Source organism: Pseudomonas sp. 2024-210 (genome assembly GCF_045062345.1).
Classification (GTDB): Bacteria; Pseudomonadota; Gammaproteobacteria; order Pseudomonadales; family Pseudomonadaceae; genus Aquipseudomonas.
The window spans coordinates 1-57,671 of the sequence record NZ_JBJGEJ010000011.1 but is presented as its reverse complement, the minus strand read 5'-3'; the positions used below and the strand labels follow the sequence as shown (position 1 = coordinate 57,671).

Below are 57,671 nucleotides of genomic sequence, written 5' to 3'. Positions count from 1 at the left end.
ATATTGAGCCGATCAAGTGGCAGACTGTTGCCAAGATCATCGAGAAAGAGCGCCCAGACGCACTGTTGCCAACCATGGGTGGCCAGACTGCTCTGAACTGCGCGCTGGATCTAGAGCGTGAAGGCGTTCTGGAGAAGTTCGGTGTAGAGATGATCGGTGCCAATGCCGACACCATCGATAAAGCTGAAGACCGTTCGCGCTTCGACAAGGCCATGAAGTCCATCGGCCTTGATTGTCCGCGTTCGGGTATCGCTCACAGCATGGAAGAGGCCAATGCGGTTCTCGAAAAGCTGGGCTTTCCTTGCATTATTCGTCCGTCCTTCACCATGGGTGGCACCGGTGGCGGTATTGCTTACAACCGTGAAGAGTTTGAAGAGATCTGTTCTCGCGGTCTGGATTTGTCGCCCACTAAAGAGCTGTTGATCGACGAATCGCTGATTGGCTGGAAAGAGTACGAGATGGAGGTTGTCCGCGATAAGAAGGACAACTGCATCATCGTCTGCTCGATTGAAAACTTTGATCCGATGGGTGTGCACACCGGTGACTCGATCACCGTTGCGCCTGCGCAAACCCTGACGGACAAGGAATACCAGATCATGCGTAACGCCTCTTTGGCGGTACTGCGTGAAATTGGCGTTGAAACAGGCGGTTCCAACGTTCAGTTCGGTATTTGCCCGGACACTGGCCGTATGGTCGTGATCGAGATGAACCCGCGTGTATCGCGTTCCTCGGCGCTGGCTTCGAAAGCTACAGGTTTCCCGATTGCACGCATCGCTGCCAAGCTGGCCATCGGTTACACCCTGGATGAGTTGCAAAACGAAATCACCGGCGGTGCGATGCCTGCCTCGTTCGAGCCGTCCATCGACTACGTTGTGACCAAGCTGCCACGTTTTGCTTTCGAGAAGTTCCCGAAAGCTGACGCGCGCCTGACGACTCAGATGAAGTCGGTGGGTGAAGTGATGGCCATCGGCCGCACCTTCCAGGAATCGCTGCAAAAAGCCCTTCGTGGTCTGGAAGTGGGCGTTAGTGGTCTCGATCCAAAGCTCGACCTGAGCAACCCGGAAAGCATGGCCGTGCTCAAGCGCGAGCTGACTGTGCCGGGTGCCGAGCGTATCTGGTACGTGGCTGACGCATTCCGCGCAGGCATGACAGTCGAAGACATCTTCGGCATGAACATGATTGACCCTTGGTTCCTGGTACAGATCGAAGATCTGATCAAGGACGAAGAGAAGATCAAGACAATGGCGCTGTCCTCGATTGATCGCGATGCGATGTATCGCCTTAAGCGCAAAGGTTTCTCGGACGCTCGTCTGGCCGTACTGTTGGGCGTGACCGAGAAAAACCTGCGTCGCCACCGTCACAAGCTGGAAGTGTTCCCGGTTTACAAGCGCGTTGACACTTGCGCAGCCGAGTTCGCGACTGATACGGCTTACATGTACTCCACCTATGAGGAAGAGTGCGAATCCAACCCTTCGGATCGTGACAAGATCATGATTCTGGGCGGTGGCCCTAACCGTATCGGTCAAGGTATCGAGTTCGACTACTGCTGCGTTCACGCTGCTCTGGCGCTGCGTGCCGATGGTTACGAGACCATCATGGTCAACTGCAACCCGGAAACCGTTTCCACCGACTACGACACTTCGGATCGTCTGTACTTTGAATCCGTCACGTTGGAAGACGTGCTGGAAATCGTTCGTGTCGAGAAGCCAAAAGGCGTGATCGTTCAGTACGGCGGCCAAACCCCGCTGAAACTGGCGCGTGCTCTTGAAGAAGCTGGCGTGCCGATCATCGGTACCAGCCCTGATGCCATCGACCGAGCAGAAGACCGTGAGCGTTTCCAGCAAATGGTTGAGCGCCTGAACCTGCGTCAGCCGCCAAACGCGACGGTGCGCAGCGAAGACGAAGCCATCCGCGCAGCCGCCAAAATCGGTTATCCGCTGGTAGTGCGTCCTTCCTACGTGTTGGGCGGTCGTGCGATGGAAATCGTCTACGAAGAAGAAGAGCTCAAGCGCTATCTGCGTGATGCAGTGAAAGTGTCCAACGACAGCCCGGTGCTGCTGGATCACTTCCTGAACTGCGCAATCGAAATGGACGTTGATGCGGTATGCGACGGCACTGATGTAGTCATCGGCGCGATCATGCAGCATATCGAGCAGGCGGGTGTTCACTCCGGCGACTCCGCGTGCTCGTTGCCTCCGTACTCTTTGCCGCTGCACATCCAGAACGAGATGCGCGAACAGGTCAAAAAAATGGCTCTGGAATTGGGCGTTGTCGGCCTGATGAACGTGCAACTTGCTCTGCAAGGCGAAGACATCTACGTGATCGAAGTGAACCCGCGTGCCTCGCGTACCGTTCCTTTCGTATCCAAGTGCATCGGTGTTTCTCTGGCAATGATCGCAGCACGCGTCATGGCTGGTAAAACCCTGAAGGAAATTGGTTTCACCAAAGAAATCATTCCTAACTTCTACAGTGTGAAAGAGGCGGTCTTCCCGTTCGCCAAATTCCCGGGTGTTGACCCGATTCTCGGCCCAGAGATGAAGTCCACCGGTGAAGTAATGGGCGTGGGCGATACCTTTGGTGAGGCATTTGCCAAGGCCCAAATGGGCGCTAGCGAAGTGCTTCCTACGGGCGGAACGGCGTTCATCAGCGTGCGTGACGATGACAAGCCTTTGGTGGCGGGTGTCGCACGTGACCTGATCGATCTGGGCTTTGAAATCGTTTCGACGGTCGGCACTGCCAAGTTTATTGAGGCTGCCGGTCTTAAAGTCCGTCGCGTGAACAAGGTGACCGAAGGTCGCCCACACGTTGTCGACATGATAAAGAATGACGAAGTCAGCCTGATCATCAATACCACTGAAGGTCGTCAGTCGATTGCTGACTCTTACTCCATTCGCCGCAACGCGCTGCAGCACAAGATTTACTGCACAACGACCATTGCTGCTGGCGAAGCGATCTGTGAAGCGCTTAAATTCGGTCCTGAAAAAACCGTACGCAGCTTGCAGGATCTACACGCAGGATTGAAGGCATGATCAAATACCCAATGACAGTCCAGGGCGCCAAAGCCCTGGAAGAAGAGCACGCTCATCTGACCAAGGTTGTTCGACCTAAGCTGAGCCAGGACATCGGTACGGCCCGTGAATTGGGCGACTTGAAAGAAAACGCTGAATACCATGCTGCTCGTGAGCAGCAGGGTATGGTTGAGGCGCGTATTCGTGATATCGAGGGCCGCATGCAAAACGCGGTCATCATTGATGTCACGACTATTCCTCATACTGGCAAAGTGATTTTCGGTACTACGGTAGAAATTGCTAACGTTGAAACTGACGAAAGCGTGACGTACCAGATCGTGGGTGAGGATGAGGCCGACTTCAAACTTGGCAAAATCTCCGTGGGTTCGCCTCTTGCGCGCGCCTTGATTGCCAAGGAAGAAGGCGATGTAGTCGCGGTGAAAACACCCAGTGGTGTTATTGAGTACGAGATTGTCGAAGTGCGTCACATCTGAGTAAAGGCGCCCGCTTCGTGCGGGCGCACTGCTTTGGCGGCTGGCCTTATTGTCTCGGGTTGGCGGTCTTAATACGCTTCACACAGAATTGTTGGGCGCTGCTGGTCAAAACAGGCTGGCAGTGATGCTGGGCGAAATGTCAGGTCGTGTGTCTGAGTGTGTCGTGCAGCGAGTCGAGAGGAGGGTGTAGCGCAGGATGCTATGGCTGCCAGGTGCGTTGCGCGGGCAGAGATAATGCTAGGCCTGAAGGCAAGAGTGTCAGGGTGCGCGATGCGCACCCTTGACCCTTGTCGGCATCACTTGAAACGATGGACGTTCGACAGTTGCTTGTTCACATTGACGTTTTTGCGGTACAGAAGCGCCATTTTACCGATAACCTGTACCAAGTCCGCTTTGCCAGCCTTGCAGAGTTCTGCAATGGCCGCCAAACGGGCTTCGCGATCCAGGATGTTGACTTTGATTTTAATCAACTCGTGATCGCCCAATGCGCGTTCGAGTTCGGCTAAAACACCTTCAGTCAAACCATTGTCAGCCACAGTCAAAACTGGTTTCAGATGGTGGCCAATGGACTTGTACTGTTTCTTCAGCTCTTGAGTGAGCGGCATAATCTGACCCCTGTGTCTGATCTTGTAAAAAGCGGCGGCCAGTTTACCCGAGCGAGTCACAGACCGCCCGGTTAATCACGACCCGTTTAAATTTTTTGAGGTGGCCCGTGGCCCGTTCCAAGACTAGCCTTAACTGGCTGAAAGAGCATTTCAACGACCCGTACGTCAAAATGGCGCAAAAAGACGGGTACCGTTCGCGTGCGAGCTATAAATTGCTGGAGATTCAGGAGCGTGATCGACTGATCCGTCCAGGCATGACTGTGATCGACTTGGGTGCAGCCCCGGGTGGGTGGTCTCAGGTGACCAGTCGTCTGATCGGTGGTCAGGGCCGTCTGATCGCATCCGATATTCTGGATATGGACAGCATTCCTGATGTCACCTTCATCAAAGGTGACTTTACTGAGGATGCGGTGCTGGCACAAATCCTGGAAGCGGTCGGAAATACGCAAGTTGACCTTGTGATTTCCGATATGGCCCCCAATATGAGTGGATTGGCAGCTGTAGATATGCCGCGGGCAATGTTCCTTTGTGAGTTGGCATTGGATCTTGCCGGGCGAGTTCTGCGTCCAGGTGGTGATTTTTTGATCAAAGTCTTCCAGGGTGAGGGCTTCGACCAATACCACAAAGACATCCGCAAACTTTTTGATAAAGTGCAGATGCGCAAGCCAACCTCGTCACGTGACCGGTCCCGCGAGCAGTATTTGCTCGGTCGTGGCTTCCGTGGAATCGAGGGTTCTGCCAGTGATGAGCGTCTCTAACAGGGGCGATAGGTTTTTTTGTATCGCTTTACAGCGCTGTCATAACGAATATTGTGTAGTCAAAGTTTCACAAAGGGTTACAGACGGAGCCTGCAAGGGTTGTAGGCAATGTAGTAAGTTATGCCGGTGAATATCATGCGAAGCACGCTTCAGTAGCGGGGCTTGCTTCAGAGGGTAGCTAATTGAACGATATGGCAAAGAATCTGATCCTGTGGTTGATCATCGCAGCTGTCTTGGTGACAGTGATGAACAACTTCTCCAGTCCAAACGAGCCACAAACCCTCAACTATTCCGACTTCATCCAGCAAGTTAAGGATGGCAAGGTCGAGCGCGTTGCCGTGGATGGCTACGTGATTACCGGCAAACGAAGCGATGGCGATACCTTCAAAACCATTCGTCCGGCTATTCAGGACAACGGTTTGATCGGTGACTTGGTTGATAACCATGTAACCGTTGAGGGCAAATTGCCTGAGCAGCAAAGTATCTGGACTCAACTGTTGGTTGCGAGCTTCCCGATACTGGTGATCATCGCGGTCTTCATGTTCTTTATGCGTCAAATGCAGGGCGGTGCCGGTGGTAAAGGCGGCCCGATGAGTTTTGGCAAGAGCAAGGCACGTCTGTTATCTGAAGACCAGGTTAAAACGACCCTGGCTGACGTTGCAGGCTGTGATGAAGCCAAGGAAGAAGTCGGCGAGTTGGTCGAGTTCTTGCGTGACCCTGGCAAGTTCCAGCGTCTGGGTGGCCGTATTCCTCGTGGTGTGCTGATGGTTGGCCCGCCTGGCACGGGTAAAACTTTGATTGCTAAAGCGATTGCGGGTGAAGCCAAGGTTCCTTTCTTCACGATTTCGGGCTCCGATTTCGTTGAGATGTTCGTGGGCGTTGGTGCAAGCCGTGTTCGTGACATGTTTGAGCAAGCCAAGAAACATGCGCCTTGCATCATCTTTATCGATGAAATCGATGCTGTCGGCCGTCACCGTGGTAACGGTATGGGCGGTGGTCATGATGAGCGCGAGCAAACGCTGAACCAGTTACTGGTTGAGATGGACGGCTTCGAGATGAATGACGGCATCATTGTGATTGCCGCGACTAACCGTCCTGACGTGCTTGACCCTGCGCTGTTGCGTCCAGGTCGATTTGACCGTCAGGTGGTGGTTGGCTTGCCGGACATTCGTGGTCGTGAGCAGATTCTCAAAGTCCACATGCGCAAAGTGCCGATGGGCGATGACGTCCAGCCGGCGGTTATCGCACGTGGTACACCGGGTTTCTCGGGTGCAGATCTGGCCAACCTGGTGAACGAAGCATCCTTGTTCGCAGCGCGTACCGGTAAGCGTGTTGTGGAAATGAAAGAGTTTGAGCTGGCTAAAGACAAAATCATGATGGGCGCTGAGCGCAAATCGATGGTGATGTCTGATAAAGAAAAACGTAATACGGCTTACCACGAAGCAGGTCACGCTATTGTTGGGCGCGTTGTGCCTGAGCATGACCCGGTTTATAAGGTCTCGATCATTCCTCGTGGCCGCGCGCTGGGCGTTACCATGTTCCTGCCCGAAGAGGATCGTTACAGCCTGTCCAAGCGTGCGTTGATCAGCCAAATCTGCTCGCTTTACGGCGGTCGCATTGCTGAAGAGATGACCTTGGGCTTTGATGGTGTGACGACGGGTGCGTCAAACGACATTATGCGCGCCAGTCAGATTGCCCGGAACATGGTTACCAAATGGGGCCTATCCGAGAAGCTGGGGCCGCTGATGTATGCCGAAGACGAAGAGTCTTATCTGGGGCGTGGCGGTGGTCAGAGTGCGAATGTTTCAGGTGAAACAGCCAAGCTGATTGACTCTGAAGTACGTAGCATCATTGATCACTGTTACAACACGGCCAAGCAGATCCTGACCGAGAACCGTGACAAGCTGGACGCTATGGCGGATGCCTTGATGAAGTACGAGACGATCGATGCTGATCAGATCGACGACATCATGTCAGGTCGACCACCGCGTGAGCCGCGAGATTGGGAAGACGGTGGTTCGGGCACTCCGACCACGCCGAACCTCGACAAGACTGAACGTCCTGAAACACCTATCGGTGGCCCGGCTGCTGATCAATAAGGCTTGAAATGACCTCTGTTCAGCCCTCAACCCGGTTGCCTTGCGGCAACCGGGTTCTTGATTTGGCCCATACGCATGTGATGGGCATTCTCAATGTAACCCCTGACTCCTTTTCTGATGGTGGCCGCTTTGCTGCGCTGGACGCTGCATTGCGCCATGCTGAATCGATGGTCTTGGCCGGTGCGACGCTTATTGATGTAGGCGGTGAGTCAACCCGGCCCGGCGCTCCGGCAGTATCTCAGCAAGAAGAACTCGATCGCGTTGCACCGGTTGTGGAGCGCATCAGTCGCGAATTGGATGTGATTGTTTCAGTCGATACGTCTGCGCCAATCGTCATGACTGAGGTTGCTCGTCTTGGCGCTGGCCTCATCAATGATGTGCGCTCTCTGCGTCGTGAGGGTGCCTTGCAGGCAGCTGCGGCGACAGGTTTGCCTGTGTGTCTGATGCATATGCTGGGTGAGCCGGGCGATATGCAGAACAATCCCCATTACGATGATTTGGTGGGTGAAGTTTCTGCTTTTCTGCTTGATCGTATGCAGCAGTGCGCAGCGGCCGGTATTGCCTCTGACCGAATTGTCCTTGATCCGGGCTTTGGCTTTGCCAAAACCTTGCAGCATAATCTGAGTCTGTTCAAACATATGGATGCCTTGCTGTTGCTGGGGCGTCCTCTGTTGGTGGGGGTCTCGCGTAAAAGCATGATTGGCCAAACACTGAATCGCCCGGTTTCTGAGCGGCTGTATGGCAGTCTGGCACTTGCGGCACTGGCGATGAATAAGGGGGCACGTATTTTACGTGTCCATGACGTCGCCCAAACAGTTGATGTGGTACGGATGATCGCAGCAGTAGAGTGCGCCGACTAAGAATAATGGAGTAGTTATGACAAAGAAGTATTTTGGCACCGACGGTATTCGTGGTCGGGTCGGCGTCTATCCAATAACCCCTGACTTTATGCTTAAGTTGGGATGGGCTGCGGGCATGGCGTTTCGCAGTAAGGGGGCTTGCCGGATTCTGGTAGGCAAGGACACACGGATTTCCGGTTACATGTTCGAGTCTGCTCTGGAGGCAGGTTTGTCTGCGGCCGGTGCCGATGTGATGTTGCTAGGGCCAATGCCGACGCCTGCCATTGCTTACCTGTCGCGCACCTTTCATGCGCAGGCGGGAATTGTGATCAGCGCATCGCACAATCCTCACGATGACAACGGTATCAAGTTCTTTTCGGGTGATGGCACCAAGCTGCCGGATGACGTTGAATTGATGATTGAGGAGTTGCTGGATGCTCCCATGACAGTCGTTGACTCTGACAAGCTCGGCAAGGTATCGCGCATCAACGATGCCCCGGGTCGCTATATCGAATTTTGCAAAAGCAGTGTTCCTACCGGTACTAATTTCAGCGATCTAAATATCGTTCTCGACTGCGCTCATGGTGCTACCTATAAAGTAGCCCCCAGTGTCTTCAAGGAATTGGGCGCGCAAGTCACGGTTTTGTCGGCCCAGCCTAACGGTTTGAACATTAACGACAACTGTGGCTCGACCCATATGGAGTCATTGCAGGCGGCGGTGCTGGCTGAGGGTGCGGACCTGGGCATTGCCTTTGATGGCGATGGTGATCGGGTATTGATGGTCGATCATACGGGGGCAATTGTTGATGGTGATGAGTTGCTGTTTATCATTGCCAGGGATTTGCACGAGCGCGGCAAGTTGCAAGGCGGTGTCGTTGGCACATTGATGAGCAATTTGGGACTTGAGCTGGCGTTGGGCAATCTTGGCATTCCATTTGTGCGCGCCAATGTTGGTGACCGTTATGTGATTGCTGAGCTGCAAGAGCGTGAATGGCAGATTGGTGGTGAGAACTCCGGTCACATTCTCTGTCTGCAAAACACCACCACTGGTGATGCCATTATCGCAGCACTTCAGGTGTTGATGGCTCTGCGTCGGCGCGGTGAGGGGTTGGCGCAAGCGCGTCAGGCTTTGCGTAAATGCCCGCAAGTATTGGTCAATGTCCGCTTTGGTGGAGGTGTTAGCCCCTTGGAGCATCCTGCTGTCAAAGAGGCGTGCGCGCGCGTAACAGAGGCCATGCAAGGTCGTGGGCGCGTGTTGTTGCGCAAGTCCGGTACCGAGCCATTGGTGCGTGTAATGGTCGAAGGTGATGACGAAACCATGGTTCGGGGTTATGCCGAAGAGCTGGCAAAACTGGTAAGTGAAGTTTGTGCCTGAATTCGGCTTGCCAGCGCGGATGTGGTTGGGTAACATCTGCGCCCACTTTGACCGATGAGGTAAAGCATGCGTCGCATGATGGTAGCTGGTAACTGGAAGATGTACGGTACCCGCGCCAGCGTCGATGCGCTGATCAACGGTCTGCGTGGGCTTGCCTTGCCAAACGGTGTCGATGTTGCAGTTTTTCCGCCTCAGCTCTTTATTGATCGAGTTATCAATGGCTTGCAAGGCTCACCGATTTCGGTTGGTGCACAGGATTCTGCAGTAGAGTCGGAGCAGGGCGCATTGACTGGTGAGGTTTCTTCGAGCCAGTTGTTGGACGCAGGTTGCAAGCTGGTGCTTGTGGGTCACTCCGAGCGTCGCCTGATTTTGGGTGAGCAGGATGAAACACTTAACCGCAAGTTTGCAGCGGCTCAAGCCTCAGGGCTTACGCCAGTGTTGTGCATAGGGGAGACCCTTGAACAGCGCGAAGCGGGGCAAACGCTGGAAGTGGTAGAGCGTCAACTGAATGCCGTAATTGACGAGTTCGGTATTGATGCTTTTGTAAATGCTGTGATTGCATACGAGCCGGTCTGGGCTATTGGTACCGGACTGACCGCATCACCACAGCAGGCGCAAGATGTGCATGCGGCCATTCGCTCACAGCTGGCGCAAAAGAATTCTGAAGTGGCACAGGGTGTGCGACTTCTATACGGCGGCAGCGTGAAGGCGGCCAATGCGGTCGAACTGTTCAGCATGCCGGATATCGATGGGGGACTCATTGGCGGGGCTTCCCTGAATGCAGATGAGTTCGGTGCGATCATTCGTGCCGCAGGAAACTGAGAAATGCTGGATAACGTCGTAACTGTGTTTCATCTGCTGACAGCATTGGGTGTAATTGCCCTGGTTCTGCTGCAACAGGGTAAAGGGGCGGATGCTGGAGCATCTTTCGGCGCAGGTGCATCAAATACTGTGTTCGGAAGCCAAGGTTCCTCTACCTTTCTTAGTAAGTTTACTGCTATACTTGCCGCAGGTTTTTTCATAACCAGCTTGGGGTTAGGTTACTTTGCTAAAGAGAAAGCTGAACAGCTGACTCAAGTAGGTTTGCCAAATCCAGCGGTGTTGGAAGTTCCAGTGCAAAAGCCGGCTTCAGATGATGTTCCGGTGCTTGAAGAGCAAAAGTCGGCAACACCTGCGACTGACGTACCTCCAGCTCAAGAGCAAAAGTAAAACGGGTTTCATGATGTAAATGTAGTATTGCCGAGGTGGTGGAATTGGTAGACACGCAACCTTGAGGTGGTTGTGCCCATAGGGTGTAGGGGTTCGAGTCCCCTTCTCGGTACCAATTATCAAGAATGCCCGCAGTAGCGGGCTTTCTTGTATGTGGAAGGTTGGATTGACCCTGAAAAGGATCAACCGTATACTTCCGCTCCAGCTTTGTCGCGGGATGGAGCAGTCTGGTAGCTCGTCGGGCTCATAACCCGAAGGTCGTCGGTTCAAATCCGGCTCCCGCAACCAGTTTTAGCGGAGCCCCTTATTAGGGGCTTTTTGTTAACTGGACACTTTATAGCGTCGGTATTCAACGACGTTTCAGAGATGGGCGCTTCGCCCATTTTTTTATTTTGCACAGCATGCACAAACATGCACTAGGGGGTTCAGGTGTCGAGCAAGCTAGAAGAGTTGCAGGCCTTGTTGGCCCCGGTGGTCGTGGCCCTAGGCTATGAATGCTGGGGTATTGAATTTTCGGCTCAAGGCCGCCATTCAATGTTGCGTGTGTATATCGACAAGGAAGGCGGCGTACTGGTGGATGACTGCGCTATCGTCAGTCGTCAGATCAGCGGCGTTCTGGATGTCGAAGATCCTATCGCTGTTGAATACACCCTTGAAGTTTCTTCTCCTGGCATGGAACGCCCTCTGTTCACTCTCGAACAGTTTGCCCAATTTGTCGGTGAGCAAGTGAAGATCAAGCTGCGCTCGCCTTTTGAAGGGCGACGCAACTTTCAGGGCCTTCTGCGCGGCGTAGAAGAGCAGGACATTGTGGTGCAGGTTGAAGACCATGAATTCCTGTTGCCGATCGATATGATCGACAAGGCCAACATTATTCCCAGTTTTGACTGAGACGCGGATCCCGCGGATCCAATGGCTTGCGAAAGGCGAGGCGTACGATGAGCAAAGAAGTACTGCTGGTTGTTGAGTCGGTGTCCAATGAAAAGGGCGTACCGGCAAACGTTATTTTTGAGGCGCTGGAATTGGCTTTGGCCACAGCGACCAAAAAACGTTTTGAAGACGAAGTCGATCTGCGTGTGGAAATCAATCGCCACACCGGTAACTATGAGACTTTCCGTCGCTGGACTGTGGTCGAAGACGAAGATCTGGATGATCCAGCAATCGAGTTGGCGGTTGACCAGGCCCAAGCGAAACAGCCAGGCGCTGTAGCTGGCGATATTATCGAAGAGAAAATCGATTCTATCGAATTCGGTCGGATCGCTGCACAAACGGCCAAACAGGTCATTGTGCAAAAAGTCCGCGAAGCTGAGCGTGCTCAAGTAGTCGATGCTTATCGCGAGCGTCTGGGCGAAATCATTTCGGGCACCGTTAAAAAGGTGACACGTGACAATGTGATCGTTGATCTGGGTAACAACGCTGAAGCGTTGCTGGCCCGTGAAGACATCATCTCGCGTGAAACCTTCCGTGTTGGCGTACGCCTTCGCGCGCTGCTAAAGGAAATTCGTACCGAGAACCGCGGTCCTCAACTGATTTTGTCGCGTACAGCGCCAGAGATGTTGATCGAGCTGTTCCGTATTGAGGTTCCTGAGATCTCCGAAGGTCTGATCGAAGTGATGGCGGCCTCCCGCGATCCTGGATCTCGCGCTAAAATAGCCGTTCGCTCCAAAGATAAACGCATTGATCCGCAAGGCGCTTGCATTGGTATGCGCGGTTCGCGCGTCCAGGCAGTGTCTGGCGAGTTGGGCGGAGAGCGAGTGGATATCGTCCTTTGGGATGACAACCCGGCGCAGTTCGTGATCAACGCAATGTCGCCAGCTGAAGTAGCGGCAATTATTGTTGACGAAGATGCCCATGCAATGGACATCGCCGTTGGCGCAGACAATCTGGCCCAGGCGATTGGTCGCGGCGGTCAGAACGTACGTTTGGCTAGCCAGTTGACTGGCTGGACCTTGAACGTGATGACCGAATCGGACATCCAGGCTAAACAGCAAGCAGAAACCGGCGATATCCTGCGTAACTTCATCGAAGAGCTGGAAGTTGATGAAGACCTTGCGCAGGTACTGGTTGATGAAGGCTTTACCAGCCTGGAAGAGATTGCCTACGTACCGGTGGAGGAAATGCTCAACATCGATGGCTTTGACGAAGATACCGTCAACGAGCTTCGCGCTCGAGCCAAGGATCGTTTGTTGACTAAAGCCATCGCTACTGAGGAAAAGCTGGCAGACGCCCATCCGGCCGAAGACCTGCTCTCGCTTGAGGGTATGGACAAGGATTTGGCGATGGAACTGGCGGTGCGCGGCGTAATTACCCGCGAAGACCTGGCCGAGCAGTCTATTGACGATCTGCTCGACATCGACGGCATTGACTCAGATCGTGCCGGCAAGTTGATCATGGCCGCCCGAGCCCATTGGTTCGAGTAACTAGGCGCGGCCTGAGGAGAGAAATGCATGACGCAAGTCACGGTGAAACAACTGGCCGATGAGGTCAAAACACCGGTTGAGCGCCTGTTGCAGCAGATGCGTGAGGCAGGTCTGCCGCACACCGCCGCCGAGCAGAATGTAACCGACAGTGAGAAGCAAGCTCTGCTGACTCACTTGAAAAGCAGCCACAAGGCTAAAGTGGAAGAACCGCGCAAGATCACTTTGCAGCGTAAAACCACAAGCACCCTGCGTGTTGCTGGCAGCAAAAGCATCAGCGTTGAAGTGCGCAAGAAGAAAGTCTTCGTACAGCGCAGCCCGGAAGAAATTGAAGCCGAGCGCAAACGTGAGATGGATGAACGCCGCGCAGTAGATAATGCTGCTCGTCAAAAGGCTGAAGAAGAGTCCAAGCGTCGCGCCGAAGAAGAAGCACGCCGTCAGCCTGCTCAAGCTGCTGCCCCGGCAGCCGCGGCGCCTGCACCTGTGCAAGCAGCTGCAGCTCCGAGCGCGGCACCTGCTCCAGCGCCTGCAGATGCACGCAAGCGTGACGAACAGCGTCGCCCGGACAAGCCACGTGCCGATGACAACAATCGTCGTGGTAACAGCGATGGTGATCGCAAGAACGCTCCGCATCGTGCTTCCGTTAAAGAAAAAGCACCGACGCCACGTGTTGCTCCGCGCACTTCCGATGAAGAAAGCGACAGCTTCCGTCGCGGTGGCCGCGGCAAGGGCAAGCTGAAGAAGCGTAACGCTCACGGTTTCCAGAGCCCAACCGGCCCTGTGGTTCGTGACGTTCAGATCGGCGAGACCATCACTGTTGGCGATTTGGCTGCACAGATGTCGGTCAAGGCTGCTGAAGTCATCAAGTTCATGTTCAAGCTGGGTACGCCAGCGACCATCAACCAGGTACTGGATCAGGAAACTGCTCAACTGGTTGCTGAGGAACTGGGCCACAAAGTGACTTTGGTTAGCGACAACGCCCTGGAAGATTCCCTGGCCGAGTCCCTGAAGTTTGAAGGGGAGTCGTTCTCCCGTGCACCGGTTGTGACCGTAATGGGCCACGTTGACCACGGTAAAACGTCCCTGCTCGACTACATCCGTCGTGCCAAAGTAGCTGCTGGCGAAGCCGGTGGTATTACTCAGCACATCGGTGCATACCACGTTGAAACCGAACGCGGCATGGTTACGTTCCTCGATACCCCGGGTCACGCTGCGTTTACCGCAATGCGTGCACGTGGTGCCAAGGCGACTGACATCGTGATTCTGGTTGTGGCTGCAGACGACGGTGTAATGCCGCAGACCATCGAAGCTGTTCAGCATGCGAAAGCAGCTGGTGTGCCGCTGGTGGTTGCAGTGAACAAAATCGACAAGCCAGGTGCTGATCTCGATCGCATCCGCAGCGAGTTGTCCGTTCACGGCGTGACGTCGGAAGAGTGGGGTGGTGACACTCCGTTTGTTTCGGTCTCGGCGAAAATGGGTACCGGCGTTGACGAATTGCTCGAAGCCGTATTGCTGCAAGCTGAAGTTCTGGAACTCAAAGCCACTCCATCGGCTCCTGGCCGTGGCGTAGTAGTTGAGTCCCGTCTGGACAAAGGCCGCGGCCCTGTTGCAACCGTTCTGGTTCAAGACGGTACTCTGCGCCAAGGCGACATGGTACTGGTCGGCTCCAACTACGGCCGCATCCGTGCCATGCTCGACGAGAACGGCAAGCCTATCAAGGAAGCCGGTCCATCCATCCCTGTCGAGATTCTCGGCCTGGACGGAACGCCAGATGCTGGCGACGAGATGAGCGTAATGACTGACGAGAAGAAGGCGCGTGAAGTAGCCCTGTTCCGTCAAGGCAAGTTCCGCGAAGTGAAACTGGCGCGTGCTCACGCAGGCAAGCTGGAAAACATCTTCGAGAACATGGGCCAGGAAGAGAAGAAGACGCTTAATATCGTCCTCAAATCTGACGTCCGTGGTTCGTTGGAAGCTTTGCAGGGCGCTCTGAGTGGCCTGGGTAACGACGAAGTGCAAGTGCGCGTAGTGGGCGGCGGCGTCGGTGGTATCACCGAAAGCGACGCTAACCTGGCACTGGCTTCCAACGCTGTATTGTTCGGCTTCAACGTGCGTGCTGATGCAGGCGCTCGTAAGATTGTCGAGCAAGAAGGCCTGGACATGCGTTACTACAACGTCATCTACGACATCATCGAAGACGTCAAGAAAGCCCTTACCGGCATGCTTGGCAGCGACGTTCGGGAGAATATCCTGGGTATTGCTGAAGTCCGCGACGTGTTCCGTTCGCCTAAGTTCGGCGCGATCGCAGGCTGTATGGTGCTGGAAGGTGTTGTTCACCGTAACCGTCCAATCCGCGTATTGCGTGACGACATCGTTATCTTCGAAGGCGAGCTGGAATCCCTGCGCCGCTTCAAAGATGATGCTGCCGAAGTGCGTGCCGGCATGGAATGCGGTATCGGCGTCAAGAGCTACAACGACGTTAAAGTCGGTGACAAGATCGAAGTGTTCGAGAAGGTTCAGGTTGCTCGCAGCCTGTAAACCGCGAACCTCAAGAGCAAGGACGAGCCGCAGCATGCAGATGCAGCGCGCTCTCTCCGGACTCTAAACGCAACGCCCGGTCCGGCTTTTGTCTGGCCGGGCGTTTGCCGCTTTCAGAACGCATGGGTTTCCCATGGGTGAGTAACAGGTAACAAGACATGGCAAAAGAATACAGCCGTACCCAACGTATCGGCGATCAGATGCAGCGTGAGCTGGCACAGCTGATCCGTCGCGAAGTTAAAGATCCGCGCGTGGGCCTGGTCACCATTACTGCAGTAGAAGTCAGCCGTGACGTGGGTCACGCGAAGATTTTCATCACGGTAATGGGTCAGGACAACGCTGAAGATATTGCTCAGACCATCAAGGTTCTGAACTCCGCAGCCGGCTTCCTGCGCATGCAACTGGCGCGCGAAATGAAGCTGCGCAGCGTTCCTCAGTTGCACTTCCACTATGACGAAAGTGTTGTACGTGGTGCTCATCTGTCCGCTTTGATCGAGCGTGCAGTGGCTGAAGACAATCAGCACCCTGAAACCACCGCTCCCGAAGACACCAAGGAGTAACCGGTGGCTCAGGTCAAGCGTATCCGTCGTAACGTCAGCGGCATCATCCTGCTCGATAAGCCGCTTGGATTTACCTCCAACGCGGCTTTGCAGAAAGTCCGCTGGCTGCTCAATGCCGAAAAGGCAGGGCACACCGGTAGTCTCGATCCTTTGGCCAGCGGCGTCTTGCCGTTGTGCTTTGGCGAGGCCACCAAGTTTTCGCAATACCTGCTCGATTCCGACAAGGGTTATGAAACCCTGATGCAATTGGGCAAGACTACGACAACGGCCGATGCCGAAGGCGAGGTTTTACAGACGCGCCCGGTGACCGTTGGTCGCGCCGATATTGAGGCTGTATTGCCGAAATTTCGCGGGCAAATCAGTCAGATACCGCCGATGTACTCTGCTCTGAAACGTGATGGCCAGCCCCTTTACAAGTTGGCACGTGCAGGCGAAGTGGTGGAGCGTGAACCGCGTTCTGTTACTATTACCCGCCTCGAATTGTTGGCCAGCGAAGGCGACACTGCACGTTTGGCCGTCGACTGCACCAAAGGCACTTATATCCGTACCCTAGTGGAAGATATTGGTGAGCAATTAGGGTGCGGTGCATACGTTGCAGAACTGCGTCGTACGCATGCAGGCCCGTTCAGCCTGGCCCAAACCGTCACGCTGGAAGAGCTGGAAGCGGTGCATGCCGAGGGCGGTAATGAAGCGGTTGACCGTTTCCTGATGCCTTCGGACAGCGGTTTGCTGGATTGGCCGTTACTGCACTTTTCGGAGGCCAGCGCGTTTTACTGGCTCAATGGTCAGCCAGTACGTGCTCCTGATGCGCCCAAGTTCGGCATGGTGCGGGTACAAGATCACAACGGTCGCTTTATCGGTATCGGTGAAGTGAGCGAAGACGGGCGCATCGCGCCACGTCGACTGATTCGGTCGGAATGACCGGAACAGGCTGGTCCGGGATTTAATGGTTCCGGTTCGGACTGAAACGAGGGTGGCTGTTATTAGGCACGGTCACATCTCATTTTTAAATACGAGGATTTGTCCTCGGCCTATTGGATCTGTCTTGTTCGCAAGCAGACCCCTAATTGAAAGGAAATGCCTCATGGCACTGACAATCGAACACAAAGCAGAAATCGTAAAAGACTACCAGCAAGCTCCAGGTGATACAGGTTCTCCAGAAGTGCAGGTTGCACTGCTGACCTTTAACATCAACACGCTGCAAGGTCACTTCAAAGCTAACAGCAAAGATCACCACTCCCGTCGTGGTCTGATCCGTATGGTAAACCAGCGTCGTAAGCTGCTGGACTACCTGAAAGGCAAAAACGTTGAGCGTTACAAAGCGCTGATCGCTCGCCTGGGTCTGCGTCGCTAATAGCGATGTTGCTAGAGGCTGGTTGTCTGTCGTGTGTCTGCGGGTCTCCCGCAGTCTCATGGCAGGCTTCCAGCCTCAAGTTTTATCTGGGCTACCCGGATTCTTACGAAAACTTGCCGCGCGGGCTGTTTTCGTAAGCATCTTGAGTCGGGTCAATACCCGATGTTGCACAGGACTTTCGCAAGAAACCCGTTCCCCAAGAGCCACAAAGAAGGTAGGACACCGTGAACCCGGTTATCAAAAAATTTCAGTTCGGTCAGTCGACCGTTACGCTCGAGACTGGCCGTATCGCCCGTCAAGCTTCCGGCGCAGTATTGGTCACCGTTGACGACGACGTCAGCGTGTTGGTGACTGTAGTCGGTGCCAAGCAAGCTGATCCAGGCAAGGGCTTCTTCCCTCTGTCTGTTCACTACCAAGAAAAAACTTACGCTGCCGGTAAAATTCCAGGCGGTTTCTTCAAGCGTGAAGGCCGCCCTTCCGAGAAAGAAACCCTGACCTCGCGTCTGATCGACCGTCCGATCCGTCCGCTGTTCCCAGAAGGCTTCATGAACGAAGTGCAGGTTGTCTGCACCGTTCTGTCCACCAGCAAGAAAACCGATCCGGACGTCGCTGCGATGATCGGTACTTCGGCTGCGTTGGCCATCTCCGGTATTCCTTTTGATGGCCCAATCGGCGCTGCTCGCGTTGCTTACCACGAAAGCACTGGCTACCTGCTGAACCCGACCTACGAGCAACTGGCGGCTTCGAGCCTGGACATGGTTGTTGCCGGTACATCTGAAGCCGTATTGATGGTTGAATCGGAAGCTAAAGAGCTGACCGAAGACCAAATGTTGGGCGCTGTGCTGTTCGCTCACGACGAGTTCCAGGTCGTTATCCAGGCAGTTAAAGAACTGGCTGCCGAAGCTGCTAAACCAACGTGGGACTGGGTGGCTGCTCCAGAAGCCACCGAACTGTTGGGTGCTATTCGTGCCGAGTTCGGCGAAGCGATCTCTCAGGCTTACACCATCACCGTCAAGGCAGACCGTTACGCGCGTCTGGGCGAGTTGAAGGATCAAGTTGTAGCCAAGTTCTCCGGTGAAGAAGGCCAGCCTTCGTCCAGCGACGTCAAAGCCGCATTCGGCGAAATTGAATACCGCACCGTTCGCGAAAACATCGTGAATGGCAAGCCGCGTATCGATGGCCGTGACACCAAAACTGTTCGCCCATTGAATATCGAAGTTGGCGTTCTGCCTAAGACTCACGGTTCGGCTCTGTTCACCCGTGGCGAAACTCAGGCTCTGGTTGTTGCCACTCTGGGTACTGCCCGTGACGCACAGCTGCTGGACACCCTGGAAGGCGAGAAAAAAGACCCGTTCATGCTGCACTACAACTTCCCTCCGTTCTCGGTAGGTGAGTGTGGTCGTATGGGCGGTGCAGGTCGTCGCGAAATCGGCCACGGCCGTCTGGCTCGTCGCTCGGTTCAGGCCATGCTGCCTGCTGCTGACGTATTCCCGTACACCATCCGTGTTGTTTCGGAAATCACCGAATCCAACGGTTCCAGCTCGATGGCATCGGTTTGCGGTGCTTCGTTGGCGCTGATGGACGCTGGTGTTCCCATGAAGGCACCGGTTGCCGGTATCGCCATGGGTCTGGTTAAGGAAGGCGAGAAATTCGCAGTTCTGACCGACATCCTGGGTGACGAAGACCATTTGGGCGACATGGACTTCAAAGTAGCCGGTACCGCTAAAGGCGTGACCGCGCTGCAGATGGACATCAAGATCAAAGGCATCACCGAAGAAATCATGGAGATCGCACTGGGCCAAGCCCTGGACGCTCGCCTGAATATCTTGGGTCAGATGAACCAGATCATTGGTCAATCGCGTAACGAACTGTCGGCCAACGCTCCGACCATGATCGCGATGAAAATCGACACTGACAAAATCCGTGACGTTATCGGTAAAGGTGGCGCGACCATCCGTGCGATCTGCGAAGAAACCAAAGCTTCGATTGATATCGAAGACGACGGTTCGATCAAGATCTTCGGCGAGTCCAAAGAAGCTGCAGAAGCTGCACGTCAGCGCGTTCTTGGGATCACTGCAGAAGCAGAGATCGGCAAGATCTACATCGGCAAGGTTGAGCGCATCGTCGATTTCGGCGCATTCGTAAACATCCTGCCAGGTAAAGACGGCTTGGTTCACATCTCGATGCTGAGCGACGCTCGCGTAGAGAAAGTGACTGACATTCTGAAAGAAGGTCAGGAAGTGGAAGTACTGGTACTGGACGTGGACAACCGCGGTCGTATCAAGCTGTCCATCAAGGACGTAGCTGCTGCCAAGGCATCGGAAGCTTAATCGCTTTCTATACCTGCTTTGAAAAAGGATCCTTCGGGATCCTTTTTTTATGCCTACAGTTAAGCCTGCGCCAAAAGGCCAAAAGGCCAAAAGGCCAAAAGGCCAAATGCCATGAGTTGGATGCCGCAACTTGCATGCAGATTTTTAGGGCGCCATGCAAATTGCACGACAAGCCAAAAACCTATATTTCGTAAGTAATTGATTAATAAGGATTTAATGGTTTTTGAAAAGTTGGCACGTGCCCTGCAATAGTACTGATAACCCTGCTGCTGTATGACAGCGCAGATTCTGAAGAAGACAGGAGTTACTCGTATGAAGAAGTTTGCTATCGCTGCTGCAACTGCCACCGCTCTGACCCTGACCATGGCCAACGCTGCATTTGCTGCTCAAGCAACCACCCAAGCGCCAATGAACGTGGCTGCCGGCGAAGTTGATAAAGCCAAGGAAGCTACTTCTGACACTTGGATTACTACCAAAGTTAAATCTGATCTGCTGACCGAAAAAGGTATTCCAGGTAGCGACATCAAAGTCGAAACCAACAAAGGTGTTGTTTCCTTGTCGTCGACTGTAGCTATCACTGACGCGCAGAAGGATATCGCGGTCGCAATTGCCAAGAAAATCAAAGGCGTTAAAGCTGTTTCGGCTGATGGCCTGAAAGCTGAGTAAATGTTCTGACTCGTAGAGCCGGAGTAAGGCGTAGCAGGTGATTTAAGTAGTACGCCTGCGGGCTTTTCAAATCAGGTTCATGCGACGGCCACACGGATGTGGTCATTACAGCCCCCGGCGTTATGCGTCGGGGGCTGTTCTATTTGAGGGGCATCCAGCCTTGCTGGTAATGGCGGGTCATGTACCGTGAAATGCAGGCTGCTAACCTGCATTGAAAGCATTTGTGCATATTCAGTGCTTACTCACTGTCCAGATGTAACGGAGTGATCACTCGCCCATCGCTCTGCGCTTCACCCAATGAAGCATCAATAAAGTAAACGCGATCGTCTGCCAATCCCCCTTTGTCTACCAGATAGTCCTTGATGCTGCTGGCTCGGTCTTGACCCAGTTGACGTAGCAGAACTTCACTTTTGCTCCAGAAGTCGATCAAAGCATCGCGCATTTTAGCGGCACGCTCTTCACGACTCAGATCTGCCCATTCAGCAGGCGGTTGTTGTTTCATCCGGGCGCGGTATATGCCTTCAAGCAGCGGAGCTTTTTCGTCATCAGGCACTTGCAACATCGATGCTTGCGCAGGCACTTTTTCGCCACGGCGCTGAAGAATTTTGTAGTAAGTGTATTGGTATTCGCGCTCAAGACGATCTTTCGCAATCAATGGCCCATCGCTGCTTTGTGCTGCTGTGCCTTCGATTTCCAGGCGCAGGGCGGGGCGTTTTTTCAGGGCTTCGGCGAGGGTGTTAAGGGCCTTTTGCGCGTCCGGGCTCAGCTCGCTGGAACCCGGTGAAAATGACACGGTGCCCAAGTCTTCTGCACCGCCACCACTGATAAGCCCGCCAATAAACTTGAACGGAGCCTGCACCGCGCGAAGAACAAGGTTGCGCAGGGTTTGCCAGACAATTGGCATGACGCTGAATTGCGGATTGTTCAGGTCGCCCGTAAGTGGCAGGTCAATGGAGATGGTGCCATTCGTGTCTTTTAGCAGGGCAATCGCCAGTTTGATCGGTAGGTCTACAGCATCCGGACTGTCGACCTTTTCGCCCAGTTGCAATTGTTCCACGACCAGTTTGTTCTGAGCCTTGAGTTGTCCTTTAGTGATCAGGTAGTGCACATCAAGGTTCAGGCGGCCCTTGCGGATGCGGTAACCGGCGAATTTGCCCGAGTAGGGGGTCAACGTTGTCAGCTCAACCCGTTTGAAGCTGGTGGCAATATCAAGGCTGGCCAACGGATTGAAGGGATTGACGCTGCCTTTGATTGTCACGGGCGCATAGCGGTCGACCTTGCCGGCGACATTCACGCTGGCAGGTTTGGCCTGGCGGCTGTCGATGGTGCCAATCTGGCCGTTGAGCTGTTGGATGGCCGTTGCAAAGTTCGGGGTGAGGCTGAAGTCTGCGAAATTGGCAGAGCCATCATTGATTGCAATGCCGCCAATATGGATGCCCAGCGGTTTGTTCTGGGGGGTGGCGGGTTTGGCTGCTGTTTTAGCGCCGCTATTAGCAGGTTGCGGGATCAACAGGTCGTCGATATTGGTGGTGCGGTCATCGTTGATCATAAAGCGCACATAAGGCTGCGCAAATTTGACATTGGCAATCGACAGGCTGTCTTCATGCTTGTACTTCAACCCTTCCAGATTGAGGCGCTGCCATTTGAGAAAGTCACGATTCTTGAGAGTATCAAGCGTGTGCAACTGTTCGATCTGCACGCTTCCGTCAACGGTAAAGGCCAGGGGATTGATGCTGTTGAGGTCGACTGTCAGATCACTGTCGAGCATACCGCTGCGTAATTCGAGACGAATAAAGGGGTCGATGTAAGCTTGGGCGACACGTAAGTCGATGTCCTGGGTGGTGACCTTGAGTTTGGCGCTCACCGGGTTGAGATCGACATCACCGCTGGCTGTTAGCTTGCCTTGCTTGCCAATGCCTGCATCCAGTTTGACGCTGAAAGGCGATTGGTTAAGGCTGTCGAAGTTTTTTACATCGACATTGATGGGGCCAATATCCAAGGCTACGGGTGTTTTGGGCTCTTTATCGGCGAGATGAACGCGATAGTCGCGAAGTTGCACCTCTTTAAGCAGCACTTGCCAAGGCTTGCTCGGGGCCACAGGCGCGGGTTTAGGGGGCTCGACGGTGACCGGGTCAACGCCTTTGTGTGAAGCCCTGGAAGCCTTGGACGGATGACTGGCAAACAGTTTCTGCCAATCGAGCTGACCATCTTTTTCCCGTGTGACCCAGGTTTCCAGATTCTTGCTGTTGATCTTGCCCACTACGACATTTTGCTTGGCCAGATCCAGAGTGGTATCGCTGACATCCAGCCGTTCGAGTCTTGCCAATGGGCGCCCGTCTGGCGCATTGATGTTGAAGGGCGCAATACTGGCGGTAGCGTTACTGAGCACCATTTGCGTGTCTTTAGCCAGGTTCAGCGTGTAATCCGTGCTGAAATTCAGAACGCCATCTTCCAGCACCAGAGGCAACGCATCCCGCACATAGGGCCACCAGGCTTTCATCTTGCCGTCGGTCACCTTGAGTGTGCCCTTTGAGGCAATCGGCACCACGCTCAGCGTGCCGCTCCAATCGATGCGACCGCCTTCGGGGCCGTTAGCCACCAGGGTCATGTCGGCATTGTCTTCGGGCAAGGTGCTGAGATTTTTCAGCTCAAGATCCATCGAATCGTAGAGAAATTCAATGGGCTCGCTGGGACGCATATCGGTGAAGTGAAGGTAACCGTCAGCCAGTTTGATGGCGTCAATGCGCAGCGGGAAAGGTTTGCTATCGGGGTTGGCGGGCGCCGGTTCACTGGCCGGCAACTTGAACAATTGGGTCAGGTTCAGCGTACCGTCTTTGTTAAACAGGACTTCAGTCTTGGGTTTGTCCAGTTGTACATCAGCCAGATGCAAGGCTTTTGTCCACAGGCTGTCGGTTTGCAGGTCGGCGTAAAATCGCTCAAACCCCACTTGCTCCTTACCCGGCTCGCCGACGCGAAATCCCCACAAGGTCAACTCCAGCGTAAACGGGTTGAACTCAAGCCGATCGAGTTTAGCGGGTACAGTGGCGTAGTTGGCCAGTTGTTGGTTGATGATGCGAAGGCCAATGCCGGGCAATATTAAAAAGCCCAGCAGGCTATAAATGGCTATCGCCGTCAGCAAAACAACAACGGCGCGGATCAATCCTTTGAGCATGTGGGGTGTCGTCTATTTCAGTCAGAGTGCCTTTGAGTATGGCACGCGTTTCTGGTTCCGAGACGGATGCCATGTGATCTGCAGGATTTGTCCGGGTTATGGGTAAGGTTTAGAACTGCAGAATCAGCGTTTTCAATGGCGGTTGATGATCCATCGACGGAAAGTCCGCCGCAGGGCTGAGTACCTGCCAATCACGAACCGGGCGACCGGCTTTCTCGGCGCAGCGCAGCACTTGTTCACGCCAATCGTCCATGCTGACTTTAGCCAGATTGTTGCAGCAGATAAGCACGCCATCAGCGGCCGTGGTCAACACCGCAGGTTTGAGCAGGCTTTGATAGTCGCGTAATAGATCAACGGTGCCGAAGGCGCTCTTTGCCCACGCGGGTGGGTCGAGCAACACAAGATCATATTCGCGTTGTTCAAGTCGAGGATAGGCGGGGAGTTTGTGGCGGCGCTGTACGATGGGCAATCCGGCCAGTTGGCGGATGGCGGCAAAGTAATCGGACTGCACGAACTTCATTTTCTTCAATTCAGGGTTCAACAATCCGTTTTCACGGCCCACGGCCAAATTGCCCTCGGCGAAGTCGAGGTTGCACACTTCACTGGCACCTCCGGCCGCGGCACTCAGGCCAAACCCACAGGTGTAGGCGAACAGGTTCAGTACGCTTTTGCCAGCGCTGTGTTGTTTGACCCAGCCGCGTGCGTTGCGCAGGTCAAGGAACAGCAGAGGGTCTTGACCTGCATGGCGGCCGCGGACGCGGTAGTTAAGGCCCCATTCATGACCCACCATGTCTTGGAGTGCCGCCTCATCGGCGCGATAGACCGTGTCCTCACGGTCAATGCGCGAGTTGCCTTGGGAGCGATCGTTGTACACCAGCAACAATTCGAGCCCCAGATGACGATTGATCGCGTCATGCAACTGCAATAAGTCATCGCGTTCAAGGCGTTGATGAAAGCTTTGCACCAGCAGTTGCGGGCCGTATCGGTCGATCGTCAGGCCCCCGGCGCCTTCCTGACTGCCGTGGAACAGGCGATAACAATCGGTGCCTTGGGCATGCAATTCGGCCAGCAGATCGTGACGATTATCGAGGGCGGCGCGCAGCGCCTGATTCAAGGAAGACATGCGATGCGCCTTGGGGATAGATAAGGCGCGGCAGTTTAACAGAACAGCGTCTCAACGGGCTTTTGTCGTCGCTGACGCAGGCTGCGCCAGCGACCACAAAGTGTTTATTTAATCGCGCTCAATGGCCATGGCTACACCTTGCCCGCCGCCGATGCATAAGGTGGCCAGCCCTTTTTTGGCATCACGCTTGATCATTTCGTGGATCAGGGTGACCAGGATACGACACCCTGACGCCCCAATCGGGTGACCAATAGCAATGGCCCCGCCATTGACGTTGACCTTGTTGGCGTCCCAGTTCAGTTCTTTGCCCACCGACAGAGCTTGAGCGGCGAACGCTTCGTTGGCTTCGATCAGGTCAAGCTGTTCAAGGCTCCAGCCCGCCTTGGCCAGGCATCGTCGAGTGGCGTCTACAGGGCCGATGCCCATGATGGCCGGGTCGACTCCAGCGTTGGCGTAAGCAGCGACTTTGGCCAGCACCGGCAAGCCCAGAGCTTTAGCTTTGGTCGCACTCATCAACAGCACGGCAGCCGCACCATCGTTGAGCGAGGAAGCGTTGCCAGCGGTAACCGAGCCGTCTTTTTTGAAGGCCGGTTTTAACTTGGCCAGCGATTCAGTCGTGGTGCCTGCGCGTGGCTGCTCATCGGTGGCGAACGACACAGGTTCGCCTTTGCGTTGAGGAATCAAAATCGGGGTGATTTCATCGACAAAACGGCCGGTTTCGATGGCCTCAATGGCTTTTTGTTGGGACTGGGCGGCAAATGCATCCTGCTCCTGGCGGCTGATGCCGAACTTATCCACAAGGTTTTCAGCGGTGATTCCCATGTGATAGTCATTGAATGCATCCCACAGTCCGTCGCTGATCATGGTGTCGACGATTTGACTGTGACCCATGCGCAGGCCCGTGCGGGCACCGGGGACGATGTAGTTAGACAGGCTCATGTTTTCCTGGCCGCCCGCAATGATGACGTCGGCATCGCCACAACGAATGGCTTGTGCCGCGAGGTGCAAGGCTTTCAAGCCCGAGCCGCAGACTTTGTTCAGGGTCATTGCCGGGACGGCGAAAGGGAGGCCAGCCTTGATTGCCGCCTGACGCGCAGGGTTTTGCCCGGCACCGGCGGTGAGTACTTGGCCCATGATCACTTCATCGACCTGAGCGCCATCCAGCCCGGTCTGCTCCAGTAACTGACGAATGACGGCGGCTCCCAGCTCGACAGCAGAAACATGGGCCAGCGAACCCTGGAAGCTGCCGACGGCGGTGCGGGTGGCGGCAACTATGACGACGTCTTGCATTGCGCGAATCCTCATTTTTATGGGTGTGCAGTACTCGGAATCAGGCGGGTATGGTGGCATAAATTGACGACGCTCGGGTTTTAGTCAAGCCCCATCCGCCGCCGTGCTCGCTGCACCGAACCATTACGCACGGCCCAGCGCAGTATCGGCGCGGTGCTTTTAACACCGGCCCGTACCAGCGTGCGAGTGAGCGGGCGCTGATACAGCCCTAATTGATGACTGGCCCAATCCGGGAGCAGATCAATCCCGGCTTGCATCATCAGTGCGCCAAACGGTTTGGCTAAAAGGCTGGGGGAGGGAGCATTGAGCAGCAGGCGAATCACTTCATTGCTGCGCTCGTCGCACAGCAATTGTGGACGGATATCGTTGAGGTATTCCGCTATTTGCTGGCGGGAGCGTGGCACGTCAGTAGCACCCAGACGCTCAGCGACCAGCGCGATTTCGTCGTAATAGCGGTCTTGATCGGCACTGGATAAATGCGGATTGCGATACCGCAGATGAGCGGCGAGGAAGTTGCTGACTTCCGCCACATGCACCCATGTCAGTAAGTGCGGATCGCTGGCGGCATAGGGGCTGCCATCAAGGCCCGTACCGGTGACTTGCAGGTGAATGGTACGTACTTTTTCAATCAGCCAGTCGGCATCCCGGGTAGAGCCAAACGTTGTACCTGAAATGAACTGTCCTGTGCGGCGCAGCCGGCCCAGCATGTCCTGACGAAAATTGGAGTGGTCCCATACCCCGGCCAGCGCCAGCGGGTGCAAGGCTTGCAGCATTAAGGCGCTAATGCCGCCAATCAGCATGCTGGTGAAGTCACCGTGCACTTGCCAACTGATGGAGTCCGGGCCAAACAGGCCGGGGTCGCCTTTGGGATTTTCAAGGTCGAGCTGTCCGAGCGAAAGGCCGGTCAGGCTCATGATTTGGCGTTCGATGGGGCGGCGGATGAGTTCCATGGAGCCTCGGTTGTGCCAGCCAATCCCGGGGGCCGAGACTGGCTGGCTATCAATCAACCGCGGTGACGACCGCGGAAGTAGTTGATCAGACCTTGGGTCGATGCATCGTCGGCAGGTTCTTCCAGGCTGCCGGTGAGGCGGTTGTAGACGCCTTTGCCGAGTTCCTTGCCCAGCTCCACGCCCCACTGGTCGAAGGCGTTTATGCCCCAGATGACGCTCTGAACGAAAACTTTGTGTTCGTACAGGGCCACCAAGGCACCCAGACGACGCGGGCTGATCCGTTCAACCACAAGTGTGTTGCTCGGGCGATTGCCCGGGATCACTTTGTGCGGTGCGAGTTTTTGAATGTCTTCTTCAAGCATGCCTTTATCGCGCAATTCAGCTTCGGCTTCTTCGCGGGTTTTACCCAGCATCAGCGCCTGACTTTGCGACAGGCAGTTGGCATACAGCCATTGATGATGGTCGGACACCGGGTTGAAGCTGACGATCGGCACGATAAAGTCGGCCGGGATCAGTTGTGTGCCTTGATGCAGTAACTGGTGATACGCATGTTGGCCATTGCAACCCACGCCGCCCCAGATCACCGGGCCTGTGTCGGTCGACACCGGGGTGCCGTCCTGACGGACGCTCTTGCCGTTGGATTCCATGTCCAACTGCTGCAGGTGCTTGGTGATGTTACGCAGATAGTGATCGTACGGCAGGATGGCGTGGCTTTGTGCACCCCAGAAATTGCCATACCAAACGCCGAGCAAGGCCATCAATACCGGCATGTTTTGCTCGAACGGAGCGTTCTGGAAGTGCTGGTCCATGCTGTAGGCGCCGGACAACAGCTCTTTGAAGTTGGACATGCCGATGGCCAGAGCAATTGGCAAACCAATCGCTGACCACAGCGAATAGCGACCGCCGACCCAGTCCCACATCGGGAAAATGTTTTCTTCTCGAATACCAAAGGCTACCGCCGCCGCATTGTTGCTCGATACGGCGATAAAGTGGCGATGCAGTTCGGCTTCTGAGCCACCCTGTGCCAAGTACCAGGCGCGGGCGGCCTGTGCGTTTTTCAATGTTTCGAGGGTATTGAACGACTTCGACGAAACGATAAACAGGGTCGTTTCGGCGCGCAGTTTTGCAGTCAGTTCATGAAACTCACTGCCGTCGATGTTTGCCAGATAGTGGCAGCGCACGCCTTTTTGAGCGTAGGACAGCAGAGCTTCAGACACCAGTTCGGGACCCAGGAATGAGCCGCCGATGCCGATGTTAACGATGTCAGTGATAGGTTTTTCGGTGTAGCCGCGCCACAGGCCATCGTGAATTCGCCCGACCAGCTCGGTCATCTGGTTCAGGACTTTGTGCACCTGGGGCATGATGTTAACGCCGTTCACCGACAGTTTATCGGCTACAGGGCGGCGCAGTGCCGTGTGCAAGGCCGGGCGACCTTCGGAGGCGTTAACGATATCGCCTTCAAACAACGATTTGATCGCCCCTTTAAGATCAACCTCGTTCGCCAGATCAACCAGCAAGTCGCGGGTTTCATCGGTGATCAGGTTTTTCGAATAATCCAGAAACAACCCGCAGCTGCTCAGCGTGAAGTCTTCAAAACGCTTCGGATTACTGTTAAACGCATCGCGCATGCTGAAATGCTGCATGTCGGCACGGTGGAGTTTTAACGCTTGCCAGGCGGGCAGAGCGGTAACGTCATGAGGAGTGCGGTAGTACGCCATCGCTGCGAATATCCTTTTTGCTTGAACTGCCTTTGGACACTGAAACTCCCGAAACCTTCACACATGGGCGAGGTTTCGGTCAGTCTATTTCTACGCTTGATTACAAGCCGGGCCACAACAGTAAACCTAGTACCACCTTATGTCTCGGTTTTGTCTGACGCTTAGCTGTAACTTTTGTCACCGCAGTGTCACCCCAGGTGAAACGTTTCAGTGATTCGCTGTAGAGGCTTTTATGTGGGCCTCGGGCCCACATTGGGTATTAAAGCCCGCTGTCGAGATTCAAATGGACATTATCGATCAAGCGAGTGTTTCCCAGGAACGCGGCGACCAGAATCACCACGTCACGATCCGAGGCTTGTGCTGGAAGCAGGGTTAGAGCGTGGCGGACTTCCAGGTAGTCAGGGCGAAAGCCGAGCGCTTGAATCTGCTCCAGATGCTGGTTGATCAGCGCGCAATAGCGACGCTCGCCTGCGGTAATGGCTTGGCTCATTGCCTTTAAGTGTTGATGCAACGCAGGTGCGATAGCGCGTTGCTCTTCGCTCAAATAGCCATTGCGAGACGAGAGGGCCAGACCATCCTCGGCGCGTACCGTGGGTTCGCTGATGATCTGCACGGGCATATTCAGCTCCTGGACCATGGCGCGAATAACTGCCAGTTGCTGGTAGTCCTTTTGCCCGAAGATGGCCAGATCGGGCTGAACCATATTGAACAGCTTGTTGACGACGGTAGTCACACCGTCGAAATGCCCAGGGCGACGGCTGCCGCACAGCTCATTGCTAAGTTGGGCGGCGGTCACGCGGGTCAGTCCGGTCATGCCGTTGGGGTACATTTCCTCAACGGTGGGCGCAAACAGCAAATGGCAGCCCGCTTGCAGGAGTTTTTCCTGATCAGCGGCCAAGGTGCGTGGATAGGTGTCCAGGTCTTCGTTAGCGCCAAATTGCAGCGGGTTAACAAATATACTCGCTACCACGAAATCAGCCTGTTGCGCGGCCGTGGTCACCAAGGCGGCATGGCCGCTGTGCAGGTTGCCCATGGTGGGCACCAGGGCGATTTGCTTGCCTTCGCGGCGTGCACGCGCGACAGCCGCGCGCAATTCGCGAACGGTTTTAACAGTGTTCATGCAGAGAATCCGTGTTCAGTGCCGGGGAAGGTGATCGCTTTGACCTCGGTCACGTAGGCGTTAAGTGCTGATTGAATATCGGGTTGACCCGCCATGAAGTTTTTCACGAACTTGGGTACGCGCCCTGTGAGGGACAAACCGAGCATGTCGTGCAGCACCAGAACCTGACCGTCGGTGTCGCTTCCAGCGCCAATACCGATCACCGGGATCTTGACTGCATGGGTGATTTCTTTTGCCAGCTCGCTCGGAACGCATTCAAGCAGCAGCATGGCTGCGCCTGCCTGTTCCAAGGCAATGGCATCGGATCGCATCTGGCGGGCTTGGGCTTCGTTACGGCCTTGCACTTTATAACCGCCCAGTACATTGACGGTTTGCGGAGTCAGGCCCATGTGCGCGCAGACAGGGATGCCGCGCTCGGTCAGCAAGCGAATGGACTCTGAAAGCCAGACCGCGCCCTCGACCTTGACCATGTGGGCCCCGGCTTGCATCAGCTGTGCGCTGTTGTTCAGGGTTTGCTCCAGCGTGGCATTCGCCATAAATGGCAGGTCGGCAAGAATCAATGCGTCCTGGTTGCCGCGTTTGACGCAGGCCACGTGGTACGCCATTTCTGCGGTGGTAACTGGCAGTGTGCTGTCATGCCCTTGCAGAACCATGCCCAAGGAGTCGCCTACCAGTAGCACTTCCACACCGGCTTGATTACAAGCGTGCGAAAAGGTGGCGTCATAGCACGTCAGCATGGTGATTTTTTCACCTTTTTGCTTAAGGCTTTGCAGGGTGGTGAGGGTGATAGCCGGCATGAAAAAGGATCCTCGTCAGGCAGTGTGACAATCACTGCGAGTCACGCGTGTGATTCATCGTTTAAGCAGGAGCACCACTTCTAAGGGGTGTTTGTAACGCCTGCTTTTCACATTGCGCCGTTCATTGGACGGCAGCGGGATGCCTATAGTCGTGACGAGCACACTGGAAGTCAATTACGGGTGTTACCGGGGCAGTGTTACCGGCGTTATTGATTCGATTCAGCCTGGGAGCCCAGACGTTCCAGCCCGACAAATGGGCATTCGCTCAAGAGCTGAAACAGGGGGCGACCATCGGCCAGAATCAGCGACTCGGGGGCTACTTCAGCCAGTGGATAGAGTACGAAAGGCCGTGCTTGCATATGGTAGTGCGGCACCTTGAGGCGGGGTTCGTTTATCAGTCGATCCCCGAACAGCAGAATATCGAGATCCAGTGTGCGAGGTCCCCAGCGCTCATGTCGTTCGCGGCCCTGACCCAGCTCGATGGCTTGCAGGGCATCCAGCAGCTGCAAGGGCGCCAGTGCCGTATCAAGCGCTGCTACGGCGTTGGTATAGCGGGGTTGGCCCGCGAGTAACGAGTCACTCTGATAGAACGCAGATACACCCACCAGGCGCGAGTCGGGCAACTGTGCCAGCGCTTCGACAGCGCTGCGTAATTGCTCAGCCGGGTCAGCCAGATTGCTGCCCATTCCAATGTAAGTGCGTTCCATCTTTTACTCGTCTGCCGCTGCGCTGCGTTTACGCTTGTTTGCCCCAGTACGGCGGCGTTTGCGGGGGGCAGGGCCGGCCCCTTCGTCTTTGGCATTGCTCAGGTCGCGAATCATTTCGCGGCGTCCGCTCTCGTTCGCATCCTGGTAGTCAGTCCACCATTCACCCAAGCCGTTAGTTTGCTCTCCTGCGCTCTCACGCAGCAGCAGGAAATCATAACCGGCCCGGAAACGCGGGTTGTCGAGGAGCATATCGGCGCGTTTGCCACTGCGCCGTGGCAACCGTTCCTGCATGTCCCAGATCTCGCGGATGGGCAGGGTGAAGCGTTTGGGAATGGCGATGCGCTGGCATTGTTCGCTGATCAGCTCGTGAGCGGCTTCTTGCATGGCAGGAATAGGCGGCATGCCTTGGTCTTGCAGGCGTAGAACGCGAGCTGGCAGGGCAGGCCACAGCAGTGCGGCAAACAGGAATGCCGGGGTAACAGGTTTACCCTGTTTGATCCGCAGGTCGGTATTACGCAAGGCTTCGCTGATCAAGGTATGGGTGTACGTCGGGTTGTTCTCCAGAGCTTCGGCGCTTGCCGGGAACAAAGGATCGAACAACTCAAGGTCAACCAGCATTTCAAAGGTGTCAGAAGCGTTACCTGAGAGGAACAGCTTGAGGACTTCTTCGAACAAGCGTGCGGAAGGAATCTCACGCAGCATAGGTGCCAATTCGCGAATCGGCGCAGCCGTGTGCTTTTCGATGCCGAAATTGAGCTTGGCGGCAAAGCGCACGGCTCGCAACATACGAACCGGGTCTTCCTGGTAACGCTGCTGCGGATCGCCAATCAGGCGTAGCAAGTGATTGCGAATGTCGTGTACGCCGTTGGCGTAATCGAGAATGCGCTCACTGACCGGGTCGTAGTAGAGGGCATTGATCGTGAAGTCACGACGTTGGGCGTCTTCTTCCAAAGTGCCGTAAACGTTGTCGCGCAAAATGCGCCCGCTTTCGTTACGCGAGGATTGATTGCTGTCTTCCTCTTCGTCGTTTTGCGGATGATTGGCGCGGAATGTCGCGACCTCAATGATTTCGCGACCAAAGTGGATATGGACCAGTTTGAAGCGGCGGCCAATGATTCGCGCGTTGCGAAACTCGGCGCGCACTTGCTCAGGCGTTGCACTGGTGGCGACGTCGAAGTCTTTTGGCGTGATATTGAGCAGCATGTCGCGTACGCAGCCGCCGACCAGATAGGCCTGATAGCCGGCGTTTTGCAGGCGTTCAACAATATTGACCGCGTACCGGCTGAACTGGGCGCGTTGCAGCGAATGCTGGCTGCTATTGAGCACTTCAGGGGTGCTGCGCAGTTGTTGCGTGCGACGCTTGGGAGTACGGAGTGACTGGAACAGCTTCTTCAGCATGGGATGCACTGTTTGAAGGAATGTTCGGCCAAAACGAGGAATGACCGCATGATGGGCGGGGATTCTAGCATTTAGTCAGGGGATGGTGTAGGAAGCTGAGTCGGTCTTGTGACCGAAGCGGCAGGCGGCCAGTAGAAACACCTGCAAGAGGTGCGAACTAGACAGGTGGAAGATTTTTCTAAATCTCAGCAAGCACAAGGGGAGCCGAAGCTCCCCCAGAAATTATTGCGTGCTCTATTTTTATTATTGATTGCGGGCTTTTTGTTTTTGTTAAGTGCCCTGGTGACACAGATTTTGCCTGTGTCACCCTCCCAATCGGGAGATAAGAGCAAACGGATTGCTTTGGTCGCTGTGTTGCTGTGATCAATGATCCAACCAGTTCAGGTTCTGCTTTAAGTGCAGTTTTTGTTCTTCTCTGTCTGGCTGTGGGGCAAGCCCCAATAACAACGCCTCTCCAAAACAATCAGTTAGCTGCGCCTCCGCCGTGTTGTTCTTGTTATGCGTGAGCCGATACGTCTTATTTTTATTGTGTGCTGCTGTGATTCTTATTGTTCTTGTACGAATACATATAGCAGGGGGCGTGCCAACTTTTGCGCGGGTCAGCAAAATAAGGGGTTTTCTGAGGTTTTGCCTTTTTTCGGGCTAAAAAAAGCCGGAGCTTCGTTACCGTAAGCCCCGGCTTTTGTTACGTCTTTGAGGTGCGGTAACAGTTTCTTCACACCTCTGTGTGTTACCTGGCGCGTTACCCTTCGGTGGTAACCCCAGTTTTTCGACGCGGAATACCCAGACGCTGACGGCGCTCCCACAGACATTTGCGGCTAACACCCAGCTTGCGTGCCAGTTCGGTCTCGGTCATGTGGTCCTGATGCTCAAGCACAAAGTGCTGGAAGTAGTCTTCAAGAGAGAGGTCTTCGGCTGGATCAAGGCTGGTGTTACCGCTACTGATGCTGTGTTGCGGACCCAAACCGACGAAGTCATCGTCTTTCAGATCACCCATTTCAATGTCGATACCCAGCAAGTCGGCTGAGATTTCCGGGTTTTCACACAAAATAACGGCGCGCTCGACGGCGTTCTCGAGTTCTCGAACGTTACCGGGCCATGAGTAATGGCTAATGGCACGCTCGGCATCCGGGGCGAATTTCAGGTCGGTACGGCCTACTCGCGCGCTTTGGCGTGCCAAGAAGGCGTGGGCAATTTCATTAACGTCTGAGCCGCGTTCGCGCAAGGGCGGGAGCTTGAGGGCGATAACGTGCAATCGGTAGTACAAGTCTTCGCGAAACTGACCCACTTTGGCCAGGCTCTTGAGGTCACGGTGAGTAGCAGCGATCAGGCGTACATCCACTTTTTGGGATTGCACCGATCCTACGCGACGAATTTCACCTTCTTGCAGCACCCGCAGCAAGCGCGCTTGGGCCTCAATAGGCAATTCGCCAATTTCGTCGAGGAACAATGTTCCGCCATCGGCTGCTTCAACGAGGCCGGCACGACCTGCGCTGGCGCCGGTAAATGCGCCTTTCTCGTGGCCAAACAATTCTGATTCGATCAGTGACTCGGGGATTGCCGCGCAGTTAACCGAAATCATCGGCGCTTTTGCGCGTCGCGACAGGTTGTGCAATGCGCGGGCTACCAACTCTTTACCGGTACCCGACTCCCCTTGAATCAGGACGTTGGAGTCAGTTGGCGCCACTTTGCGTATTTTGTTGTACATGTCCAGCATTGGCGGGCAGGAGCCGATGATGCCGATCTCGCTGTTACTGTTATCGACCGTATTTTTGTCTGTGCTATCGGCCTTGGCAGGGCGCTCGACGGATGTGCTTTGGGCGCTTTGGCGATCTCGCAGGATACGTGCCACGGCTTGCAGCATTTCGTCGTGGTCGAACGGCTTGGCAATGTAGTCCACTGCGCCCATTTTCATGGAGTCCACGGCAGAGCGCAGACTGGCATAGCTGGTCATGATCAGCACTGGCTTGCCTTGGCCCAGTTTGATCAGTTCAGTTCCGGGGGCACCGGGCAATCGCAGATCGCTGACAATCAAGTCGAACGAGGGAATACTGAAACGCTCTTGCGCTTCCTGTACCGAGCCCGCTTCGCTGACCTGGTATTGGTTGCGCTCCAGTAAGCGGCGCAGTGCGGAGCGGATGATGGTTTCATCTTCGACGATCAAAATATGCGGCATTGATTCAGTTCTCTCGACGGTCTCAGTTCACAGCGGACGTCGCTTCGACATGACGCGGCAGGGTGACCCGAATACGGGTCCCGCGTTGGCTTTGAATGTCAGCCGGGCTGTCGATGGTGATTTGTCCATAATGCTCTTCAACGATGGAATAGACCAGTGCAAGGCCCAGACCGGTGCCTTCGCCGGGGTCCTTGGTGGTGAAAAAAGGCTCGAATAATCGGTCCATGATGTTCTTCGGAATGCCTGTTCCTTCGTCTTCCACGATCAGATCAATGGTGTGCTCGCCAGCTTCACTTTTGACCCGCACAGCACTGCCGGCAGGCGAGGCGTCACGGGCGTTCGACAGCAGGTTGATCAACACTTGCGCTAATCGCTGAGGATCGCCCTCGACCCAGTGGTCGGGGTCGCACAGGTTATAGAACTGCACTTCAAAATTGCGCCGGTTCAACGCCAGCAAGCCAATCGCATCCTGGGCTACTTCAGCCAGACAGACGGGCTCGTCATTGTGCTGGTGGCTGCCGGCGTGGGCGAAGCTCATCAAGGACTGCACAATGCGAGAGATGCGCTTGGTCTGTTCAAGTATCTGGCTGCTGATTTCTGTCAGCTCTTCGTCATCTTCGCGCTCTTCACGCAGGTTTTGCGCCAGGCAGGCGATGCCGGTCACCGGGTTGCCGATTTCATGCGCCACCCCCGCCGCCAGTCGTCCGATACTGGCCAGTCGCTCGGAGTGCACCAGTTTGTCTTCGAGCATTTGAGTCTCGGTCAGGTCTTCAACCAGTAACACCAAGCCGCTGTTGCCCGGTGCCAACGGCTCGTCAATGGCTGCCTTGTGCAGGTTCAGCCAGCGGGTTTGACCGTCGAGAGCCAAGTGTTGTTTGTGCAAGTGCTCATCGGGCAAGTCGATAAACCCTTGCAGCAGTTCACGCCACGGATTGCCCAGCGTGCTCATGCGCGAACCCACCACTCGCTGTGCGGGGATGCCAGTCAGTTCCTCCATGGCTTTATTCCACATCAGGATCTCCTGGTCTTTGGCCAGTGAGCACACACCCATCGGCAACTCTTGCAGGGTTTGGCGGTGGTAGCGGCGCAGGGCGTCCAGTTCTGCCGCCAGTCCGGTCAGGCGAGAGTGGTAGTCTTCAAGCCGGCTTTCGATGAAGTGAATATCTTCGGTCACGTAGCTTTCGCCGCTCGATTTGTAGGGCAAGAAGGTTTCGACCATGTCCTGAGCAACGCTGGGGCCCATCAACCCCGAAAGGTTGGCCTCAATACGATCGCGCAGGCGGCGCAAGGCGTACGGACGACGCTCGTCGAAGGGCAGAAACAGGTCGCGCAAGGCTTGTTCGACTTCTTTTTGCGCTGCTTTTGCCCCCAGAGGTTTGGCAAGTTGAGTGGCAAACTCTTGTGGCGATGCGGCGTGCAATTCGCGTCGTTGCGGGCGACGAACGTTATCCACCGCGCAGGCTTCGGCGGCGCTGGCTTCTTCGGGGCTGGCATTGGTAAACAGAGATATCAGCGTGAACATCAGTACGTTTGCAGCGAGTGAGGCGATGGCTGCCATGTGCCAGCTGGTATCGTCCAGCACGTAGATCATGTTCAGCCACGGGATGTAAAAGCCCTGAAAATTGCCGATCAACGGGAACAGCATGCTGGCCATCCACACCAGAATGCCGGCCAGCAACCCGGCGATAAAGCCGCGTCGATTCGCCGTTGGCCAGTACAGGACTGACAGAACGCCCGGCAGAAATTGCAAGGTGGCGACAAACGCGACAATGCCGAGGTTGGCCAGATCCTGCTCTGCGCCCATCAGGAGGTAAAAGCCGTAGCCGGCCATAATGATGGCCACGATCAGCGCACGTCGGGTCCATTTCAGCCAGCGGTAGATATTGCCTTCGGCGGGTGGCTGGTAGAGCGGCAAGACCAGATGATTCAATGCCATGCCTGACAGTGCCAGCGTGGTCACGATAATCAACCCGCTGGAAGCTGACAGCCCACCGACATAAGCGAGTAATGCCAACGGCTTGCTGTTGGCGGCAATACCCACACCCAAGGTGAAGTACTCGGGATTGGTGGTGGCGCCCAGTTTGAGACCGGCCCATAGAATCAGCGGCACGGCGAGGCTCATTAGCAGCAGGAACAGCGGCAAGCCCCAGCTGGCGCTGACAAGCCCGCGCGGGTTGAGGTTTTCAGTGAACGTCATGTGATACATGTGCGGCATCACGATGGCGGATGCAAAAAACACCAACAGCAGGGTACGCCACGGCCCTTCTTGTAATGGGGTATGCAGAGCGGCGAGGGCAGTCTGGTTTTGCAGTAACCATACCTCGAGCTGTTGCGGGCCATCGAAGACCCCATATAAGGCGTAGAGGCCAACGCCACCGATTGCGATGAGTTTGATCACTGACTCAAAGGCGATGGCAAACACCAACCCTTCATGCTTTTCCCGAGTGGCAATGTGCCTTGAACCGAAGAAAATCGTGAACAGAGTGATCAATGCGCAAAAGCTGAGGGCTACGCGGTGTTGCACTGGCTCGCGTGTGAGGATGCTGATGGAGTCGGCGACGGCCTGAATTTGCAAGGCCAGCAGTGGCAGGACGCCAATCAACATGAAAATCGTGGTCAGTGCCCCGGCCCAGGTGCTGCGAAAGCGGAACGCAAAAAGGTCGGCGAGTGATGAAAGTTGATAGGTGCGGGTGATTTTTAGAATGGGGTACAGGAGCACGGGCGCCAGAAGAAATGCCCCGGAGACTCCGAGGTAGCTGGAGAGGAAGCCGTAGCCGTATTCGTAAGCCAGCCCCACCGTACCGTAAAAAGCCCAGGCGCTGGCGTACACCCCCAAAGACAACGTGTAAGTCAGCGGGTGGCGAATGATTGATCGCGGGATCATGCCGCGCTCACTGATCCAGGCTACGCCAAAGAGAACCGTCAGGTAGGCGGCGCTGATGAGAATCATCTGGGTGAGGCTAAAGCTCATCGGCATCTTTTTGGCTCTGCAAAATAAAGGTCACTACGATCAGAATCAGCCAAAGCAGATAAGGCCTGTACCAAGCGCCCGTCGCATCGATCCACCAATCCATGATGGCGGGTGAAAACAAGTAGATCCCTACAACCAGCAACAGGACCAATCTATAGATATACATCCTGCCCTCTCTTTTACTGGCCGCATGCTCGAAACGTGCGGCGATGGTAACGGATGGCTGTCACCTTCAACAGGGTTCAGCGTAACTGCGCTTCGGCCAACGTGAGCGTGCGTGGGATCAGCTCGGCATTCCAGTGCTGGATCCCCCATTTAAGAATTTCACGCGGGCTGGCGTGCTCAAGGCCCTCGTCAGGCTTCTGGCCCAATGCACGCAGGGCACGCAACAGCAGTGGTGTGGCTTGATCGGTCGTCAGAGGTGGCGAACGGTAAGATTTTCCAAGCTTGTGGCCATCCGGTTGCACGATCAATGGCACGTGCAGGTAGCGCGGCTGTGACAGCCCCAGTAGCTCCTGCATGTAGAGCTGGCGTGGGGTGGAGTCCAGCAAGTCAGCGCCGCGCACGATATCAGTCACGCCCTGCCAGGCATCGTCGAGTACCACCGCCAACTGGTAGGCATAAAGACCGTCACGGCGACGAATCACAAAATCGCTCACCTCGCGACCCAGGTGCTGGCGGAATTCCCCTTGAACCCTGTCCTTAAACGCGTACTGCAGTTCAGGCACACGTAAACGAATGGCGGCGTTCTCGATTGAGTTGCCGGCATTTCGGCAAAAACCGGGATAGATACCTTTATAGCCCTCAAGTTGTTTGCGCGAACAGGTGCAGGCATAGGCCAGCCCCTGGCTAAACAACCGATCGAGCACTTGGGCATACGCCTCGTGGCGGTCGCTTTGACGTACCAGCTCACCGTCCCACTCGAAGCCATACCGCTCCAATGCATCGAGGATGGCGGCTTGAGCGCCGGGCATTTCCCGCGGGGGGTCGAGATCTTCCATTCGCAGCAACCAGCGGCCACCCACCGAGCGGGCATCAAGGTAAGAGGCGAGGGCTGCAACCAATGAACCAAAGTGCAAATGGCCACTGGGCGTAGGGGCAAAGCGCCCGGTGTAAGCAGGGGTTGAACAAGCCGTCATGGCAAAGATCCTGTAGCCGCTGCCGAAGGCTGCGATGGGGGGCGGCAGCAGTCCCGTTAGTGTGAGGAACCTTCAGTCCTTATTGCAGCCAGTGCAGCAGCTACCCGGCCGTAGGACTTAATTTCAGAAACAAAAATGGGGCGTTCGCACGCCCCATTTGGTCAAACCGGCGATTACTTGCCGACTTGTTTTTCCTTGATTTCAGCCAAGGTTTTGCAGTCTACGCACATGTCGGCGGTAGGGCGGGCCTCAAGTCGACGAATGCCGATTTCGACGCCGCAGGATTCACACCAGCCGTATTCTTCGTCTTCGATCAATTGCAGCGTCTTGTCGATTTTCTTGATCAGCTTGCGCTCGCGATCGCGGGCACGCAGTTCCAGGCTGAATTCCTCCTCCTGGCTAGCGCGGTCGGCCGGGTCAGGAAAATTTGCCGCTTCGTCTTTCATGTGATCAACGGTGCGGTCAACTTCCTGCATCAAGTCCTGTTTCCACTTTTGCAGAATCTTGGTGAAGTGCTTGCGCATGCGCTCGCCCATGTACTCTTCACCCTTCGTTTCAACGTACGGTTCGAAGCCGCTGAGTTGACTATTCTGTTGCTTAGCTTGTGTGGGCATGAAATGGACCGCCTCTCATTCTTCTAATCCATTGCGCAGGATTGCAACATCACCGACACCTGCCGGCCCTGCGGCTGCAAGCGGGCGAACTTACCAGATCAAATCGGGCCGCGCTACTCCCTGTTGTCTGGCCTGCCGCCGGTGGTTGTGTCTGGAGCCTGTGATGCTTGAGATTAGTGGCTGAATAAATAATTTTAGTCGAGCTGTGACCAATGCTTGCGCCGTTTGGTTCTACTCATGTGCAGTGTAAGACTCTAATTCACTCTCTCTTGTGACAGTGCTTGGGTAGAATCCGGCTTTTGCTTACCCACAAAGGCAGGCTTATGGCTCAGTCTTACAGTGCGCGCAGTCGCGCGATCGAACCGTTCCATGTCATGGCGTTGTTGGCCCGCGCCAATGAATTGCAAGCGGCGGGACACGATGTGATTCACCTCGAAATAGGCGAGCCGGACTTCACTACGGCTGAGCCCATCATCGCTGCCGGCCAAGCCGCTTTGGCGGCAGGCAAAACGCGCTATACAGCCGCTCGTGGCCTGCCAGAGCTACGTGAAGCCATTTCGGGTTTTTATCACCAGCGTTATGGTTTGAACATCGATGCTTCGCGAATTCTGATCACCCCGGGTGGCTCCGGGGCCCTACTTTTAGCCAGCAGCTTACTGGTCGATCCGGGAAAGCATTGGCTACTTGCTGACCCCGGCTACCCATGTAACAGGCATTTCTTACGTCTTGTGGAGGGGGCCGCTCAGCTTGTTCCTGTAGGGCCCGATGTGCGTTATCAACTCACGGCTGATCTGGTTGAGCGTTATTGGGATCAGGACAGTGTTGGGGCATTGGTCGCATCACCGGCCAACCCCACCGGCACCCTTTTGACGCGAGATGAGCTTGCGTCGTTGTCCGCTGCTATCAAGGCGCGTAACGGGCACTTGGTGGTGGATGAGATCTATCACGGCCTGACGTACGGTTGCGACGCTGCAAGCGTGCTTGAGGTGGATGACAGCGCTTTTGTACTCAACAGTTTCTCTAAGTATTTTGGTATGACCGGCTGGAGGCTAGGCTGGCTAGTCGCGCCACCTGAGGCAGTTGCCGATCTGGAAAAACTGGCACAAAACCTCTACATCAGCGCGCCAAGCATGGCGCAATACGCGGCGCTAGCCTGCTTTGAGCCGCAGACGTTGGCCATTTTGGAAGCGCGCCGGGCCGAGTTCGGTCGTCGTCGCGACTTTTTGCTACCGGCGTTGCGCGAGTTGGGTTTTGGCATTGCGGTAGAGCCGGAGGGTGCCTTTTATCTGTATGCCGATATCAGCGCGTTTGGTGGCGATGCCTTCGCCTTTTGCCGGCATTTTCTTGAAACAGAGCACGTAGCCATTACGCCGGGACTGGATTTTGGGCGCTATCAATCCGGCCATCACGTACGTTTTGCCTATACGCAAAATCTGGATCGTCTTCAGGAGGCTGTGGACCGGATAGCCCGCGGCTTGAAAAGCTGGAGGGGCTGATGCACTTTTCTCCGGGTTTGGAAGAGGGTCGCTTGATTAAACGTTATAAGCGTTTTTTGGCGGATATCGAGACAGTTAGTGGCGAGTTGATGACTATTCACTGCCCTAATACGGGCTCGATGCTCAATTGTATGGTCGAAGGGGGACAGGTCTGGTTCAGCCGCTCTAATGATCCGAAACGTAAACTCCCTGGTACGTGGGAAATCAGCGAAACACCGCAAGGAAGGCTCGCTTGCGTCAACACCGGGCGTGCCAATCGTTTGATTGAGGAGGCGTTGCTAGCAGGTGTTATCACCGAACTTAAGGGGTTTACGGCACTTAAGCGCGAAGTTGCTTATGGGCAAGAAAATAGCAGGATTGATTTCCGGCTGGAGTATCCGCAGGGGTTTGCCTATGTCGAGGTGAAAAGCGTGACGCTAGGGTTCGATGACACGCGTATAGCCGCATTCCCGGATGCCGTGACGCTACGCGGCGCCAAGCACTTGCGGGAACTGGCCAGCCTGGCCCTGCAGGGTGTGCGAGCGGTGCAGTTGTACTGCGTCAATCTAACCGGGATCGACGCCGTGCGCCCGGCCGAAGAAATCGACCCTGGCTACGCAGCTGCTTTGCGAGAGGCTATTGCCTCTGGCGTTGAGGTGTTGGCGTACGGGGTCAGCTTGTCGCCGGATGCAATTGTGGTTGATCGCCGCTTAGACGTCTTCCTCTGACACAGGGGGTGTGATCCAGATCCCTCTTGTATCTTCTCGACATTGAAGGGCTGTCAGGGACTGTCCGGCACAAGGTCCGGCAACGCACTCGCCGCTTTCAATCAAAAATAATGCGGCATGAGTCGCGCATTGGATCAAGCTGGCGCTGGGGTCGAGAAACTGATCCGGTTGCCACTCCAGTGGAACACCGCGATGCGGGCAGCGATTTTTGTAAACGTACACCTGACCTTCGCGCCGCACTGCCAACATACGCACGCCATTGTGTTCGAAACCTCGGGCAGTGCCTTCAAGCAGTGCCTCTGACAGGCATAAAAAAATCATTGAAGTCCCATGTGAATTTACCCGTGGCTGACATCAGGGCGGGTTATTAGGTTGACGTGCAAATGCAAACAATTATCAAATAGAGCTTCAGCTGCAAGGGTCTCTTGGCTGCATCACCCGAACCTTGCCCGTTGTGCCCTCTTTATCAAGGAACATCTCTGTATGCGCTTGAGTACCCACCTGATTGCCCTATGTACTGGCCTTGTGATCAGTCATGCGAGTTTGGCCAGCGATTTGCCGCAACGCTGGGTCAGTGTTGGAGGTGCGCTATCGGAGTGGGTCAGTGTGTTGGGCGCGGAGTCTAAATTGGTTGGGGTCGATACTACCAGCCAACACCCGCATTCACTTAAGTCTCTACCCAGTGTGGGATACCAGCGCCAGCTTTCTGCAGAGGGAATCTTGAGCTTGAAGCCCGATGTTTTGATTGGCACGGATGAAATGGGGCCGCCGCCGGTGTTGGCGCAGATTCGTGGGGCGGGGGTGCCCGTTGAGATGTTTTCGGCTCAGCCTGACCTGGCAAGCCTTGAGGCGACACTCACCCATTTAGGGCATTTGTTGGGTGATGAGGCGCACGCCGCACAACTGCTTATGGATTACCAACAGCAATTGCAGGCGCATCAGCAGCAGGTGAAACGAGCGCAAGCCACTCAAAAAGCGCCGGGTGTGCTGTTGCTGTTGGGCCATGCAGGGGGCAAACCGATGATTGCGGGCAAGGGCACGTCAGCGGACTGGCTGTTGACCCAAGCGGGTGGGCACAACTTGGCGACGCATTCGGGGTATAAACCATTTTCTGTTGAAGCGCTGGTTGGGCTGAACCCTGAGGTGCTGGTGTTTGCCGATCGCGCACTGACTGGTGAGTCCGCTCGAAAGGCATTGATGAAAGAAAACCCAATTCTGGCGTCGATCAAGGCCGCTAAGGATGGGCGTTTGTATGAGCTTGATCCAACACTGTTGGTCGGAGGACTTGGCCCGCGTTTACCGGCCAGTTTGAAGCAGCTGACCGCTGAGTTTTATCCCAAGGCGCCTGCAAACCCATGAGGACACTGGTTAAGCCTCGCTCATTGTTTATTGGGTTGGGTGCGCTGTGCGTACTGGCTGTTTGGTTGTCACTGGCCTTGGGGCCGGTGAGCCTGCCTTTAATTGATACCTTGCGTGCGGCATTGCGCCTGATGGGAGTGCCTGTTCATGGCGAGGGACTGGAGCAGGCCGAGTTGATACTGGGGCAGATTCGTTTGCCGCGGACTTTGCTGGGACTGGCGGTTGGCGGCGTGCTGGCGTTGTCCGGGGTGGCGATGCAGGGATTGTTTCGCAACCCATTGGCAGACCCGGCCTTGGTCGGCGTGTCCAGCGGCGCCTCTTTGGGCGCGGCGATAGCGATTGTGGGAGGCGCAGCCCTGGGCGGGCTGCCTGAGTTTTTAGGCCCTTATTTATTGTCGTTTTGTGCGTTCGTCGGGGGGCTGGCTGTCACCGCGCTGGTGTATCGAGTCGGTCGTCGTAATGGTCAGACTCATGTGGGCGTGATGTTACTGGCAGGGATCGCACTGACCGCGCTGGCAGGCTCTATCGTGGGTTTTTTCACCTATCTGGCTGATGATGCGACGTTGCGCACGCTGACATTCTGGAACTTGGGAAGCCTTAATGGCGCCAGCTATGCACGGTTATGGCCGTTGCTGGTAGTCACGGCGGGTGTGGCCTTGTGGTTGCCGCGTCGGGCCAAGGCGCTGAATGCGTTGTTGTTGGGCGAGTCCGAAGCCAGTCATCTGGGCATCAATGTGGAAGGTCTCAAGCGTGAGCTGGTGTTGTGTACAGCGCTGGGGGTCGGTGCAGCAGTAGCCGCGGCTGGAATGATCAGCTTTGTCGGGTTGGTAGTTCCTCATCTGGTACGACTGCTGGCGGGGCCAGATCATCGAGTGCTGCTACCCGCTTCTGTACTGGCGGGCGCTACCCTGTTGCTGTTTGCCGACCTGATTGCACGACTGGCTTTAGCGCCAGCGGAATTGCCGATTGGTATCGTTACCGCATTCCTGGGCGCGCCCTTTTTTCTCTATTTACTGCTGCGAGGCCGCCACTGATGCTGCGCACTGAAAAGTTGCACATCCGACGCGGTGAAAAAATCGTGCTGGCAGATGTATCCCTTGAGGTGCGGGCGGGTGAAGTGCTTGGGGTGCTAGGGCCAAACGGCGCGGGTAAAAGTACCCTATTGTCGGCGTTGTGCGGGGAGCTTGCGCCCTCAGAAGGGCGGGTGTTGCTGGATGATCAACCTCTGGGGCAATGGAAAGGCCCCGAACGTGCCCGACGATTAGCTGTTTTGCCGCAAACATCGACGCTGGATTTTGCATTTCGAGTAGAGGAAGTGGTGGGTATGGGGCGCTTGCCTCATCAGACAGGGCGGGTGCGCGATGCACAGATAATCCATGACGCTCTGGAGACTGCGGATGTTGGACATTTAGCGGGTCGCAGCTACTTGGCGTTATCAGGTGGCGAACGTCAGCGCGTTCACTTGGCGCGCGTGCTGGCGCAATTATGGCCCGGGCAAAATGGTCAAACCCTGTTGTTGGATGAGCCAACTTCAATGCTCGACCCTTTGCATCAACACACGACGTTAAAGGCCATTCGCGCATTCGCTGATCGCGGGGCGGCCGTGCTGATCATTCTGCATGACTTGAATCTGGCTGCGCGTTATTGCGATCGCTTGTTACTGCTGGAGTCGGGGCGCCCCTGTGCACTGGGTTGTCCACAGGCAGTATTGCAACCCGATTTGCTCAAAGCCGTATTCGGTCTGGATGTACTGGTGCAACCGCACCCCGAATTGGGTCACCCGCTGATTATTGCGCGCTGAAGCCAAATGCTTGGTATTTAGCGAGGGCTTTTTCACAGGCAAAAAAAGACCCGGCAAGAGCCGGGTCAAATAACCGTGATTAGCCTGATGAGGAGATGTTCTGAGAGTCCGAACCAAGGGCCTTTCAGAATATCGGCTGGTCTCGCGACCAGATGGCGTAATCATAACAATTCTCATTTCCATGTCAACAACTGTTTTCAGCTTGATCCATAAGCGCGTAAACGGTTGTTTCAGCTTTTTCGCGACGTGGCCAACTGATCGACTTGCCGATTAAGCGCTTCTTTGCGCTCGACAGGGATGTCGTTCCAGTGCACATCCAGCAATGCGCCCTCAATGGCATACAGCAATACCTTGGAGGCTCTGAAACCTCTAGCCTTGACCGCCCGGTAGGCATCCACGGCACCCAGACGTTTCAAGTCCGATGCGCTATGAATACCCACAGCGTGAAGCCATTGCGCTGACGTTTTGCCAAGATTCTTCAAATGCTGAAGTTCATCGTTCATCAGCTCTCCTTGCGACGGCGTGAGCTCAGCGTTTACGGGACGAAACGGTTTTTACTGAAGTGTAGCGGCAGGTAGGAATAGCGCTGCCTATTAGTCGTTTTTGGAACAAGCATGCGGTGCCATAACATGAATAGAGCTAAAGAAAAGGCCGATGGCACAGCGCAGAACGTAGAAGGCAGAGCGCTTGCGTCGGCCCTTCTTGCGAGCTTGACTCCCGAGCGTGGCTTAGCGGCGAAGTGTCGTATTTGTATTACCGGGTGCGGTAGCGCAACCGAGTCCCGAAATTAACCGACATCAATATTTCATCGGCTGTCAGTTCTACGGGAAAGTACGCACCCGAAATTTGTGCATGAGCCAGGCTGGCGCCTTCGATGCAGGCAGTGCGCAAGTCTAGGCCGCGCAAATCGGCTGAGCGGAAGTAGCCATCAGTAAAATCTATGTCGTTCGCATTGAGCTCACGCAGATCCAGTCCTCGAAAATCTCCCCCGCGCATATCGACGGGCCCATCTGGGCGCTGTTGATTAAACCCGTTGATGTTGTCTTCATGCAGCAGTGTGTAGAGGGCTGACGCCAGTACTGAAGGGTGACTCATGGGGAGACTCCTGCGTGATCGATACTGGCATTATAGTATCGCTGTGGGTGCGCCGTTAAATCACGGTGTTTGACAGCGCACCCGAACACTTACAGGCCCGGCAAGCGCTGACGGATGTCAGCAATCAGGGTGTCGAGGCTTTTACTGTTGTGGGTTTCAACACGCTTGCTGTGCAATATTTCATCTGCCCCAAGCGGCTCCCGGCTAGCTTGTTGAGCCTTGACCACTTCCAGTGTGGCATCGGACGGATCAGTGCCAATGGCTCTGCGATGGGCCAGCCAGCCTTCAATGACGGCATCGGGGGCGGTGCAATCCAGGATCAGGCAAGGGACACCTGTTGCTTCAGCGACTTTGGCAGCGGCATCGCGTTGCGCACGTTTGAGGTAGGTCGCGTCGAGTACGACCGGGAAGCCTGCACGGAGGACGATTCCAGCCAGTTCGTGAAGTTTTGTGTAGGTAGCAGCGCTTGCATCAGCGTTATAAATACCTGTACCTACTGCATTTTCAGACTGTTGATTACCAAACATCTTCTTGCGGACTACATCTGAACGGATACGAATCGCCCCCAATGACTCGACAAGACGCATGGAGACGGAGCTTTTGCCCACGGCAGACACCCCGTGAGTAATAGCAAGAAAGCGTGAAGGGATAGTGCTGTAGCTTTCTGCCAGGTTGGCATAGTTGCGGTATTGGCGAAGGGTGGCGGCCCGTTGAACAGGGCTGGCTTCTGCAGGCATGCTGAACAGGCTGACCTTGGCGCGAACCAGTGCGCGGTAGGCTTTATAGAAGTTCAGCAGTTCCAGCCCTTGGTAGTCCTCGGTCAGCTCCAGGTACTGACTGACGAACCGTCGAGCCAAGGATTTCAACCCACGATCCTCCAGGTCCATCGCCAGAAACGCGGTATCGGCATACACGTCGGTGAAGCGGAAGGGCTCATTGAATTCAATGCAGTCGAAAATAACCACCTTGCCATCAATTAGAGTCGCGTTGCCCAGGTGAATATCGCCGTGGCATTCGCGAATAAAACCTTCGGCCTTACGCTTCTCAAGTAGCGGCTTTAGACGCTCAAAGCTCGCTTGAGCCCACGCCTGGAGTGCATCCAATTGTTGCAGGTCAGTTTTGTCCGAAAGAAACGGGCGAATTTGCTCGAAATTCTGGAGCACTGGGTCCATGACGGCTTGCGGGGTGCCTTGGTAATGCTCCAGAGGCACATGAGGGGCATGGGCGTGGAAGCGTGCAATCTGCTGGGCCATTTCATCAATATGAGCAGCATTTAACTCGCCGTTGGCTTGCAACGTACTCAGCAGTTGGCTTTGCGGGAATTGACGCATTTTCAATACATATTCAATGGCCGTTCCTTCTCCGCCCAGCACCGGCGCCTCGGCTGTGCCCGTGATGGGCAAGACGTCAAGGTACAGACCTTCGGTCAAGCGCTGGTTCAGGCGTAGCTCTTCTTTGCAGAAGTGCTCGCGGGCACTGAGATCGGTAAAGTCCAGAAATCCGAAGTTAACCGGTTTTTTCATCTTGTAGGCATATGAGCCGGTGAGGATGACCCAGGAAATGTGCGTCTCGATAACCTGAAATCCATCGACTTCATGTGGGTAAAGATCCGGGTTTTTCAGGGCGGCAATCAAATTCTGGCTCACGGTTGATCCTTCAAGGTTTAGAAAAATAATGGTGGCCATTATGGCTGCTGACAGCGGTACTGCAAACCGCCGGGCTGCGCATGATGAACATGAACAAAGTGCGTATAATCTCGCGCCATGACTCGAACCCGATCTTCTCGCACCCGTTCCAAACGTCCTTCCGGTGGTCCACGGCGCTGGCTGGGCTGGGCTCTTAAGCTCAGTCTGGTAGGCCTGGTTGTACTGGCAGGTTTTGCCATGTACCTCGATGCCATCGTTCAGGAAAAGTTCTCCGGCAAGCGCTGGACCATTCCTGCCAAGGTGTACGCACGCCCGCTTGAGCTGTTCGTCGGCCAGAAGCTGGCCAAGAATGACTTTCTTACTGAGCTTGATGCGCTCGGCTATCGTCGCGAAAGCGTAGTCAATGGTCCCGGCGTTGCAGCAGTCAATGGCAACACGGTTAACCTCAATACCCGTGGTTTTCAGTTTTATGAAGGGGCCGAAAAATCACAGCCGGTACGGGTGCGATTTTCGGGTGATTATGTCGCAGAGCTTTCGTCGACCAGCGGTTCAAAACTGCCCGTCGTGCGGCTTGAGCCTTTACTCGTAGGCGGCCTTTACCCGAAAAACCTTGAAGACCGCATTTTGATCAATATTGATCAGGTACCGCCGTTCCTGCTTGAGACGCTGGTAACGGTAGAGGACCGGGATTTCTACCATCACTTTGGGGTGTCGCCTAAATCCATTATCCGAGCGATGTGGGTCAATACGTCATCCGGGCAAATGCGTCAGGGTGGCAGTACCTTGACTCAGCAGTTGGTCAAAAACTTCTACCTGACAAATGAACGTAGCTTGAGTCGCAAGTTGACCGAAGCAATGATGGCTTTGTTGCTTGAGTTGCATTACGACAAGCGTGAGATTCTTGAAGCTTATCTGAACGAAGTGTTCGTCGGTCAGGACGGTCAACGGGCAGTCCATGGTTTTGGCCTGGCCAGCCAGTTCTTCTTTAGCCAGCCACTGGCTGAGCTCAAGTTGCATCAAGTGGCGTTATTGGTAGGGATGGTAAAAGGTCCCTCGGCCTACAACCCCCGTCGCTATCCTGAGCGTGCTCTGGAACGTCGTAACCTAGTTCTCGACTTGCTGGAGCAGCAAGGCGTCGCGACGGCGGAGCAAGTAGCTGCCGCCAAGAAAATGCCATTGGGTGTGACCAAGCGGGGCAGTTTGGCAGACAGCTCATTCCCGGGGTTCCTCGATTTGGTCAAGCGCCAGTTACGTGAGGATTATCGGGACGAAGACTTGACTGAAGAAGGGCTGCGGATCTTCACCAGTTTTGACCCGATCCTGCAAATGAAGGCAGAAGCCGCCGTCGGTGAAACCTTTAAACGTCTGTCCGGGCGCAAGGGTTCGGACGAAGTTGAGGCTGCAATGGTGGTGACCAATCCTGAAACGGGTGAGGTGCAAGCACTGATTGGCAGCCGGATGCCAGGGTATGCAGGCTTCAACCGCGCGTTGGATGCCGTGCGTCCAATTGGTTCGCTAATCAAGCCAGCTGTTTATTTGACAGCGCTTGAGCGTCCGAGCCAGTACACATTGACCAGTTGGCTGTCAGATGAACCGCTGTCGGTTAAAGGGGCTGATGGCCAGATCTGGAAGCCTCAGAACTACGATCGCCGCTCCCACGGTACCGTTTTCCTATACCAGTCGATGATGAACTCTTACAACTTGGGCACCGTTCGATTGGGGCAGGAAGTCGGCGTACCCAATGTGCTTAAAACCCTGGCACGATTGGGTGTTGAGCGAGAGTTCCCTGCGTTTCCATCCATGTTGCTGGGTGCTGGCGCCTTGAGCCCTATTGAAGTGGCGACTATGTATCAGACGCTGGCCAACGGTGGTTTTAATACACCGATGCGCGGTATCCGCAGTGTATTGACGGCAGAAGGCGAGCCGCTCAAGCGCTATCCATTCCAGATCCAGCAGCGTTTTGACCCGGCTTCAATCTTTTTGATTCAAAACGCTATGCAACATGTGATGCGTGAGGGTACGGGGCGCTCGGTCTATAACGTGTTACCGAGAAGCCTCGCTGTGGCGGGTAAGACAGGTACCAGTAATGACTCGCGAGACAGTTGGTTCGCCGGTTTTAGCCAGGACGTGCTGGCCGTTGTCTGGCTGGGCCGCGACGATAACGGCAAAACGCCGTTTACGGGGGCTACCGGTGCCTTGCAGGTGTGGACGAGCTTTATGAAAAAAGCTGACCCATTACCGTTGGATATGCCGCAGCCGGATAACATTGTTCAAGCCTGGATTGACCCGCACACGGGCCAGGGTTCCGATGCCAATTGCCCGGGTGCAGTGCAGATGCCGTATATTCGCGGCAGTGAGCCGCCAGCTGGCGCCAGTTGTGGTGCGCAGGAGCCTGCGCCGGGTGAAGCAGTGATGGATTGGGTCAAGGGCTGGTTGAATTAAGCAAAGAGGATTAGACGTGAACAAGTGGTGGATTCCGGCTGTTTCAGCCTTTGCTTTGCTTAATGGCTGCGCGAGCGTGCCGCAGGGTTCTATCCCTGTGGTCGACTCGGGTGTACCTGTGTCAAACAACGAGCGTGTATCGGCTCAGCGCACCGCCAGTCATTATCCGCAGGCGACGGCAGCTCGTGCAGCTCAGGCGCAGGCGATTCCTCAGGACTCGGGTGTCGTTGTGATGATTCCGGGGGGCGGGGCAGCTGTTTCGACTCCCATAAGCAGCGCGCCTTTTACGCCAGGGCCGATTACTCCTGGGCCGGCCTCAGCGCCCATCAGTACGGGAAGCTACACACCGAGCACGACCTACACGGCCCCGGCTCCAGTGAGCCCAAGCGGAATTCCCTCCAGCAGTGGTGGTCTGGCAGCTGATGAGCAATTGGACGGGCCGGTGCTGGCGCTGCTGACAACCGCTCAACAACAACAATCCAGTGGCGATTTGAATGGCGCTTCCTCGAGTCTGGAGCGGGCGCAGCGAGTAGCGCCTCGTGAGCCGCAGGTGCTTTATCGTCTGGCTCAGGTGCGCATGGCTCAAGGGGATGCCGCACAGGCGGAGCAATTTGCCCGCCGCGGCCTGACCTTCGCCAATGGTCGTCCCGACTTGCAGGCGAGCCTATGGGGTTTGATTGCTCAAGCCCGCGAAAAGCAAGGTGATGCCGCCGGCGCTGCATCTGCGCGTCAAAAAGCGAAGGTAAGTCTCTGATGGACGATCGTGTAGCGGCCCTTGCTGACCAATTACTGTTGATTGAGCGCGAATTGCGCGTGCAAGGCTGGTGGGACGATGTGGCTCCCAGTGCTGAAGCCTTGGCCAGTGTTGAGCCTTTTTCAGTCGATACGCTGGACTTTCATCAATGGTTGCAGTGGGTTTTCCTAACAAGAATGAAGCAAATTCTTGAGCACAACCTTCCCTTGCCCAATGCGTCCGGGATCCTCGAAATGGCCGAAATGGTGTATGCCGACCGTCCGCTTGAGAGCCTTGGATTGCGTGCGGCGCTGAAAAAGTTCGATCAACTGATCGTCGACGCTCGTTAATTGCCTGGCTGCCGGGTTTTCCGGCAGTCGAGCGCATATTTCTACCGCTTTGCGCCATTCGCGCGCGTTTTATCCCTCATCAAGCCCGCTTCTTATGAGTTCTGATGCGCTTTGTTGGAAAAAAGCGCAATTATTGCTTGACTTGCAGAGGCTGAAACACAAGAATCCAACGACCGCTGTACAGGGACTGCCAGAAGCAGACCCTCTCAGCAGATCATGAGGCGCACACCCGCGCCGACTTGTTACACCCGCAACGCGTTACCTCGCGCTGGGTGGGAAAACCCCGCAACACTTGGGGAGTTCCCAATACTTGCTCAGTCAGTGCTGACGTAGTCGGCGACTACCGTCGCTCATGCTCTGCTGAGAAGTAAACCTATTAAGACCCGTTCGTATTTTTGTGAGCGGTATTCTGGCGTTTTAGAGGTGAACAACGTGGAGCTTTTATCTGGCGGTGAGATGCTTGTCCGCTTTTTGCGCGACGAAGGTGTCAAAAATATCTACGGGTACCCAGGTGGTGCTCTCCTTCATGTCTACGATGCGCTGTTCAAAGAACCTGAAGTCACCCACATCCTGGTCCGACACGAACAGGCTGCCACCCATATGGCTGACGGTTATGCCCGTGCCACCGGTAAAGCCGGTGTTGTACTGGTCACGTCCGGGCCGGGTGCAACCAACGCCATTACCGGTATCGCTACGGCTTATATGGACTCCATTCCGATGGTGATCATTTCCGGTCAGGTGCCTAGCACCATGGTCGGAACCGATGCGTTTCAAGAGACCGACATGATCGGTATCTCCCGGCCGATCGTGAAGCACAGCTTTATGATCAAGCATGCCTCCGAAATCCCGGAGGTGATGAAAAAAGCGTTCTATCTCGCGCAATCCGGTCGTCCCGGCCCGGTGGTTGTCGATATCCCTAAAGACATGACCAATCCGGCTGAGAAGTTCGAGTACGTCTTCCCGAAAAAAGCCAAGTTGCGCTCTTACAGCCCGGCAGTACGTGGGCACTCGGGGCAAATCCGCAAAGCCGTTGAGATGCTTCTGGCGGCCAAGCGCCCGGTTCTCTATGCGGGTGGCGGCGTGATCCTGGGCGGCGGTTCTGAGCCGCTGACCGAATTGGCAAAAATGCTCAACGTGCCAGTGACTAACACGCTGATGGGGTTGGGCGCCTACCCGGGCACTGACCGTCAGTTCATCGGCATGCTGGGCATGCACGGCAGCTTTACGGCCAACATGACCATGCATAACGCTGATGTCATTTTGGCAGTCGGTGCGCGCTTTGATGACCGTGTCATCAACGGCCCGTCCAAATTCTGCCCGAACGCCAAGATTATTCATGTCGATATCGATCCGGCTTCCATCTCTAAAACCATCAAGGCTGATGTGCCCATTGTTGGTCCTGTAGAGAGTGTGATGACAGAAATGGTCGCCATCCTTAAGGATATCGGTGAAAAGCCGGATCCTGAGGCAGTTGCCAACTGGTGGAAGCAGATCGATGAGTGGCGGGGCGATCGCGGCCTGTTCCCTTATGACAAAGGTGACGGCAGCAAGATCAAGCCTCAAGCTGTGATCGAAATGCTCTGCGAAGTGACCAAAGGCGATGCGTATGTCACTTCCGATGTAGGGCAGCATCAAATGTTTGCGGCCCAATACTACCGTTTCAACAAGCCTAATCGCTGGATCAACTCTGGCGGTCTGGGCACGATGGGCTTTGGTTTCCCGGCTGCAATGGGTGTGAAGCTGAACTTCCCTGATGCTGACGTTGCGTGTGTGACGGGCGAGGGGAGTATCCAAATGAACATTCAGGAACTGTCCACGTGTCTGCAATATGACCTGCCGGTAAAAATTATCAGCTTGAACAACGGCGTACTTGGGATGGTTCGTCAGTGGCAGGACATGAACTACGGCAGCCGTCACTCGCACTCTTATATGGAGTCGCTGCCAGACTTCGTCAAACTGGCTGAGGCATATGGGCACGTGGGTATCAGAATCACTGACCTGAAAGACCTGAAGCCCAAGATGGAAGAAGCCTTCGCCATGAAAGATCGCCTGGTGTTCCTCGATATTCAGGTTGATACCAGTGAGCACGTTTACCCGATGCAGATCAAAGATGGCTCCATGCGCGACATGTGGCTGAGCAAGACGGAGCGTACTTAATCATGCGGCACATTATTTCTTTGCTTCTTGAAAACGAACCCGGTGCTCTGTCTCGTGTTGTCGGGTTGTTCTCTCAGCGTAACTACAACATCGAAAGCCTGACCGTAGCGCCGACAGAAGACCCGACTTTGTCGCGTCTGACGCTGACGACGGTGGGGCATGACGAAGTGATTGAGCAGATCACTAAAAACCTGAACAAGCTGATCGAAGTGGTCAAGCTGGTGGACTTGTCAGAGAGTGCTCACATCGAGCGTGAACTGATGTTGGTCAAGGTCAAGGCGACCGGCGCTCAGCGTGCAGAGATCAAGCGCACGACGGATATTTTTCGCGGGCAGATCGTTGACGTAAGCGCCAGTGTTTACACCGTGCAGTTGACAGGTACCAGCGACAAACTCGACAGTTTCATTCAGTCGATTGGCACTGCATCGATCCTGGAAACCGTGCGCAGCGGCGTTACCGGTATTGCTCGTGGCGACAAAGTACTCAGCATCTAACTCCAATTAAGTAGTACATGGCCGAATGGCCTGGATATATAAGGGAAAATCATGAAAGTTTATTACGACAAAGACTGCGACCTTTCGATCATCCAGGGCAAAAAAGTTGCCATCATCGGTTACGGCTCCCAGGGTCACGCTCAAGCCTGCAACCTGAAAGATTCCGGCGTAGACGTTACTGTTGGCCTGCGTAAAGGTTCGCCGACTGTCGCCAAGGCTGAAGCTCACGGTCTGAAAGTGTCTGACGTTGCCAGCGCCGTTGCTGCTGCAGACATTGTGATGATTCTGACCCCGGACGAGTTCCAGTCCTCGCTGTACAAGAATGAAATCGAGCCGAACATCAAGCAAGGCGCTACGCTGGCGTTCTCTCACGGTTTCGCGATCCATTACAACCAGGTGGTTCCTCGCGCTGACCTCGACGTGATCATGATCGCGCCGAAAGCGCCCGGTCACACCGTTCGTTCCGAGTTCGTAAAAGGCGGCGGTATTCCTGATCTGATCGCTATCTACCAGGATGCCTCGGGCAATGCCAAGAACGTTGCACTGTCCTACGCTTCGGGTGTGGGTGGTGGTCGTACCGGTATTATCGAAACGACGTTCAAGGACGAGACTGAAACTGACTTGTTCGGTGAGCAGGCTGTTCTCTGTGGCGGTACTGTCGAGCTGGTTAAAGCAGGCTTTGAAACGCTGGTTGAAGCGGGTTACGCGCCAGAAATGGCTTACTTCGAATGCTTGCACGAGTTGAAGTTGATCGTTGATCTCATGTACGAAGGCGGTATCGCCAACATGAACTACTCGATCTCCAACAACGCTGAGTACGGTGAGTACGTGACCGGGCCAGAAGTGATCAATGCTGAATCCCGTCAAGCCATGCGTAATGCCCTGAAGCGCATTCAAGATGGTGAATACGCGAAGATGTTCATCTCTGAAGGTGCTACAGGCTACCCATCGATGACCGCCAAGCGTCGTAATAACGCCGCCCACGGCATCGAAGTTATCGGCGAGCAACTGCGCTCGATGATGCCTTGGATTGGCGCGAACAAAATCGTCGACAAAGCAAAAAACTAAGTTTCAAGCGTAAAGAGAACGCGGCCTCGGCCGCGTTTTTTCGTTTCAGCGGCCGCTTCTGGTATAAAGCAGGATCGTTTGCGGGTGAGTCTTGGCCGCAAGCCTCTATCGAAAATTTTCATATCGTTGCAAGGTAATGTCCATGAGCGAACGTCCCGAAGAGCCAAAAACGGCTTCAGACGCCGATAGCCTGCTGCCTGTCGATGAGCATGTCGAAGAAGGGCATGACGCTGAGGGCCGTAAGGTCCGGCATCGTGGTATCTATCTGCTGCCAAACCTTTTCACTACGGCGAACTTGTTCGCTGGTTTCTACTCCATCATCAACTCAATGAGCGCACAAAGTGCTATGAGCGCTGGTGATGCTGCGGGTGCGAGCAAGTATTTTGCATTTGCTGCCATCGCTATTTTTGTCGCGATGGTGCTGGATGGCCTTGATGGTCGCGTTGCCCGTATGACCAATACTGAAAGCGCTTTTGGCGCTGAATATGATTCCTTGTCCGATATGGTCGCCTTTGGCGTCGCTCCTGCATTGCTGGCTTTTGGCTGGACGTTGGGTGATATGGGCAAGGTTGGCTGGATGGTTGCCTTTATCTATGTTGCGGGTGCGGCATTGCGTCTGGCGCGGTTCAATACCCAGGTTGGCACGGCAGATAAACGCTACTTTATTGGCTTGGCAAGCCCGGCCGCCGCCGGTGTGGTTGCAGGCATTGTCTGGGCATTCAGTGATTATGGAATCCAGGGATCCAAAATGTCCTTCCTGGTGGCCCTGCTGGTTGCTGCCGCGGGTATGTTGATGGTCAGCAATATCAAGTACAACAGCTTTAAAGAGCTGGACTTGAAGGGGCGAGTTCCGTTTGTAGCCATCCTTGCGGTGGTATTGGTGTTTGCCGTCGTGTTCAGCGATCCCCCGCGCATTCTACTGATCGCATTTTTGGCGTATGCCGCATCGGGTCCTATTCAATACTTGCTGCATCTGCGTCGTAACAAAACCCGCGATTGATGTAATTTCTCCCATACTCCGTAGTCTATTGGTGCATCAGCCCTCCAATGCTACGGAGTCGTCATGCTAATCAAGTTGCCTAAAGCGTCCGACAGTAAAGAGTCGGACGTAACGCCTGAATCCTTCTATCTATCCCGTCGTTCATTGTTGGGCAGTTCGCTTGCAGGCTTGGCTGTGGGCGTTCTTCCGCGTTGCTCCATTGCCGACGAAGCCGCCCGTTATACCGACGTCGAGCCGGGCAAGGCACCCAGTTGGTTGGTCGAAAAGCTTGCGCACACCAAATGGCAAGCCGTTACGGTAAAAGATGAAGCCATCACCCCTTTCAAGGACGCAACCCACTACAACAACTTTTATGAGTTCGGCACCGACAAGGGTGATCCCGCTAAAAATGCGGGGGCACTTATCACTGAGCCCTGGACAGTGGTTGTGGATGGGGAGGTGGGCAAGCCCGGTCGGTATGCTCTGGAAGATTTCATGAAGCCCTATCAACTGGAGGAGCGAATTTATCGATTGCGCTGTGTAGAGGCTTGGTCAATGGTGATTCCCTGGATGGGTTTTCCGATATCGGCCTTGCTTAAACAGGTTGAGCCCACATCCAAAGCAAAGTACATCCGTTTTGAAACATTGCAGGATCCCAAGGTGATGCCTGGTCAGCGCTCTGGTTTTGCTTTGATCGACTGGCCTTATGTGGAGGGGTTGCGACTGGACGAAGCCATGAATCCGTTAGCAATTCTGGCGGTGGGGATGTATGGGCGAGAGTTGCCCAATCAGAATGGGGCGCCACTGCGTTTGGTAGTGCCCTGGAAGTACGGGTTTAAAAGCGTTAAGTCGATTGTGCGAATCAGTCTGGTCGAGGAGCAGCCGAAAACCACATGGCAGGGCATCGCTGTGGACGAGTACGGGTTTTATGCCAATGTAAATCCTCAGGTCGACCACCCGCGCTGGACGCAGGCACGTGAGCGGCGTTTACCGAGCAGTCTTTTCAGTCCCAACGTGCGTGAGACACAAATGTTCAACGGTTACGGTGAAGAAGTCGCTTCTTTATATAGTGGGTTGGATTTGCGGAAGAACTATTGATGCGACTCCTGGTGTGGCGACTTTGCGTTTTCATAGCTGTGTGCATCTGGCCTCTGTATTGGTTGTATGAGGCTTGGAGTTTTGCTTTGGGGCCAGATCCCGGAAAGGTGCTCGTAGATCGGCTGGGGCTTGGAACACTGATTCTGTTGTTGGTGACATTAAGTATGACGCCCATGCATAAGGTTACTGGCTGGTCAGGGTGGATTGCTGTTCGGCGACAGCTTGGCTTGTGGTGCTTTGCCTATGTTGTACTGCACCTGTGTGCTTACCTGTTTTTTGTTCTTGGGCTTGATTGGTCGCAGCTAGGCGTGGAGTTGCGCAAGCGTCCCTACATCATTGTCGGCAGCCTGGGTTTCCTCTGTCTGCTTGCGCTGGCTGTAACCTCCAATCGCTACAGTCAAAAGCGCTTAGGAGCACGCTGGAAAAAGCTGCATCGTTTGGTGTACTTGGTTTTGGGGTTGGGCTTGCTGCATATGCTTTGGATTGTGCGGGCTGATCTCAAAGAGTGGACGGTCTATGCATTGATAGGAGTTGGTCTTCTGGCTCTGCGTATACCGGCGGTGATGCGCCGTATTCCACGGCTATACAAGAAAAAAACAGTTTCAGCGGCTTAATGGGTATTTACTGCTTGACCCAGAATTCTAACGGCCTATAATTCGCCCCACTTCCGGCGCAGTCGAAACGGAAAACTCCTTGACATTCAATGAGTTGTACGGTTTTCGGCGGTGTCAGCTTCAAGTCATCGAAGCAGGAAATGAGGTGTTGACAGCAGCGTGTAACGCTGTAGAATTCGCCTCCCGCTGACGAGAGATCGAAGGCGCAAGT

50 protein-coding genes and 2 tRNA genes (1 of these 52 running past the window's edge) are annotated in these 57,671 nt (G+C 55.0%); 33 read left to right on the top strand and 19 right to left on the bottom strand.

Features of this window, described 5'->3' with window-relative positions:
* On the top strand, nt 1-3,029 hold the 3' portion of the coding sequence (gene carB, locus ACI7MX_RS15955; protein WP_405590133.1) for a carbamoyl-phosphate synthase large subunit. The gene continues 193 nt to the left of window position 1, outside the view; 3,029 of the gene's 3,222 nt are visible here — the last part of the coding sequence; its start codon lies off the left edge, out of view; it ends in the stop codon at nt 3,027-3,029.
* Nucleotides 3,026-3,502 (top strand): transcription elongation factor GreA, encoded by a 477-nt coding sequence (gene greA / locus ACI7MX_RS15950; protein ID WP_122783712.1) that lies wholly within the window; start codon nt 3,026-3,028, stop codon nt 3,500-3,502. The genes carB and greA overlap by 4 nt, the downstream gene beginning before the upstream one ends.
* Nucleotides 3,503-3,798: 296 nt before the next feature.
* On the opposite strand, the gene ACI7MX_RS15945 is transcribed toward greA, so the two are convergent.
* Nucleotides 3,799-4,107, bottom strand: a complete 309-nt coding sequence (locus ACI7MX_RS15945) for a YhbY family RNA-binding protein (protein WP_122783711.1) — start codon at nt 4,105-4,107, stop codon at nt 3,799-3,801.
* A gap of 107 nt (nt 4,108-4,214) precedes the next feature.
* Between ACI7MX_RS15945 and rlmE the strand changes: the two genes are divergently transcribed.
* From rlmE to ACI7MX_RS15865, 16 genes are all read left to right on the top strand, one after another.
* Nucleotides 4,215-4,865, top strand: coding sequence for a 23S rRNA (uridine(2552)-2'-O)-methyltransferase RlmE (gene rlmE / locus ACI7MX_RS15940; RefSeq protein ID WP_019410404.1), 651 nt, complete (start codon nt 4,215-4,217; stop codon nt 4,863-4,865).
* Between the two features lie 191 nt (nt 4,866-5,056).
* Entirely contained in the window at nt 5,057-6,964 is a 1,908-nt protein-coding gene (ftsH, locus tag ACI7MX_RS15935) for an ATP-dependent zinc metalloprotease FtsH (protein ID WP_314492958.1), read from the top strand.
* A gap of 8 nt (nt 6,965-6,972) precedes the next feature.
* On the top strand, nt 6,973-7,824 hold the full coding sequence (gene folP, locus ACI7MX_RS15930; RefSeq protein WP_314492961.1) for a dihydropteroate synthase: 852 nt from the start codon (nt 6,973-6,975) through the stop codon (nt 7,822-7,824).
* A 16-nt stretch (nt 7,825-7,840) separates the two neighbouring features.
* Complete coding sequence (glmM, locus tag ACI7MX_RS15925; RefSeq protein ID WP_314492964.1) at nt 7,841-9,178, top strand: phosphoglucosamine mutase; 1,338 nt, start codon at nt 7,841-7,843, stop codon at nt 9,176-9,178.
* Nucleotides 9,179-9,244: 66 nt separating this feature from the next.
* A complete protein-coding gene (gene tpiA / locus ACI7MX_RS15920; RefSeq protein ID WP_405590126.1) occupies nt 9,245-10,000 on the top strand; it encodes a triose-phosphate isomerase in 756 nt (251 codons plus the stop codon).
* A 3-nt stretch (nt 10,001-10,003) separates the two neighbouring features.
* The gene (secG, locus tag ACI7MX_RS15915; protein WP_122783705.1) at nt 10,004-10,387 is read left to right on the top strand and encodes a preprotein translocase subunit SecG; all 384 of its coding nucleotides are present in this window, start codon (nt 10,004-10,006) and stop codon (nt 10,385-10,387) included.
* Between the two features lie 29 nt (nt 10,388-10,416).
* Nucleotides 10,417-10,502: transfer RNA gene (locus ACI7MX_RS15910), tRNA-Leu, on the top strand.
* A 96-nt stretch (nt 10,503-10,598) separates the two neighbouring features.
* Nucleotides 10,599-10,675, top strand: a tRNA-Met gene (locus ACI7MX_RS15905).
* Nucleotides 10,676-10,816: 141 nt separating this feature from the next.
* Entirely contained in the window at nt 10,817-11,275 is a 459-nt protein-coding gene (gene rimP, locus ACI7MX_RS15900; protein WP_122783704.1) for a ribosome maturation factor RimP, read from the top strand.
* 47 nt (nt 11,276-11,322) lie between these two features.
* Nucleotides 11,323-12,804: a transcription termination factor NusA gene (gene nusA / locus ACI7MX_RS15895; protein ID WP_003439619.1), complete on the top strand. Its 1,482-nt coding sequence runs from the start codon at nt 11,323-11,325 to the stop codon at nt 12,802-12,804.
* A gap of 27 nt (nt 12,805-12,831) precedes the next feature.
* Nucleotides 12,832-15,336: a translation initiation factor IF-2 gene (gene infB / locus ACI7MX_RS15890; RefSeq protein WP_405590121.1), complete on the top strand. Its 2,505-nt coding sequence runs from the start codon at nt 12,832-12,834 to the stop codon at nt 15,334-15,336.
* Nucleotides 15,337-15,494: 158 nt separating this feature from the next.
* Nucleotides 15,495-15,896: a 30S ribosome-binding factor RbfA gene (gene rbfA / locus ACI7MX_RS15885; protein ID WP_314493212.1), complete on the top strand. Its 402-nt coding sequence runs from the start codon at nt 15,495-15,497 to the stop codon at nt 15,894-15,896.
* Nucleotides 15,897-15,899: 3 nt separating this feature from the next.
* A complete protein-coding gene (gene truB / locus ACI7MX_RS15880; protein WP_016783434.1) occupies nt 15,900-16,817 on the top strand; it encodes a tRNA pseudouridine(55) synthase TruB in 918 nt (305 codons plus the stop codon).
* Between the two features lie 163 nt (nt 16,818-16,980).
* Nucleotides 16,981-17,250, top strand: a complete 270-nt coding sequence (gene rpsO / locus ACI7MX_RS15875) for a 30S ribosomal protein S15 (protein WP_122783702.1) — start codon at nt 16,981-16,983, stop codon at nt 17,248-17,250.
* Between the two features lie 224 nt (nt 17,251-17,474).
* On the top strand, nt 17,475-19,580 hold the full coding sequence (gene pnp, locus ACI7MX_RS15870) for a polyribonucleotide nucleotidyltransferase (protein WP_323369378.1): 2,106 nt from the start codon (nt 17,475-17,477) through the stop codon (nt 19,578-19,580).
* A 312-nt stretch (nt 19,581-19,892) separates the two neighbouring features.
* Entirely contained in the window at nt 19,893-20,246 is a 354-nt protein-coding gene (locus tag ACI7MX_RS15865) for a BON domain-containing protein (protein WP_314491995.1), read from the top strand.
* Nucleotides 20,247-20,484: 238 nt separating this feature from the next.
* On the opposite strand, the gene ACI7MX_RS15860 is transcribed toward ACI7MX_RS15865, so the two are convergent.
* From ACI7MX_RS15860 to ACI7MX_RS15820, 9 genes are all read right to left on the bottom strand, one after another.
* Nucleotides 20,485-23,418 (bottom strand): DUF748 domain-containing protein, encoded by a 2,934-nt coding sequence (locus ACI7MX_RS15860; protein WP_405590114.1) that lies wholly within the window; start codon nt 23,416-23,418, stop codon nt 20,485-20,487.
* 109 nt (nt 23,419-23,527) lie between these two features.
* A complete protein-coding gene (locus ACI7MX_RS15855) occupies nt 23,528-24,541 on the bottom strand; it encodes a class I SAM-dependent rRNA methyltransferase (protein ID WP_405590111.1) in 1,014 nt (337 codons plus the stop codon).
* Between the two features lie 108 nt (nt 24,542-24,649).
* Nucleotides 24,650-25,831: an acetyl-CoA C-acetyltransferase gene (locus ACI7MX_RS15850; RefSeq protein ID WP_314491986.1), complete on the bottom strand. Its 1,182-nt coding sequence runs from the start codon at nt 25,829-25,831 to the stop codon at nt 24,650-24,652.
* 80 nt (nt 25,832-25,911) lie between these two features.
* Nucleotides 25,912-26,781 (bottom strand): oxygenase MpaB family protein, encoded by an 870-nt coding sequence (locus ACI7MX_RS15845; RefSeq protein WP_314491983.1) that lies wholly within the window; start codon nt 26,779-26,781, stop codon nt 25,912-25,914.
* A 53-nt stretch (nt 26,782-26,834) separates the two neighbouring features.
* Nucleotides 26,835-28,499 carry a glucose-6-phosphate isomerase gene (pgi, locus tag ACI7MX_RS15840; RefSeq protein ID WP_314491980.1) on the bottom strand — a complete coding sequence of 555 codons (1,665 nt, stop codon included), beginning with the start codon at nt 28,497-28,499 and terminating at the stop codon, nt 26,835-26,837.
* A gap of 259 nt (nt 28,500-28,758) precedes the next feature.
* Complete coding sequence (gene panC, locus ACI7MX_RS15835) at nt 28,759-29,619, bottom strand: pantoate--beta-alanine ligase (RefSeq protein WP_314491976.1); 861 nt, start codon at nt 29,617-29,619, stop codon at nt 28,759-28,761.
* Nucleotides 29,616-30,416, bottom strand: coding sequence for a 3-methyl-2-oxobutanoate hydroxymethyltransferase (gene panB / locus ACI7MX_RS15830; protein WP_405590105.1), 801 nt, complete (start codon nt 30,414-30,416; stop codon nt 29,616-29,618). Before panB ends, panC begins: the two co-directional genes overlap by 4 nt.
* A 206-nt stretch (nt 30,417-30,622) precedes the next feature.
* Entirely contained in the window at nt 30,623-31,123 is a 501-nt protein-coding gene (gene folK / locus ACI7MX_RS15825) for a 2-amino-4-hydroxy-6-hydroxymethyldihydropteridine diphosphokinase (RefSeq protein ID WP_405590102.1), read from the bottom strand.
* 3 nt (nt 31,124-31,126) lie between these two features.
* A complete protein-coding gene (locus ACI7MX_RS15820) occupies nt 31,127-32,521 on the bottom strand; it encodes a polynucleotide adenylyltransferase PcnB (RefSeq protein ID WP_314491998.1) in 1,395 nt (464 codons plus the stop codon).
* A gap of 165 nt (nt 32,522-32,686) precedes the next feature.
* On the opposite strand from ACI7MX_RS15820, the gene ACI7MX_RS15815 reads away from it, so the two are divergent.
* Entirely contained in the window at nt 32,687-32,884 is a 198-nt protein-coding gene (locus ACI7MX_RS15815; RefSeq protein ID WP_405590099.1) for a hypothetical protein, read from the top strand.
* Nucleotides 32,885-33,263: 379 nt separating this feature from the next.
* Here the strand turns inward: ACI7MX_RS15815 and ACI7MX_RS15810 are convergent, their stop codons facing one another.
* The 5 genes from ACI7MX_RS15810 to dksA all read right to left on the bottom strand — a co-directional run bounded on the left by ACI7MX_RS15810 (nt 33,264) and on the right by dksA (nt 39,421).
* Nucleotides 33,264-34,697, bottom strand: coding sequence for a sigma-54-dependent transcriptional regulator (locus ACI7MX_RS15810; RefSeq protein WP_405590096.1), 1,434 nt, complete (start codon nt 34,695-34,697; stop codon nt 33,264-33,266).
* 22 nt (nt 34,698-34,719) lie between these two features.
* Nucleotides 34,720-37,674 carry a sensor histidine kinase gene (locus tag ACI7MX_RS15805; RefSeq protein ID WP_405590093.1) on the bottom strand — a complete coding sequence of 985 codons (2,955 nt, stop codon included), beginning with the start codon at nt 37,672-37,674 and terminating at the stop codon, nt 34,720-34,722.
* The gene (locus tag ACI7MX_RS15800; RefSeq protein ID WP_003176118.1) at nt 37,658-37,834 is read right to left on the bottom strand and encodes a hypothetical protein; all 177 of its coding nucleotides are present in this window, start codon (nt 37,832-37,834) and stop codon (nt 37,658-37,660) included. Before ACI7MX_RS15800 ends, ACI7MX_RS15805 begins: the two co-directional genes overlap by 17 nt.
* 76 nt (nt 37,835-37,910) lie before the next feature.
* Nucleotides 37,911-38,807, bottom strand: coding sequence for a tRNA glutamyl-Q(34) synthetase GluQRS (gluQRS, locus tag ACI7MX_RS15795; RefSeq protein WP_405590088.1), 897 nt, complete (start codon nt 38,805-38,807; stop codon nt 37,911-37,913).
* A 173-nt stretch (nt 38,808-38,980) separates the two neighbouring features.
* The gene (gene dksA, locus ACI7MX_RS15790) at nt 38,981-39,421 is read right to left on the bottom strand and encodes an RNA polymerase-binding protein DksA (RefSeq protein WP_122783687.1); all 441 of its coding nucleotides are present in this window, start codon (nt 39,419-39,421) and stop codon (nt 38,981-38,983) included.
* A 323-nt stretch (nt 39,422-39,744) separates the two neighbouring features.
* Here dksA and ACI7MX_RS15785 point away from each other — a divergent pair, with 323 nt between their 5' ends.
* Together ACI7MX_RS15785 and sfsA are read left to right on the top strand one after the other, a co-directional pair.
* The gene (locus ACI7MX_RS15785; protein ID WP_405590085.1) at nt 39,745-40,917 is read left to right on the top strand and encodes a pyridoxal phosphate-dependent aminotransferase; all 1,173 of its coding nucleotides are present in this window, start codon (nt 39,745-39,747) and stop codon (nt 40,915-40,917) included.
* Nucleotides 40,917-41,624: a DNA/RNA nuclease SfsA gene (gene sfsA / locus ACI7MX_RS15780; RefSeq protein ID WP_405590082.1), complete on the top strand. Its 708-nt coding sequence runs from the start codon at nt 40,917-40,919 to the stop codon at nt 41,622-41,624. The genes ACI7MX_RS15785 and sfsA overlap by 1 nt, the downstream gene beginning before the upstream one ends.
* Here the strand turns inward: sfsA and ACI7MX_RS15775 are convergent.
* On the bottom strand, nt 41,607-41,945 hold the full coding sequence (locus ACI7MX_RS15775; RefSeq protein ID WP_314490531.1) for a Rieske (2Fe-2S) protein: 339 nt from the start codon (nt 41,943-41,945) through the stop codon (nt 41,607-41,609). The two genes, sfsA and ACI7MX_RS15775, sit on opposite strands and share 18 nt — an antisense overlap.
* A gap of 162 nt (nt 41,946-42,107) precedes the next feature.
* Between ACI7MX_RS15775 and ACI7MX_RS15770 the strand changes: the two genes are divergently transcribed.
* Genes ACI7MX_RS15770 through ACI7MX_RS15760 form a run of 3 tightly spaced genes read left to right on the top strand, consistent with a single transcriptional unit; the run spans nt 42,108 to nt 44,784 of the window.
* Nucleotides 42,108-42,983 carry a hemin ABC transporter substrate-binding protein gene (locus ACI7MX_RS15770; protein WP_405590079.1) on the top strand — a complete coding sequence of 292 codons (876 nt, stop codon included), beginning with the start codon at nt 42,108-42,110 and terminating at the stop codon, nt 42,981-42,983.
* Nucleotides 42,980-44,017, top strand: a complete 1,038-nt coding sequence (locus ACI7MX_RS15765) for an iron ABC transporter permease (RefSeq protein ID WP_314490525.1) — start codon at nt 42,980-42,982, stop codon at nt 44,015-44,017. The genes ACI7MX_RS15770 and ACI7MX_RS15765 overlap by 4 nt, the downstream gene beginning before the upstream one ends.
* Nucleotides 44,017-44,784: a heme ABC transporter ATP-binding protein gene (locus tag ACI7MX_RS15760; protein WP_405590075.1), complete on the top strand. Its 768-nt coding sequence runs from the start codon at nt 44,017-44,019 to the stop codon at nt 44,782-44,784. The genes ACI7MX_RS15765 and ACI7MX_RS15760 overlap by 1 nt, the downstream gene beginning before the upstream one ends.
* A 230-nt stretch (nt 44,785-45,014) precedes the next feature.
* Here the strand turns inward: ACI7MX_RS15760 and ACI7MX_RS15755 are convergent, their stop codons facing one another.
* From ACI7MX_RS15755 to ACI7MX_RS15745, 3 genes are all read right to left on the bottom strand, one after another.
* Complete coding sequence (locus ACI7MX_RS15755; RefSeq protein WP_314490519.1) at nt 45,015-45,287, bottom strand: TfoX/Sxy family protein; 273 nt, start codon at nt 45,285-45,287, stop codon at nt 45,015-45,017.
* Nucleotides 45,288-45,537: 250 nt separating this feature from the next.
* On the bottom strand, nt 45,538-45,879 hold the full coding sequence (locus ACI7MX_RS15750; protein WP_314490516.1) for a pentapeptide repeat-containing protein: 342 nt from the start codon (nt 45,877-45,879) through the stop codon (nt 45,538-45,540).
* 89 nt (nt 45,880-45,968) lie between these two features.
* Nucleotides 45,969-47,525: an AAA family ATPase gene (locus ACI7MX_RS15745; RefSeq protein ID WP_405590071.1), complete on the bottom strand. Its 1,557-nt coding sequence runs from the start codon at nt 47,523-47,525 to the stop codon at nt 45,969-45,971.
* A 117-nt stretch (nt 47,526-47,642) separates the two neighbouring features.
* Here ACI7MX_RS15745 and mrcB point away from each other — a divergent pair, with 117 nt between their 5' ends.
* The 9 genes from mrcB (at nt 47,643) to msrQ (ending at nt 57,460) form a co-directional block, all read left to right on the top strand.
* A complete protein-coding gene (gene mrcB / locus ACI7MX_RS15740; protein ID WP_405590068.1) occupies nt 47,643-49,967 on the top strand; it encodes a penicillin-binding protein 1B in 2,325 nt (774 codons plus the stop codon).
* Nucleotides 49,968-49,983: 16 nt separating this feature from the next.
* Nucleotides 49,984-50,721 (top strand): tetratricopeptide repeat protein, encoded by a 738-nt coding sequence (locus tag ACI7MX_RS15735; protein WP_314490507.1) that lies wholly within the window; start codon nt 49,984-49,986, stop codon nt 50,719-50,721.
* Complete coding sequence (locus tag ACI7MX_RS15730) at nt 50,721-51,050, top strand: YqcC family protein (RefSeq protein ID WP_314490504.1); 330 nt, start codon at nt 50,721-50,723, stop codon at nt 51,048-51,050. The genes ACI7MX_RS15735 and ACI7MX_RS15730 overlap by 1 nt, the downstream gene beginning before the upstream one ends.
* Nucleotides 51,051-51,482: 432 nt before the next feature.
* Nucleotides 51,483-53,207, top strand: coding sequence for an acetolactate synthase 3 large subunit (locus tag ACI7MX_RS15725; protein ID WP_314490501.1), 1,725 nt, complete (start codon nt 51,483-51,485; stop codon nt 53,205-53,207).
* A gap of 2 nt (nt 53,208-53,209) precedes the next feature.
* Nucleotides 53,210-53,701 carry an acetolactate synthase small subunit gene (ilvN, locus tag ACI7MX_RS15720; RefSeq protein WP_019410366.1) on the top strand — a complete coding sequence of 164 codons (492 nt, stop codon included), beginning with the start codon at nt 53,210-53,212 and terminating at the stop codon, nt 53,699-53,701.
* Nucleotides 53,702-53,752: 51 nt separating this feature from the next.
* A complete protein-coding gene (gene ilvC, locus ACI7MX_RS15715) occupies nt 53,753-54,769 on the top strand; it encodes a ketol-acid reductoisomerase (RefSeq protein ID WP_122783674.1) in 1,017 nt (338 codons plus the stop codon).
* Between the two features lie 142 nt (nt 54,770-54,911).
* Nucleotides 54,912-55,769 carry a CDP-diacylglycerol--serine O-phosphatidyltransferase gene (gene pssA / locus ACI7MX_RS15710; RefSeq protein WP_405590062.1) on the top strand — a complete coding sequence of 286 codons (858 nt, stop codon included), beginning with the start codon at nt 54,912-54,914 and terminating at the stop codon, nt 55,767-55,769.
* A 63-nt stretch (nt 55,770-55,832) separates the two neighbouring features.
* A complete protein-coding gene (gene msrP / locus ACI7MX_RS15705; RefSeq protein WP_405590059.1) occupies nt 55,833-56,846 on the top strand; it encodes a protein-methionine-sulfoxide reductase catalytic subunit MsrP in 1,014 nt (337 codons plus the stop codon).
* On the top strand, nt 56,846-57,460 hold the full coding sequence (gene msrQ / locus ACI7MX_RS15700; protein WP_405590056.1) for a protein-methionine-sulfoxide reductase heme-binding subunit MsrQ: 615 nt from the start codon (nt 56,846-56,848) through the stop codon (nt 57,458-57,460). Before msrP ends, msrQ begins: the two co-directional genes overlap by 1 nt.
* Nucleotides 57,461-57,671 lie beyond the last annotated feature (211 nt).

What these genes read in the sequence shown, in the direction of transcription:
- greA (WP_122783712.1), top strand. Translation starts at nt 3,026, where the DNA reads ATGATCAAATACCCAATGACAGTCCAGGGCGCCAAAGCCCTGGAAGAA.
- ACI7MX_RS15945 (WP_122783711.1), bottom strand. Translation starts at nt 4,107, where the DNA reads ATGCCGCTCACTCAAGAGCTGAAGAAACAGTACAAGTCCATTGGCCAC.
- ftsH (WP_314492958.1), top strand. Translation starts at nt 5,057, where the DNA reads ATGGCAAAGAATCTGATCCTGTGGTTGATCATCGCAGCTGTCTTGGTG.
- folP (WP_314492961.1), top strand. Translation starts at nt 6,973, where the DNA reads ATGACCTCTGTTCAGCCCTCAACCCGGTTGCCTTGCGGCAACCGGGTT.
- glmM (WP_314492964.1), top strand. Translation starts at nt 7,841, where the DNA reads ATGACAAAGAAGTATTTTGGCACCGACGGTATTCGTGGTCGGGTCGGC.
- tpiA (WP_405590126.1), top strand. Translation starts at nt 9,245, where the DNA reads ATGCGTCGCATGATGGTAGCTGGTAACTGGAAGATGTACGGTACCCGC.
- secG (WP_122783705.1), top strand. Translation starts at nt 10,004, where the DNA reads ATGCTGGATAACGTCGTAACTGTGTTTCATCTGCTGACAGCATTGGGT.
- nusA (WP_003439619.1), top strand. Translation starts at nt 11,323, where the DNA reads ATGAGCAAAGAAGTACTGCTGGTTGTTGAGTCGGTGTCCAATGAAAAG.
- infB (WP_405590121.1), top strand. Translation starts at nt 12,832, where the DNA reads ATGACGCAAGTCACGGTGAAACAACTGGCCGATGAGGTCAAAACACCG.
- rbfA (WP_314493212.1), top strand. Translation starts at nt 15,495, where the DNA reads ATGGCAAAAGAATACAGCCGTACCCAACGTATCGGCGATCAGATGCAG.
- rpsO (WP_122783702.1), top strand. Translation starts at nt 16,981, where the DNA reads ATGGCACTGACAATCGAACACAAAGCAGAAATCGTAAAAGACTACCAG.
- ACI7MX_RS15865 (WP_314491995.1), top strand. Translation starts at nt 19,893, where the DNA reads ATGAAGAAGTTTGCTATCGCTGCTGCAACTGCCACCGCTCTGACCCTG.
- ACI7MX_RS15860 (WP_405590114.1), bottom strand. Translation starts at nt 23,418, where the DNA reads ATGCTCAAAGGATTGATCCGCGCCGTTGTTGTTTTGCTGACGGCGATA.
- ACI7MX_RS15855 (WP_405590111.1), bottom strand. Translation starts at nt 24,541, where the DNA reads ATGTCTTCCTTGAATCAGGCGCTGCGCGCCGCCCTCGATAATCGTCAC.
- ACI7MX_RS15850 (WP_314491986.1), bottom strand. Translation starts at nt 25,831, where the DNA reads ATGCAAGACGTCGTCATAGTTGCCGCCACCCGCACCGCCGTCGGCAGC.
- ACI7MX_RS15845 (WP_314491983.1), bottom strand. Translation starts at nt 26,781, where the DNA reads ATGGAACTCATCCGCCGCCCCATCGAACGCCAAATCATGAGCCTGACC.
- pgi (WP_314491980.1), bottom strand. Translation starts at nt 28,499, where the DNA reads ATGGCGTACTACCGCACTCCTCATGACGTTACCGCTCTGCCCGCCTGG.
- panC (WP_314491976.1), bottom strand. Translation starts at nt 29,619, where the DNA reads ATGAACACTGTTAAAACCGTTCGCGAATTGCGCGCGGCTGTCGCGCGT.
- panB (WP_405590105.1), bottom strand. Translation starts at nt 30,416, where the DNA reads ATGCCGGCTATCACCCTCACCACCCTGCAAAGCCTTAAGCAAAAAGGT.
- folK (WP_405590102.1), bottom strand. Translation starts at nt 31,123, where the DNA reads ATGGAACGCACTTACATTGGAATGGGCAGCAATCTGGCTGACCCGGCT.
- ACI7MX_RS15820 (WP_314491998.1), bottom strand. Translation starts at nt 32,521, where the DNA reads ATGCTGAAGAAGCTGTTCCAGTCACTCCGTACTCCCAAGCGTCGCACG.
- ACI7MX_RS15810 (WP_405590096.1), bottom strand. Translation starts at nt 34,697, where the DNA reads ATGCCGCATATTTTGATCGTCGAAGATGAAACCATCATCCGCTCCGCA.
- ACI7MX_RS15805 (WP_405590093.1), bottom strand. Translation starts at nt 37,674, where the DNA reads ATGCCGATGAGCTTTAGCCTCACCCAGATGATTCTCATCAGCGCCGCC.
- ACI7MX_RS15800 (WP_003176118.1), bottom strand. Translation starts at nt 37,834, where the DNA reads ATGTATATCTATAGATTGGTCCTGTTGCTGGTTGTAGGGATCTACTTG.
- gluQRS (WP_405590088.1), bottom strand. Translation starts at nt 38,807, where the DNA reads ATGACGGCTTGTTCAACCCCTGCTTACACCGGGCGCTTTGCCCCTACG.
- dksA (WP_122783687.1), bottom strand. Translation starts at nt 39,421, where the DNA reads ATGCCCACACAAGCTAAGCAACAGAATAGTCAACTCAGCGGCTTCGAA.
- ACI7MX_RS15785 (WP_405590085.1), top strand. Translation starts at nt 39,745, where the DNA reads ATGGCTCAGTCTTACAGTGCGCGCAGTCGCGCGATCGAACCGTTCCAT.
- sfsA (WP_405590082.1), top strand. Translation starts at nt 40,917, where the DNA reads ATGCACTTTTCTCCGGGTTTGGAAGAGGGTCGCTTGATTAAACGTTAT.
- ACI7MX_RS15775 (WP_314490531.1), bottom strand. Translation starts at nt 41,945, where the DNA reads ATGATTTTTTTATGCCTGTCAGAGGCACTGCTTGAAGGCACTGCCCGA.
- ACI7MX_RS15770 (WP_405590079.1), top strand. Translation starts at nt 42,108, where the DNA reads ATGCGCTTGAGTACCCACCTGATTGCCCTATGTACTGGCCTTGTGATC.
- ACI7MX_RS15765 (WP_314490525.1), top strand. Translation starts at nt 42,980, where the DNA reads ATGAGGACACTGGTTAAGCCTCGCTCATTGTTTATTGGGTTGGGTGCG.
- ACI7MX_RS15760 (WP_405590075.1), top strand. Translation starts at nt 44,017, where the DNA reads ATGCTGCGCACTGAAAAGTTGCACATCCGACGCGGTGAAAAAATCGTG.
- ACI7MX_RS15755 (WP_314490519.1), bottom strand. Translation starts at nt 45,287, where the DNA reads ATGAACGATGAACTTCAGCATTTGAAGAATCTTGGCAAAACGTCAGCG.
- ACI7MX_RS15750 (WP_314490516.1), bottom strand. Translation starts at nt 45,879, where the DNA reads ATGAGTCACCCTTCAGTACTGGCGTCAGCCCTCTACACACTGCTGCAT.
- mrcB (WP_405590068.1), top strand. Translation starts at nt 47,643, where the DNA reads ATGACTCGAACCCGATCTTCTCGCACCCGTTCCAAACGTCCTTCCGGT.
- ACI7MX_RS15730 (WP_314490504.1), top strand. Translation starts at nt 50,721, where the DNA reads ATGGACGATCGTGTAGCGGCCCTTGCTGACCAATTACTGTTGATTGAG.
- ilvN (WP_019410366.1), top strand. Translation starts at nt 53,210, where the DNA reads ATGCGGCACATTATTTCTTTGCTTCTTGAAAACGAACCCGGTGCTCTG.
- ilvC (WP_122783674.1), top strand. Translation starts at nt 53,753, where the DNA reads ATGAAAGTTTATTACGACAAAGACTGCGACCTTTCGATCATCCAGGGC.
- pssA (WP_405590062.1), top strand. Translation starts at nt 54,912, where the DNA reads ATGAGCGAACGTCCCGAAGAGCCAAAAACGGCTTCAGACGCCGATAGC.
- msrP (WP_405590059.1), top strand. Translation starts at nt 55,833, where the DNA reads ATGCTAATCAAGTTGCCTAAAGCGTCCGACAGTAAAGAGTCGGACGTA.
- msrQ (WP_405590056.1), top strand. Translation starts at nt 56,846, where the DNA reads ATGCGACTCCTGGTGTGGCGACTTTGCGTTTTCATAGCTGTGTGCATC.